The 43,024-nt window shown below is 61.3% G+C and carries 36 protein-coding genes, 1 tRNA gene and 2 pseudogenes; 23 read left to right on the forward strand and 16 right to left on the reverse strand.

The annotated features are described in order from the left end of the window. Nucleotides 1-1,384 (forward strand): annotated as a pseudogene (rpoD, locus tag AC630_RS20500) (RNA polymerase sigma factor RpoD); the annotation flags it as partial. 112 nt (nucleotides 1,385-1,496) lie between these two features. On the opposite strand, the gene AC630_RS20505 reads toward rpoD, so the two are convergent. After that, nucleotides 1,497-1,733, reverse strand: a complete 237-nt coding sequence (locus AC630_RS20505) for a hypothetical protein (RefSeq protein ID WP_074120314.1) — start codon at nucleotides 1,731-1,733, stop codon at nucleotides 1,497-1,499. 552 nt (nucleotides 1,734-2,285) lie between these two features. Next, a complete protein-coding gene (locus AC630_RS20510; RefSeq protein WP_074120286.1) occupies nucleotides 2,286-2,630 on the reverse strand; it encodes a hypothetical protein in 345 nt (114 codons plus the stop codon). Between the two features lie 368 nt (nucleotides 2,631-2,998). On the opposite strand from AC630_RS20510, the gene AC630_RS20515 reads away from it, so the two are divergent. Next, the gene (locus AC630_RS20515; RefSeq protein ID WP_074120287.1) at nucleotides 2,999-3,805 is read left to right on the forward strand and encodes a lytic murein transglycosylase; all 807 of its coding nucleotides are present in this window, start codon (nucleotides 2,999-3,001) and stop codon (nucleotides 3,803-3,805) included. Nucleotides 3,806-4,019: 214 nt separating this feature from the next. On the opposite strand, the gene AC630_RS20520 is transcribed toward AC630_RS20515, so the two are convergent. Further along, complete coding sequence (locus tag AC630_RS20520) at nucleotides 4,020-4,868, reverse strand: SDR family NAD(P)-dependent oxidoreductase (RefSeq protein WP_074120288.1); 849 nt, start codon at nucleotides 4,866-4,868, stop codon at nucleotides 4,020-4,022. 128 nt (nucleotides 4,869-4,996) lie between these two features. Here AC630_RS20520 and AC630_RS20525 point away from each other — a divergent pair, with 128 nt between their 5' ends. The 4 genes from AC630_RS20525 to AC630_RS20540 all read left to right on the forward strand — a co-directional run bounded on the left by AC630_RS20525 (nucleotide 4,997) and on the right by AC630_RS20540 (nucleotide 8,510). After that, entirely contained in the window at nucleotides 4,997-5,371 is a 375-nt protein-coding gene (locus AC630_RS20525) for a response regulator (protein WP_074120289.1), read from the forward strand. Nucleotides 5,372-5,426: 55 nt separating this feature from the next. Further along, complete coding sequence (locus AC630_RS20530) at nucleotides 5,427-6,038, forward strand: LysE family translocator (RefSeq protein ID WP_074120290.1); 612 nt, start codon at nucleotides 5,427-5,429, stop codon at nucleotides 6,036-6,038. 599 nt (nucleotides 6,039-6,637) lie between these two features. Continuing rightward, nucleotides 6,638-7,849, forward strand: a complete 1,212-nt coding sequence (locus AC630_RS20535; RefSeq protein WP_074120291.1) for a GGDEF domain-containing protein — start codon at nucleotides 6,638-6,640, stop codon at nucleotides 7,847-7,849. A 34-nt stretch (nucleotides 7,850-7,883) separates the two neighbouring features. After that, the gene (locus AC630_RS20540) at nucleotides 7,884-8,510 is read left to right on the forward strand and encodes a peptidoglycan recognition protein family protein (RefSeq protein ID WP_074120292.1); all 627 of its coding nucleotides are present in this window, start codon (nucleotides 7,884-7,886) and stop codon (nucleotides 8,508-8,510) included. Between the two features lie 116 nt (nucleotides 8,511-8,626). Here AC630_RS20540 and AC630_RS20545 read toward each other — a convergent pair whose 3' ends face one another. The 3 genes from AC630_RS20545 to AC630_RS20555 all read right to left on the reverse strand — a co-directional run bounded on the left by AC630_RS20545 (nucleotide 8,627) and on the right by AC630_RS20555 (nucleotide 11,490). After that, on the reverse strand, nucleotides 8,627-8,968 hold the full coding sequence (locus tag AC630_RS20545; protein ID WP_074120293.1) for a hypothetical protein: 342 nt from the start codon (nucleotides 8,966-8,968) through the stop codon (nucleotides 8,627-8,629). Nucleotides 8,969-9,364: 396 nt separating this feature from the next. Then, complete coding sequence (rpoH, locus tag AC630_RS20550; protein ID WP_074120294.1) at nucleotides 9,365-10,264, reverse strand: RNA polymerase sigma factor RpoH; 900 nt, start codon at nucleotides 10,262-10,264, stop codon at nucleotides 9,365-9,367. Between the two features lie 218 nt (nucleotides 10,265-10,482). Beyond that, complete coding sequence (locus AC630_RS20555; protein WP_074120295.1) at nucleotides 10,483-11,490, reverse strand: RluA family pseudouridine synthase; 1,008 nt, start codon at nucleotides 11,488-11,490, stop codon at nucleotides 10,483-10,485. Between AC630_RS20555 and AC630_RS20560 the strand changes: the two genes are divergently transcribed. The 3 genes from AC630_RS20560 (at nucleotide 11,489) to AC630_RS20570 (ending at nucleotide 12,559) form a co-directional block, all read left to right on the forward strand. Next, the gene (locus AC630_RS20560) at nucleotides 11,489-11,833 is read left to right on the forward strand and encodes a hypothetical protein (RefSeq protein WP_074120296.1); all 345 of its coding nucleotides are present in this window, start codon (nucleotides 11,489-11,491) and stop codon (nucleotides 11,831-11,833) included. The two genes, AC630_RS20555 and AC630_RS20560, sit on opposite strands and share 2 nt — an antisense overlap. Nucleotides 11,834-11,889: 56 nt before the next feature. Beyond that, nucleotides 11,890-11,964: transfer RNA gene (locus tag AC630_RS20565), tRNA-Glu, on the forward strand. A 61-nt stretch (nucleotides 11,965-12,025) separates the two neighbouring features. Beyond that, nucleotides 12,026-12,559 carry a 2'-5' RNA ligase family protein gene (locus tag AC630_RS20570; protein ID WP_074120297.1) on the forward strand — a complete coding sequence of 178 codons (534 nt, stop codon included), beginning with the start codon at nucleotides 12,026-12,028 and terminating at the stop codon, nucleotides 12,557-12,559. Nucleotides 12,560-12,674: 115 nt separating this feature from the next. On the opposite strand, the gene AC630_RS20575 is transcribed toward AC630_RS20570, so the two are convergent. The 3 genes from AC630_RS20575 to AC630_RS20585 form a co-directional block, all read right to left on the reverse strand. Further along, the gene (locus AC630_RS20575) at nucleotides 12,675-13,280 is read right to left on the reverse strand and encodes a flavin reductase family protein (protein WP_074120298.1); all 606 of its coding nucleotides are present in this window, start codon (nucleotides 13,278-13,280) and stop codon (nucleotides 12,675-12,677) included. A 5-nt stretch (nucleotides 13,281-13,285) separates the two neighbouring features. After that, the gene (locus AC630_RS20580; RefSeq protein WP_074120299.1) at nucleotides 13,286-14,248 is read right to left on the reverse strand and encodes a carbon-nitrogen hydrolase family protein; all 963 of its coding nucleotides are present in this window, start codon (nucleotides 14,246-14,248) and stop codon (nucleotides 13,286-13,288) included. Between the two features lie 77 nt (nucleotides 14,249-14,325). After that, a complete protein-coding gene (locus AC630_RS20585) occupies nucleotides 14,326-15,960 on the reverse strand; it encodes an MFS transporter (protein ID WP_083636328.1) in 1,635 nt (544 codons plus the stop codon). Between the two features lie 178 nt (nucleotides 15,961-16,138). On the opposite strand from AC630_RS20585, the gene AC630_RS20590 reads away from it, so the two are divergent. Next, nucleotides 16,139-17,014, forward strand: a complete 876-nt coding sequence (locus AC630_RS20590; protein ID WP_074120300.1) for an IclR family transcriptional regulator — start codon at nucleotides 16,139-16,141, stop codon at nucleotides 17,012-17,014. 70 nt (nucleotides 17,015-17,084) lie between these two features. On the opposite strand, the gene AC630_RS20595 is transcribed toward AC630_RS20590, so the two are convergent. After that, a complete protein-coding gene (locus AC630_RS20595) occupies nucleotides 17,085-17,363 on the reverse strand; it encodes a hypothetical protein (RefSeq protein ID WP_074120301.1) in 279 nt (92 codons plus the stop codon). A gap of 428 nt (nucleotides 17,364-17,791) precedes the next feature. On the opposite strand from AC630_RS20595, the gene AC630_RS20600 reads away from it, so the two are divergent. Together AC630_RS20600 and AC630_RS20605 are read left to right on the forward strand one after the other, a co-directional pair. After that, nucleotides 17,792-18,820: a SphA family protein gene (locus tag AC630_RS20600; protein WP_245330466.1), complete on the forward strand. Its 1,029-nt coding sequence runs from the start codon at nucleotides 17,792-17,794 to the stop codon at nucleotides 18,818-18,820. A gap of 353 nt (nucleotides 18,821-19,173) precedes the next feature. Then, nucleotides 19,174-19,977, forward strand: coding sequence for an LssY C-terminal domain-containing protein (locus tag AC630_RS20605; protein WP_074120302.1), 804 nt, complete (start codon nucleotides 19,174-19,176; stop codon nucleotides 19,975-19,977). 76 nt (nucleotides 19,978-20,053) lie between these two features. Here the strand turns inward: AC630_RS20605 and AC630_RS20610 are convergent, their stop codons facing one another. The 4 genes and pseudogenes from AC630_RS20610 to AC630_RS20625 all read right to left on the reverse strand — a co-directional run bounded on the left by AC630_RS20610 (nucleotide 20,054) and on the right by AC630_RS20625 (nucleotide 26,841). Continuing rightward, nucleotides 20,054-22,189 carry a tetratricopeptide repeat protein gene (locus AC630_RS20610; RefSeq protein WP_349538963.1) on the reverse strand — a complete coding sequence of 712 codons (2,136 nt, stop codon included), beginning with the start codon at nucleotides 22,187-22,189 and terminating at the stop codon, nucleotides 20,054-20,056. A 599-nt stretch (nucleotides 22,190-22,788) separates the two neighbouring features. Beyond that, a pseudogene (locus AC630_RS20615) lies at nucleotides 22,789-24,448 on the reverse strand (arylsulfatase). A 209-nt stretch (nucleotides 24,449-24,657) separates the two neighbouring features. Continuing rightward, the gene (locus AC630_RS42925) at nucleotides 24,658-25,629 is read right to left on the reverse strand and encodes an AraC family transcriptional regulator (protein WP_083636330.1); all 972 of its coding nucleotides are present in this window, start codon (nucleotides 25,627-25,629) and stop codon (nucleotides 24,658-24,660) included. A 198-nt stretch (nucleotides 25,630-25,827) separates the two neighbouring features. Next, entirely contained in the window at nucleotides 25,828-26,841 is a 1,014-nt protein-coding gene (locus AC630_RS20625; RefSeq protein ID WP_074120304.1) for a helix-turn-helix domain-containing protein, read from the reverse strand. Between the two features lie 450 nt (nucleotides 26,842-27,291). On the opposite strand from AC630_RS20625, the gene AC630_RS20630 reads away from it, so the two are divergent. The 3 genes from AC630_RS20630 to AC630_RS20640 all read left to right on the forward strand — a co-directional run bounded on the left by AC630_RS20630 (nucleotide 27,292) and on the right by AC630_RS20640 (nucleotide 31,847). After that, nucleotides 27,292-27,747: a hypothetical protein gene (locus AC630_RS20630; RefSeq protein ID WP_245330467.1), complete on the forward strand. Its 456-nt coding sequence runs from the start codon at nucleotides 27,292-27,294 to the stop codon at nucleotides 27,745-27,747. Between the two features lie 111 nt (nucleotides 27,748-27,858). Beyond that, nucleotides 27,859-31,104 carry an ABC transporter substrate-binding protein gene (locus AC630_RS20635; RefSeq protein ID WP_083636332.1) on the forward strand — a complete coding sequence of 1,082 codons (3,246 nt, stop codon included), beginning with the start codon at nucleotides 27,859-27,861 and terminating at the stop codon, nucleotides 31,102-31,104. A 263-nt stretch (nucleotides 31,105-31,367) separates the two neighbouring features. Further along, nucleotides 31,368-31,847, forward strand: coding sequence for a hypothetical protein (locus AC630_RS20640; RefSeq protein WP_074120306.1), 480 nt, complete (start codon nucleotides 31,368-31,370; stop codon nucleotides 31,845-31,847). 122 nt (nucleotides 31,848-31,969) lie between these two features. Here AC630_RS20640 and AC630_RS20645 read toward each other — a convergent pair whose 3' ends face one another. After that, nucleotides 31,970-32,440 (reverse strand): Lrp/AsnC family transcriptional regulator, encoded by a 471-nt coding sequence (locus AC630_RS20645; RefSeq protein WP_074120307.1) that lies wholly within the window; start codon nucleotides 32,438-32,440, stop codon nucleotides 31,970-31,972. Beyond that, a complete protein-coding gene (locus tag AC630_RS20650; RefSeq protein ID WP_074120308.1) occupies nucleotides 32,437-33,303 on the reverse strand; it encodes a VOC family protein in 867 nt (288 codons plus the stop codon). Before AC630_RS20650 ends, AC630_RS20645 begins: the two co-directional genes overlap by 4 nt. Before the next feature lie 236 nt (nucleotides 33,304-33,539). Between AC630_RS20650 and AC630_RS20655 the strand changes: the two genes are divergently transcribed. From AC630_RS20655 to AC630_RS20690, 8 genes are read left to right on the forward strand one after another with little or no spacing between them, the layout of a single operon-like run. Beyond that, complete coding sequence (locus AC630_RS20655; protein WP_074120309.1) at nucleotides 33,540-35,126, forward strand: ABC transporter substrate-binding protein; 1,587 nt, start codon at nucleotides 33,540-33,542, stop codon at nucleotides 35,124-35,126. Between the two features lie 54 nt (nucleotides 35,127-35,180). Beyond that, nucleotides 35,181-36,170, forward strand: coding sequence for an ABC transporter permease (locus AC630_RS20660; protein ID WP_074120310.1), 990 nt, complete (start codon nucleotides 35,181-35,183; stop codon nucleotides 36,168-36,170). After that, nucleotides 36,167-37,093 carry an ABC transporter permease gene (locus tag AC630_RS20665; protein ID WP_083636333.1) on the forward strand — a complete coding sequence of 309 codons (927 nt, stop codon included), beginning with the start codon at nucleotides 36,167-36,169 and terminating at the stop codon, nucleotides 37,091-37,093. Before AC630_RS20660 ends, AC630_RS20665 begins: the two co-directional genes overlap by 4 nt. Before the next feature lie 24 nt (nucleotides 37,094-37,117). Then, nucleotides 37,118-38,731: an ABC transporter ATP-binding protein gene (locus AC630_RS20670; RefSeq protein WP_074120311.1), complete on the forward strand. Its 1,614-nt coding sequence runs from the start codon at nucleotides 37,118-37,120 to the stop codon at nucleotides 38,729-38,731. A gap of 32 nt (nucleotides 38,732-38,763) precedes the next feature. Further along, nucleotides 38,764-40,077: an NAD(P)/FAD-dependent oxidoreductase gene (locus tag AC630_RS20675; protein ID WP_074120312.1), complete on the forward strand. Its 1,314-nt coding sequence runs from the start codon at nucleotides 38,764-38,766 to the stop codon at nucleotides 40,075-40,077. A 16-nt stretch (nucleotides 40,078-40,093) separates the two neighbouring features. After that, nucleotides 40,094-40,585: an L-2-amino-thiazoline-4-carboxylic acid hydrolase gene (locus AC630_RS20680; protein ID WP_074120320.1), complete on the forward strand. Its 492-nt coding sequence runs from the start codon at nucleotides 40,094-40,096 to the stop codon at nucleotides 40,583-40,585. Nucleotides 40,586-40,601: 16 nt separating this feature from the next. Further along, nucleotides 40,602-41,768, forward strand: coding sequence for a M20 aminoacylase family protein (locus AC630_RS20685; protein WP_074120313.1), 1,167 nt, complete (start codon nucleotides 40,602-40,604; stop codon nucleotides 41,766-41,768). 57 nt (nucleotides 41,769-41,825) lie between these two features. Next, the gene (locus AC630_RS20690; protein ID WP_083636336.1) at nucleotides 41,826-42,959 is read left to right on the forward strand and encodes a PLP-dependent cysteine synthase family protein; all 1,134 of its coding nucleotides are present in this window, start codon (nucleotides 41,826-41,828) and stop codon (nucleotides 42,957-42,959) included. The last annotated feature ends 65 nt before the right edge of the window (nucleotides 42,960-43,024 follow it).

The raw sequence follows: 43,024 nt of genomic DNA on the forward strand, positions 1-43,024 counted from the left end.
TTCCGCGCCGCGCCCGCCGCCGGCAATACCGGCGAAGGCGAGAAGGATCCGGGCGAGGCCGCCGCCGAAGCCGACATGGACGAGGACGATGAGTTCGAGAACCAGATGTCGCTCGCGGCGATCGAGGCCGAGCTCAAGCCCAAGGTCGTCGAGATCTTCGACAAGATCGCCGAGAGCTACAAGAAGCTGCGCAAGCTTCAGGAGCAGGACATCCAGAACCAGCTCGAGAGCACCTCGCATGGGCCGTCGCTCTCGCCGCACCAGGAGCGCAAGTATCGCAAGCTCAAGGACGAGATCATCGTCGAGGTGAAGTCGCTGCGCCTCAACCAGGCGCGTATCGACTCGCTGGTCGAGCAGCTCTACGACATCAACAAGCGCCTCGTCTCGCATGAGGGCCGCCTGATGCGCCTCGCCGACAGCCATGGCGTCGCGCGCGAGGACTTCCTGCGCAATTACACCGGCTCGGAGCTCGATCCGCGCTGGCTCAACCGTGTCTCGAAGCTTTCGGCCAAGGGCTGGAAGAACTTCGTCCATCACGAGAAGGACCGCATCAAGGACCTCCGCCACGAGGTGCATCAGCTCGCGGCCCTGACCGGCCTTGAGATCGTCGAGTTCCGCAAGATCGTGCACTCCGTGCAGAAGGGCGAGCGCGAAGCCCGTCAGGCCAAGAAGGAGATGGTGGAAGCCAACCTCCGTCTCGTGATCTCGATCGCCAAGAAGTACACCAACCGCGGCCTGCAGTTCCTCGACCTGATCCAGGAAGGCAACATCGGCCTGATGAAGGCCGTTGATAAGTTCGAGTATCGCCGCGGTTACAAGTTCTCGACCTACGCCACGTGGTGGATCCGGCAGGCGATCACCCGCTCGATCGCCGACCAGGCGCGCACCATCCGCATCCCCCGTGCACATGATCGAGACGATCAACAAGATCGTGCGCACCTCGCGCCAGATGCTCAACGAGATCGGCCGCGAGCCGACCCCGGAGGAACTCGCCGAGAAGCTCGGCATGCCGCTGGAAAAGGTACGCAAGGTCCTCAAGATCGCCAAGGAGCCGTTGTCGCTCGAGACGCCGGTCGGTGATGAAGAAGATTCACACCTCGGCGATTTCATCGAGGACAAGAACGCGATCCTGCCGATCGACGCCGCGATCCAGTCGAACCTGCGCGAGACCACGACGCGCGTGCTCGCCTCGCTCACCCCGCGCGAAGAGCGCGTGCTGCGCATGCGCTTCGGCATCGGCATGAACACCGACCACACGCTGGAAGAAGTCGGCCAGCAGTTCTCGGTCACCCGCGAACGCATCCGTCAGATCGAAGCGAAGGCGCTGCGCAAGCTGAAGCATCCGTCGCGGAGCCGGAAGCTGCGGAGCTTTTTGGATAATTGATTTAGGCATCGTGCCCGGACTTGATCCGGACCACCCATCCAGACGAGAACGGCGGGCCGAAAGCCCGCCGTTCTTGTTTGCGTCGCTTCGCAGCCGATGCCCGAAGCGGAGTCTATTTCTTCTTCGCGCCGACCCGCTCGATCAGCTTGATCTCAAGCGCTGGCCGGCCGGACTTTTCGGCGATCTCGCGGTCCTGCTCCATGATGAAGCTGCGCGCGGGTTCGTCGCCGTCGAGCCCGCCAAGGAGTTCGGCAGGCACACGCCGGTTGGAGCGTTGGGAGCCGTCTTCATAGACGACATTGAAGAAGGCGAATTCGCCCTTGGGATTGGTTCCGGGTTTTTTGGCCATGGCCGGCTTGTCGTCGATACCAGTGCCATAGTCAAATGGCTTTCCGCGCTGCCGGCGGCTGGCGCGGAGCCTGCGGCCGCGGAACTGGCTGCGCAATCGATCGAGGAAGGCTGCAAGGCGGAAGCGTCAATCGCTTCGTAAGGTCCGATGCGCCGCTTCGATTGCGACCCTTGGATCCGACCTTTGAATCCGACCCTTGCTTCAATAAACGGCGGGCCGCAAAGCCCGCCGCTTATTTTTGGTTTTCAGCGTCGCCCGGGGCTGGCGGGGCAACAACCTAAAATAGAACGGTATAACTTGCGCGATGCCATGGCAAGATGAATCGTTGCGGGGCGATGTCGCAGCGAGCGCGCCAGATATGCGTTGATCAGGAGACCTGGTTTTAGCGCGTTGCCGAAGCAGATGTTTTGATCATCGAAGCACTTTGTTCCTCGCTCTCGCAATGCAGCGAGAGTTTGCGCGCTGCGCGCTGAAGTGCGCAGACCTGCATCAGGAGGCGCGGGGAATTTCATTCAGTGCAAGGGGACGCGCTCGATCTTCGTGACGCACACATCAATTCGGTCGCGTGCGCCGCGCCGGTTCCTGCGCAACGAGCTGCGATTCGTGTCTGCCTCCGCGCCCGCCATCATCCTCCTTGCGTCCCTGCGCCATGATTGCGCTGCCCATCGCAGCGGAACCGAAGGTGATGAGGAAGGAGCCGAGCAGCACGAGAAGCGCGATGCCGGGCGAGCGGTCGGCGAAGATCAGCTCGCGCAGATGCCCGGGGTTGAGCCAGAGCAGCCCGCCGACGAGCAGCGCAGCGGCGCAGGCGCCGATCGCGAGGTTGATGGCAAGCAGGCGGAAGAGGGGGAGGCGCAGGAGGGAGGGACGCTTTGATGTGCGGTTGTCGTGGGACATTGTTGGTTGCCTCATGCTGGCTCAACGCATCGACTGAGAGCGCGGCGCAAGCGTCGAGATCATAGCGGCGACTCTCTCATCCGTCATTCCGGGGCGCGACGTAGTCGCGAGGTATGATGCGCAATTGCGCATCATAGTTCGCGCTTCGCGCGCCCCGGAATGACGAGAAGGCGGGGTGCGCGATAGTTCATCTCATGTCGCATGCATGACGATGTTGATGCGCATCAAACTCTCGCCATCGCGCCCATGGCGCCGCCAACTCCGGAGCGATCGGGCCTAACGAGAGTTGGCCGGCTTTGACGCGAATCCTGTTCCCGGGCATGATCGTACGTTGCTTCACGCGCAGATGGATAAGAGGAATTTTCGATATGCTGAGACACGCCCTGGCCACCGCCTTCATCGTCTGTCTGGCCGGCGGCTCGGCGCAAGCCGCGCGCTGCGGCGGCGACTTCAACAGCTTCGTCGCCGGCATGGCCTCGGAGGCGCAGGCGGCCGGCGTCTCGGCGAGCGTGACCAGCGCGGCCTTCGGCGGCCTGACCCAGGACGGTGCCGTGCTCGCCTTCGACCGGCGGCAGCGCTACACCTTCAACAAGAGCTTTGAGCAGTACGTGTCGACCCGCGTCGGTCCGGGCCGCATCAATGGCGGGCGGGCGCTGTTGCAACGTCATGCGGCGCTGCTGTCGCGCATCGAGCAGCAGTTCGGCGTGCCGCGGCAGATCCTGGTTGCGATCTGGGGCCTGGAGAGCGATTTCGGCAAGGGCGACATCGGCAAGCTGCCGGTGATCCGCACGCTTGCCACGCTCGCGCATGACTGCCGCCGCACCGAGCTCTTCCAGGGCGAGCTGCTCGCCGCGCTCAAGATCGTGCAGCGCGGCGACCTGCCGCTACGCGACCTCATCGGCGCCTATGCCGGCGAGATCGGCCAGACCCAGTTCCTGCCGTCGTCCTACATCAAATACGGTGTCGATTTTGACGGCGACGGCCATGTCGACCTCCGCCACAGCGTCCCTGACGTGCTTGCCTCGACCGCAAACCTGCTCCACAGCAACGGCTTCAAGATGGGCCAGCCCTATGGCGAAGGCTCCGCCAATTTCGAGGCCATGCGCGAATGGAACAGGGCGGTAGTCTACCGCAAGACGATCGGATATTTTGCGGATCGGCTGATAGGGCAGTGAGGGGCACTGCTGAAAGATTGAGCGCTCGCGCCTCATACTCGCTGTCATCGCCCGACTTGATCGGGCGATCCAGTATTCCAGAGACGGCAGTGATTGAACCGAGAAGCCGCGGCGTACTGGATGCCCCGGTCCAGCCGGGGCATGACGGCGGAAGGTGAGGCGACGGCGGAGTGCACAGCGGAGACGCCGTGTCACTTACTCACTCCCTCGTCACCTACTTCGCCGTCCCCTTCGCCATCTTCTCCAGCTTCCGCTGCAATGGCGCCCAATACGTCCCCGGGCGAAAGCGCTGCAAAATATCCATGAAGCGGGCGTCGTTGCCGATCAGGATGCGGGGCTCGTTTCGCTCGATGCCCTTGATGATGCGCAGCGCCGCGTCCTTCGGCGTGGTCTTCGCCGCATCCTCGAACCGCTCGATCATTTGCGAGCGCCGCGCGTTGTCGGTGACGCCGGCGCCGGTGCGCGAACTGCGCGCGATGCTGGTGGCGACGCCGCCGGGATGGACGACCGACAGCCGCACCGGGCTTCCCGCCATCGCGAGCTCGTGCCGCACGCTCTCGGAAAAGCCGCGCACCGCGAACTTGGCTGCCGCATAGGCCGACTGTCCCGTCGGCGCGATGATGCCGAAGATCGAGGAGAGGTTGACGATATGCGCCTCTGGCCTCGTCTTCAGATGCGGCAGGAAGGCGCGCGTGCCGTGCACCACGCCCCAGAAATTGATGTCGAACAGCCACTCCATCTGCGCCTGGTCGATCTCCTCGAATTGCCCAAGCAGCGCCACACCGGCATTGTTGATGACGATGCCGAGCGCCGGATGCGCAATGGTCGCCTCGTTCGCGAATTGCGCGATGTCGCCGGGTTTGCTGACGTCGACGCGATGCGCGCTGACCTTGCGCCCATTGTCGATCCCTTTGCCGATTTCGGCGGCGAGCGCTTTCAGCCCGGCTTCGTCGCGATCGGCGAGCGCGAGATCGCAGCCGCGCCGGGCGAGCTCGATCGCGAGCGCACGGCCGATGCCGCTCGCCGCTCCCGTGATGGCGGCGGCGCCTCGAATTGCCGTCATGATGCCTCCCGTCAAGTCCCGGAAAGGGAACAAGGATTTAGATTTTTTCAGAATGGAACTGAACCGTATCCGAGTTAGGTCTTTAACGTAAGATAGTTGGGCAGAGGCGGCAGCATTGGGAGCCACCGATGGGACAATCAAAACCATTCACGGCGACGGCACTGATCGTTGAAGACGACGCCATGCAGCGGGAGATGCTCAGCATTCTCCTCGAGGAAAGCGGCTATCAGGTCATCCAATGTGAAAGCGCCGAGGCCGCCGAACGCGTCCTCGACAAGGAGGCCGGTGCGCTCTGCTTGATGCTGACCGACGTCCAGCTTGCCGGGCGCATGAACGGGGTCGAGCTCGCGCACGTCGCCAAGGATCGCAATCCCAGGCTCGACGTCGTCGTCACCTCCGGCCGTCCCTTGAAGCAGCCCCTGCCGGACGGCGCAAAATTCTGGGCCAAGCCCTGGGCGCCCCTCGACGTGCTGCGTGAGGCCGAGCTCGCGCAATTGTCCTGACGGCGATCCGGGAAGCTCGCTTTCTTGCCGTGAGAGGCGATGATAAGGTCCACGCATGACCTTGTCCTTCCTGCTTACCTCGCTCATTGTCGTCGCCTCGCCCGGCACCGGCGTGCTCTACACGCTGGCCGCCGCGCTCACACGCGGCTCGCGCGCCAGCATCGCAGCGGCCTTCGGCTGCACGCTCGGCATCGTGCCGCACATGACGGCGGCGATGCTGGGGCTCGCGGCCGTGCTCCACACCAGCGCGTTCGCCTTCGCCGCGCTGAAATGGTGCGGCGTTATCTATCTGCTCTACATGTCCTGGCAGGCGCTGCGTGAGACCGGAGCGCTGGCGGTCGAGGGCAAGATCAGGGAGCGATCGAGCAGCCGTGTCATCGCGACTGGCTTCTTGATCAATATCCTCAATCCGAAACTTTCGATCTTCTTCCTCGCCTTCCTGCCGCAGTTCATCGCGGTGGACGAGGCGCATGTGCTGGCGCGGATGCTGGAGTTGAGCGGCGCCTTCATGGCGATGACCTTCGCGGTGTTCGTCGTCTACGGCCTCTGCGCCGCATCCGTGCGCGATCGCGTCATCTCCCGTCCCGGCGTCATGGCCTGGCTGCGCCGCAGCTTCGCCGCCGGCTTTGCGCTGCTCGGTGCCAGGCTGGCGTTCGCGGAGCGGTAGGCTCGTCAGCCAATAAAAAGGCGGGCTTCGTGCCCGCCATCTTCAATCTCTCTCAACCTTACCCGACGCCCGGGCGGAGCGAGGCCCCACCCGGGCAAAGAACACGCTGCGCTACTTCTTCTTCGCAGCCTTCTTGGCCTTCTTCGCCTTCTTCTTCGCCGCCTTCTTCGCTTTCTTAGCCATAGTATCCTCTCAAGGGTTAATGGTGGAACGCGACACGAGGGATGCTCGGCGGAGGGCCAGCCTCGCAACATCCTCGACGACAAACTCAGCAGATTCGCGGGCAACTGCCCCGCGCTGTCATATCCGTGTCATTGCGTTATCCACAGCTCAGATGCATTTTCGGGTGATTTTTGCCCGCGAATCCGCATCGCGCGCCGCTGCGGCGGGGGCGCGGTCCCTCGCATCAAGCCTCGCTTAACGATACGAGGTCCGTCCGCCTGATTCATCAATCCAAAACCAAAGACCGCGTTTGCGGGATCACGGTGAGACTCCATTAAGCGCGCCGCGCGCATCGTTCTCCGCAAGAACACGGGGATGGCTATGGACGGACGGTTGCCAAACGAAGGGGGCGGGATGGTGCATCTCCCGCGGTCGCCATGCTGAGCGTGCCGACACTCTGGACGGTGATCGTCATCAACTTCCTGGCGCTGGGCCTGATCTGGGCCTATGTGACGCGCTCCTATCCGAAATTCGAGGCGGCGCGATACTGGACGGCGGCCGCGGTGCTGGCGGCGACCGGGTCCGGCATCTCCATGCTGCGCGACGTCATGGATATGCGCTTTCCGTTGATTGCCGGCGGCGGGTTGATGATCTTCTCGTCGTGCCTGACCTGCATGGGTGTCACGCGCTTCTACCACAAGCCGGTTTCCTGGCTCACGGCGATTGCGATTTCGCTGCTGAGCAGTGCCGGCCTCACCTTATTCCTGGCTGTGGTCGACGACATGCCGGCGCGTGTGCTGATCTATTCGATCGGCCAGTCGACCCCGATCCTGATGGTGTTGCCGCTTCTCCTCGGCAGGCAGGACGGACGCGAGAATCCCGGCGCCCGTCTTGCCGCCATCGTTGCCTTTCTGGTCCTGGGCGTTCACGTGGTTCGCTCCGGCTCGGCGATGGTCGGGCTCGGTGGCGGCATCACTGCGATCAACTTCAACGGATTGCAGGCCGCTCTGATCCTCGCCCTGGTCTTCCTGGCGATGGCCTGGAATTTCGGCTGCCTGCTGATGGCGATCGAGCGGCTGCGCAACGAGGTCGCCGACCTCGCGCTGCTCGACGATCTCACCGGCGTCGCCAACCGGCGGCATCTGTTGCAGCGTCTCACCGAGGAATGCGCCCGTTCGGAGCGCAGCGGGGAGCCGTTCTCGCTTCTGGTGATCGATCTCGACGGCTTCAAGATCATCAACGACACCCATGGACATGCCGCGGGCGACGCTTGCCTCCAGCATTTCACGCTGATGGCGCAGACGCGGCTGCGGCCGGGCGACCTGCTCGCCCGCACCGGCGGCGACGAGTTCTGCATCGTGTTGCCGGCCTCCTCCTTGCGCGAGGGGGCATCGATCGCCCGCCGCGTGATCGAGGTGTGTCGCCAGGATGCCGCCGCCTGCACCGGTAACGACATCCCGATCGCGATCTCGATCGGCGTTGCGGAGTGGGACCGCAGCATCGGCCAATTCCCGGACCGCCTGATCGCCCATGCCGACCACGCGCTCTATGCTGCCAAGAAGAACGGCAAGAACGACTTTGCGGTCTACGATCCGGCCCCGCCGCTTTCGCCCGAACCGCCTGTCGAGGCCGCGCGCAAATTCGCGTAAGGCTGTGCTAGCTTCGAGTCCGTATTGGACCGGCATGATGATATCTCGCCTTTTCGCGGCCATTCTCGCCGCTGCTGCCTTGATCGCCCCAGCCGCCGCAACGGACGCCGAGCTTGCCAGGATCGCGCGCGCCTCCGGCACGCCCGACATTCCCGGTCTGAAGATCGTCTGGCTGGCGCCGTGGGGCGACGTCCAGAGCGCTCATTCCTGGCGCAACATCATCGTGCACCAGACCGAGGGACCGGCCGGCTCGGCGCGCGGCGGCGCGCAGCAGCAGTCGAAGAACCCGACGCGGCGCGGCGTCACGGTCTGGGTCGAGACCGACGGCACGGTCTACTGGGCGGTTGCGGAGAATTTGGTGCCGATCCATGGCGATGGCGCCAATCGCAACGACAACAAGTACATCGACAACAGATCGACCTATCGCCAGGTCGTGCGCGACAATTCGATCGGCGTCGAGTTCGCCGGCAACTATCCCGATGTCACGGCAGGTCCGACCGCGGCGCAGGTTGCGGCATGGAAAATCCTCGTTCAGGTGCTGCGCGCGCGCTACGACATCCCGCTCGACCACGTCTATGCGCACAACTGGATCGACTACAAGGACGCGCGCTACTGCGAAGGCTGCTGGCTCGCGACGCTGGCGAGGACGTGGGGGGAGTGAAGTCGTCATTCCGGGGCGCGCGTAGCGCGAACCCGGAATCCATTCATCCACCAACGCTGCCGCCTGATGGATTCCGGGCTCGCGCCAAGGGGCGCGCCCCGGAATGACGAGAGGCGTCACACCGGCTGCGACATCCACCCGAAAAGCCGCTGCATCAATCCCGATCGCCGCGGCAATTCCGGCGGCTCGTCTGCCGCGAGCACGCGTTTGAAGAAGTAATCCAGGAATACCATGTCGTTCGGCTCGGTGACGGTGAACTGATCGTCGCCGAAGAACACGCTGTAGTCATAGAAGAACGGCCCGACGAACGGCACCGTCGCGGTCGAGGCGTTGTCCTTGGAGATCACGAATTGCGATGGCTCGAGCCCGTGGTCGCGCATCGCCTGCTCGACCAGCGGCAGCTTGCGCATGAACTGGGCGGAGAAGCCTCCGACGGTGGATTGCAGGATGATCGACACGGCGCCCGTCCATCCGCTTGATGCTGTCGCTCGGTATTTTTGGGTCGGTAGACCGGCCACCGCGGTTCAAGGCTGGCTCGGTTCTACCCTAGGCAAGGGGAGGGGGGTGATCGCCGTCTCACTCGGCTGTACGCGCGGCCCGCACGCGATCTGCGCTTCTCCCTCGCCCCGCTTGCGGGGAGAGGGTTGGGGTGAGGGGGAGTCTCCGCGAGGGCGGTGACAGAGAGACTCGTGGAGACTCCCCCCTCACCCGGATCGCATCTTGCGATGCGATCCGACCTCTCCCCGCAAGCGGGGCGAGGTGAAGACCCTCACCACAAAACAAAAAAAGCCGGCGTTGCCGCCGGCTTTCCGTCTCTTTCGATCCGCCAATCTCTTAACCGCTAGAAGCCGCGCTTAGTGCGCGGCTTCCAGCGCGGCCTGTTCCTGCCTTGCGATCGTGCCCTTGACCGCGGACTGCACCTTCTCGAAGGCGCGGACCTCGATCTGGCGGACGCGCTCGCGCGACACACCGAACTCGGCGGCAAGGTCTTCCAGCGTCATCGGCTCATCGGCGAGGCGACGGGCCTCGAAGATGCGGCGTTCGCGCGGGTTGAGCACGCTCATGGCGCCGGTGAGGGCGTCACGGCGGTGATCATACTCCTCGTGCTCCGCCAGCATGGCTTCCTGGTTGGGCGTATTGTCGACCAACCAGTCCTGCCATTCGCCGGCTTCGCCGTCGTCGCGGATCGGTGCGTTCAGCGACGCGTCGCCACCGAGGCGGCGGTTCATGTCGATGACGTCCTGATCGGTGACGCCGAGGCGCTTGGCAATGATCTTCACCTGGTCGGGGCGGAGATCGCCCTCGTCCAGCGCGTTGATCTTGCTCTTCGCCTTGCGCAGGTTGAAGAACAGCTTCTTCTGGTTCGCGGTGGTGCCCATCTTCACGAGCGACCAGGAACGCAGGATGTACTCTTGAATCGACGCCTTGATCCACCACATCGCGTAGGTGGCGAGACGGAAGCCCTTTTCAGGCTCGAAGCGCTTCACCGCCTGCATCAGGCCGACATTGCCTTCCGAGACGACCTCGGAGATCGGCAAGCCGTAGCCGCGATAGCCCATGGCGATCTTGGCCACGAGCCGGAGATGGCTGGTGACGAGCTGGTGCGCGGCGTCGCGATCATCATGCTCGCGCCAACGCTTGGCGAGCATGTATTCCTGCTGGGGTTCCAGCATCGGGAACTTGCGGATTTCGCCGAGGTAACGGGAAAGGCCGGATTCTCCATTGAGGACCGGCAAAGCAGCCGTACGGGCCATAGTGCGCCCTCCAAAAGGTTCAGGCCCCCGATAGCGGCGGGCCAGGCAGACGACCACTTTGTTAAAGCCAGTCGTAGCTGCGATGTTCCGCGTTGGTTATTTCAACGCAGCCGCAATATACCCCATGGGGAGGCAAAAAGGGAAGGATTGCTGACGTCACGTCCCCGTGTGGCAGCCATAACTTTTTGTAAGGTAAGGATTTTTTGAAGCGGCCTGCGTCATAGCGCCGCTTTCAGGGCGCCTTCCAGGAGAAGCAAATCCTCCGGCAAAGGCGCTTCCCAGTGAAGAAGTTCTCCGGTCCTCGGGTGCTCCAATACCAGCAAATAGGCATGCAAGGCCTGCCGTCCGAGAGCCGTTAAAGCTCCCTGCGATTCAGGGCCCAGCTGGTTCGCCTTGGTCTTGAAATGCGGGCCATAGACCGCATCGCCCATCAGGGGATGGCCGATATGGGCGAGGTGGACGCGGATCTGGTGCGTGCGCCCGGTTTCGAGCTCGCAGGCCAGCAATGCGGCGACCGGCTTGCCGTCGCGCCCGGCAAAACTCTCCAGAATTTCCCAATGCGTCACCGCCTCGCGGCCGCTCTGGCGCACCGCCATCTTCTCGCGCGCATACGGGTGGCGGTCGATCGGCGCATCGACCGTGCCGCGATGGCGGCCCGGCAGGCCCCAGGCGAATGCCATATAGCCGCGACGCATCGCACCCGTCCGGCCGTGGTCGGCGAATTGCGCGGTGAGCGAGGCATGCGCGAGGTCGTTCTTGGCGACCACCATCAGGCCCGTCGTGTCCTTGTCGAGCCGGTGCACGATGCCGGGCCGGCGCACCCCGCCGATGCCGGACAGCGAGGTGCCGCAATGGGCGATCAGCGCATTCACCAGCGTGCCGGTCTCGTGGCCGGCCGCGGGGTGCACCACCAACCCCCTCGGCTTGTTGAGGACGACGATGTCGTCGTCCTCGAACACGATATCGAGGGCGATATCCTCCCCCTTGGGCTCGGCGGGCGCCGCCTCCGGCACGTCGATTATGATCGTATCGCCGGATGCGACGTGATAAGCGGGGTCGCGGACGGCGGCGCCCTTGAGGCTCACCGCGCCCGCCAGGATCAGGGCTTTCAGCCTCGATCGCGACAGCTCGGTGAGGCGCGCCGCCAGCACGCGGTCGAGCCGAGCCGAGCCCTCGTCGCCGGCGACGACAACCTCCAACCTTTGCGCAGAGCCTGAGCTTTCCATGACGACGTCTGATACCGCTGTTCCCGAACCGAGCCCCGAGCAGGCCGCGCTGTTCGCGCGGGTGCGGCGGATGATGCTGATCGCGGGGTTGACCACGGCGCTTGCGATCTGCGCCGTGCTGATCGCGGTGGGCTACCGCCTTTTCAAGTCGGAGGGAAGGGCGCCCGAGCCGGTGGGCGACGTCACCGCCACCCTGCCGAAGGGCGCCAGAATCGTCTCGACCGGGGTCGCCGGCGACCGCCTCGTGGTCACGCTCGACATCGGCGGGGTCACCGAGATCCGCACCTTCGATGCCCACACGCTCAAACCGGCCGGAAAGCTGAAATTTGCCAATGAGCCGTAAAACCTCCGTTCGGTCCTTGCGGCGAACAAATTTCGAGGCTATTGGCTAGCCCTCACGCTCCCTTCGTCTAGCGGTTAGGACGCGGCCCTCTCAAGGCTGAAACAGGGGTTCGATTCCCCTAGGGAGCGCCATTGTCTTGAAGCCAGCCTTCCCCTGATCTCGATTTGATTGTTCCACCTGCCGGGTGAGCCTGTGGCATTGGCGATCAACATCCGGGCCGACAACAGTTCAGCAGGCGAGATCGAACAGCTGTGGGAACAGGTCGGCGTTTTCGAAGTCGAACCGTCAATGCGAGCGCTCGGCTACCGGCCGCATTTTACATTTGCGATCTACGATTCGCCCGCGATTGACGAGAAGACCGCGTGGGACGCGATGCTGGCGGCCGTCAGCGGCGAGGCGCAACTGCGTATCGAATTCCGGCGCATTCGCTGGTTCGAAGGTTCTCCTCTTGTCCTCTGGGCAGAGCCGGCGATCACCAAGTCTCTAACCCGCATCCACGGCGCCATCAGCGCCGCAATCGATCCGGCGCATTGTCGCGCTCATTACCGGCCCGGCGCGTGGACGCCGCATTGCACGCTCGGCTCCCGGATCGCTGACGAACGGCGCGATGATGCCATTGCCTTTGCAGGGGCGTTCGACCGCAAGATTGAAGTCTTGTTCGACGTGGTGGATTGCGTCGCTTTTCCGCCCGTGCGGATCATCACCGAGCAGAAATTGCCGCTGTAGTCGGTCGTCCATTCGAGGTCGATGGGTTTCGCGAGACCTCAACCCAACTTACCGGTACCGCTTCTGAGAACCGCTTCTCTGCGCACATTCGTGCCCGAACGGCTCAGACAATTGGCTAAGGTCGCACCAGTTGGAAGAGGCCACCGGGGCGAGAATACCATCCAGAGCCATGCATGCGGGCGATGAGGTCAAGACCGAGTGTATCGATGTAGCCCTTGTCGGCATCGATGACGAATGCGTCGTCCACGTGTCCGCACAGTACTTCCCCGATGACGGCGAATTGCCGCGGACCGGTCTCCTGGTTCAAAATCGAACGACATTCAAAGGCTACCGGACACCCGACTATTCGTGGGGGCGCGACGTTGCGCGAGGGGAGCGTTTTCAGCCCTGCGAGGACGAGTTCATCGACACCTCGCGGGGCATCCACGCAAGTCTCGTTCATCGATGCCGCCATCTCGTGCGGTACCAGATGGATGACAAATTCTCCGGTCTCAAGAATGTTCTGTGCCGTATCTTTCGACCCCTTTCCTGGATGACGTAGTAGTCCGAGGGCGACTGTTGGCGGCTCATGCCCCAAGACATTGAAGAAGCTGAATGGTGCCGCATTTGCGATTCCATCAGACGAGCACGTCGTCACCCATGCGATGGGGCGCGGGGTGACCGTCGCTGTGAGTACCTTGTAGCGGATGTCCGCCGCGAGCTGCTGCATATCGAAGAACATGCGAACTAAGCCTCAGCGGGAAGAGCACGGACGGTAGACACTGCAATCTTCGGTCGGTCGTCAACCGTGAGTTGGAACACGTCCGGCCGTGCGTAATGACCTGTCGCGTCGAAGTCGTACTTTGCACGGGCTACATCGCCGAGAGCGATGTCGGCGTACAGAATGTCCTCTCCTTCAAAATGCGGACCTGCCAGCACTTTGCCGAGCGGATCGACGATGAGGCTGCCCCCGCGCATGATGACGGTCTCGGGATCATCACCAAGGGAGCACTCGTAGTCCGGTGGGAAGGCACCCCGCTTGAGGTGCTGACAGGCCGACAGGACAAAGCAGCGCCCTTCCAGCGCAATATGTTGCATGGTCGGAAGCCACGTATCGCGATCGTCCGCGGTCGGAGCGCAATAGATGTTGATGCCTTGGCTGTACATATGCATGCGCAACATCGGCATATAGTTTTCCCAGCAGATCACCGCGCCGATGGTGCCCAGCGAGGTTTTGAATACGGGCAATGTAGAGCCGTCGCCAAAGCCCCAGATCAACCGTTCGCCTGCAGTCGGCATCAGCTTGCGATGCTTTCCCACCAGGCCGTTTGCTCCATCGAAGAATAGAACCGTACAGTAGAGCGTTCCCCCGTCTCTCTCGATGCAGCCGATAACCGTGAAGACTGCAGTGGATGCTGCCGCTGAAGCAATCAGCTCGACTTCCGGCCCGCCGAGGTCGATTGCCTGCTCCCAATAGTGGCGAAAGGCATCGCGCCCTTCAGGCTTGCGCACGCCGACCGGGGCGCCAAATGAATTGCCCTTGGGATAGCCACCGAGGAACGCTTCGGGGAAGACGACGAGTCGGGCACCTGCATTTGCCGCTTGCTCGATCAAGCCAGCGGCCTTTTTTGCCGATGCCAGCGAATCGTTTGGATTTGAACCCGCTTGAATCACTGCAGCCTTGTACGTGCCGGAACTCTGGGAGGTCATGGCGCAACTCTCGTTCTGAAATGGGACGAGCGGGCCGCCGTAACGGCGGCCCGCGGGAGATCGGGGGATAGGCAGGCCTAGCGGTCGGTCTCGAGCTTCGGCTTGTTTGGCAGCGCGATGGATCCGATCACCGCGACGACACCGCAGATGACGACCGGGTACCAAAGTCCGGCGAATACGTCGCCGACTGCAAGCGATAGGTAGGTGGCGAAGAAGGGTAGAAAGCCACCAAAAATGCCTGCACCGATGTGGTACGGAAACGACAGCGCCGTGTAACGAATGTTCGCCGGGAAGACTTCCACGAGGAACGATGCAACGGGGCCGTATATCATCGCGACGATGATCGTCATCACGATCAGCAGGAAGATGATGAATCCAGATGACACTTTCGCCGGGTCCGCCTTGGACGGGTAGCCAGCCTCAGACAGGGCCTTGCGGTAGGCCGCAGGATCGAAGCCCGGGATCGTTGCACCCTTCACCGTCATTGCAACAGCCTGGCCATCCATCGGAGCGGCGTAGGTGAAGTTGATGCCGCTTCCGATCAGCAGCTTCTTGGCCTGGACGCACGGTTTGCTGTGATCGCCATGGGTGCTGAGTAGAGCGGCGGCGAGGCCGAACTTGCACGCATCGCTATTGGCGTCCGCATGTACGGTAACCGGAGCGCTTCGGGTTGCCGCTACGAGCTGTGGATTTCCAGCTTCCAGGAGTAACGCGAACATCGGTCGATAGCACAGGGCCGACAGCGCAAGACCAGCCATCATCAGCCATTTACGGCCGATCCGATCTGATAGCCAGCCGAAGAAGATGAAGGATGGAGCGCCGATCACGAGACCGACAGCCATGAGAATATAGGAGGTTTGCAGGTCGATCTTTGCCACCTGCTGCATGAAGACCATTACGTAGAACTGGCCGGTGAAGTAGGTCGACCCCATGCCGGCCGTCGCGCCGAAGAGTGCGATCAGCACGAGACGTAGGCTCGACCAGCGACCGAAGGTGTCTTTGATCGGGCTCTTGGACAGGCGCCGCTCGGCTTTAAGACGGGCGAAGACCGGCGACTCGTGCAGCTTGGCCCGGACATAGATCGAGAACGCCAGCATGACGATCGAGATGATGAACGGGACACGCCATCCCCAGGCCTTGAAGTCAGCGTCGCTCATCAGGCTCTGCGTGCCGATGATGACTGCAATCGAGAGCGCCAAGCCAACCGATGAAGTGATTTGGATCCAACCGGTCAGCAAGCCCCGCCGATCGGGTCGCGAATGTTCCGCGACGTAGACGACGGCACCACCATATTCTCCGCCGACTGCAAGCCCCTGAATCAAACGCAGTACGACCAGGGAAATCCATGCCGCGTTGCCTACGCTCGCATATGTCGGCAGGAAGCCAATCAACGCGGTGCTGCTTCCCATCATCACGATGGTGATGAGAAATGTATATTTCCGGCCGACCAGGTCGCCGATACGACCAAAGACCACTGCACCGATCGGGCGGATCACGAAGCCGGCGGCAAGAGCGCCGAGCGAGGCGAGTACGGCTGCGGTCGGGTTATCCGGCGGAAACAGCACCGAACTCATGAAGACGGCCAGCGAGCCATAGATAAAGAAGTCGTACCATTCGAACACGGTGCCCAGGGTCGAGGCGAGAACGACCTGTCGCTCCTCGCCGCGTGTGAGCCTTTGGCCGGCGGCGGAGGCCGTCGCTAATGCATCCATAATTATTCCCCTCTCTTGCGCCCGCGTTCCAAAGAAGCCCGGCAACGGATCGATGATTTTATTTAGTCAGATACATATGATGTGGTCAAATAAGGCAAGCTTGAATATCTGGCGCGACGCGCCCAATAATGCGCCAAGCCGGAAAATCGCCTAACATCGTGATTCAAAAGGACTTTCAGTGAAGAAATCGCGCGGAACCCACCCGCCCGATCCATCGAGTGCTGCGGCGCGAGGATCGAAACCCAAGGCTGTAAGGGCCGAGCGCACAGGACGGCGCGGCATCCAGTCGATCGAGATCGGCTTCAAGATCCTTGATTATCTGAGGACCGAGCCACGACCGGTCCCGCTCAAGATGATCGCCGCCAGCACGGGGATGTCGGCTGCGAACGTTCACTACTACCTGGTGAGTTTTCAGGCCGTCGGTATCGTTCGACAGGAGACAGATACCGGGTGCTACGCTCTCGGTCCCTACGCGCTAAAGCTCGGCATGGCCGCTATCGAGCAGTTCGATGTCTTCACCGCAGCTCGCCCTGCAATGACCGACCTTGCCACGACGATTGGCCACACGGTGTTTCTAGGTGTTTGGGGCAACCGCGGACCGACAATCATCTATCGTGTTGAAGGTGGCGCAAGCCGACCCATTATTGAACTGCGTGTCGGCAGCGTGTTGAGCCTGTTGCGATCGGCCCTCGGACGAAACTTTCTCGCGCACCTGCCGCGATCAATTACTGAACAGATGCTTGACCAGGAGCTCAAGGAGGAGCTCTCGCGTCACGTAAGGGTCGACGACGCGCCAACGACCAAGTCCGAGGTCGAGGAAATGGTGGAGACAATACGCCGGGACGGCATCAGCCGCTGTCGCGACGCCCTTCTGCCCAACTTCACGTCCTTATCGGCGCCAATTTTCGATCAGGCTGGCTTCATGATCGCCGCCATCACGATGATGGGGCCCATCGGCATACTCCACGACGATCTAAAGGGCCCTACCGCGACGTCACTTATCGCGCACGCCCGCGCTCTCTCCGCCACCGCAGGTTGGCAACCCAGGGACTGATTGACATTCGACGAGGCGTCGCATGTCGTCCGTTTCGACGCCCATACCGACTACGCGCCGCCGAACGCGGCTATGGGAGCCGCTCGACCTTCGCCGCCATGTCGGGATAGCGGCTGACCCGGTAGGTCGCATTAGTGCACGTCAGAACCCAGACATCGTGATCCGGCTTGGACAGCTTCGCGTCACGTACAGCTCGCTGTGCCTTGTCGCACGCAAACCCTTGTGTACGGATTTGGGCTGCGATCGTGTCTTTGGGAGTCTGGCCGGCAACGTTTGCGACAAACCCCAAAGGTCCGCCTGCCAACAGCAAAACCGTGAAAAGTGGAATGGTGAGCCGAAGCGACGTCATCTAACACTCCGCTAAGACGAATATCACACTCGTTGGGCAACAGCTGGATGTCGAAATCCTCGCCGCGCGCGTGGCTCGGATTGGATGCAAAGCCGTCTGCTGCCAATCCCTCTCATTTTGTCCTGAGGCGGACTCTCAGGACATTTTCCCGCCGCGGCTATGCAGATTCGGCAGGCGGCTTGGTCGGTTGCAGGGTGTGGCATTTGAGAGACAACTCGCCGATCAATTGCTTGGCGGCTCGCGATTTTGCCGATTTCGCATAGACGAACGATGGCGGTGCCAGCTTAGGTAGAACACAGCTGATTGAAGGTCTGCGCATGCCAGATCGTCGGGCAATCGCAGAGGACCTTGGGTGCGTCAGGGGACGGCAAATGCGATACGCGAGGTCAGGGTCGAGGCCAGGTTGTTCGCGGCAGCTCTGTGTTGGAGTGATTGCCGGCCTGCTCCTGCTCCCAGCTGAAATTGCGCGCGCCGATGAAAGCGGCGTCAGCTTTTGGATACCCGGATTCTTTGGCAGCCTCGCCGCTGTGCCCGCGCAGGCCCCGGGATGGTCCATGACTTCGATGTATTATCATGACCAGGTCTCCGCCGGCGCTGATGTGGCGCGCGCGAGAGAATTCCAGATTAGGAACATTCCGGCGAATCTCACAGCCACCGTGAACGCGAACGTCAAAGCAACCGTGGATCTTGGATTGCTGGCCGGTACCTACACCTTCGAAACGCCGGTTTTGGGCGGTCAGGCCTCAGCCAGTCTGATGGGAGTCTACGGCTCCAACTCCACGTCGCTCGCGGGGTCGCTCACTGGAACATTGGCGACACCGGGCGGTGCGATACCCTTCTCGCGCGTCGACACCATCGATAGCTCGCTCATGGCATTCGGTGATTTGCTGCCAATGTTCCAGATGAAATGGAACGCCGGCGTTAACAACTACATGACCTACGTCACCGGGGACATTCCTGTCGGGGCCTATCAGTCGAACCGTCTTGCAAATCTAGGGCTCGGGCACTGGGCGATCGATGCCGGCGGCGGCTACACCTATTTCGACCCAAAGACCGGGCATGAAGCCTCGGCGGTGCTCGGATTCACCTACAACTTCATCAATCCTGCCACCCAAGTTCAGAGCGGCGTCGACATGCACCTGGACTGGGGCGCGTCGCAATTTCTGACCAAGCAGATTCAGGTCGGCCTCGTGGGTTACGTCTATCAGCAATTGGGCTGCGACAGCGGCTCCGGCGATCGCGTCGGCTGCTTCCGGTCGCGGGTGGTCGGCGTCGGCCCGCAGTTCGGCTACATTGTCCCGCTCGGAGACAAGCTGCAGGGCTATTTCAATGTGAAAGCTTACGGCGAATTCGCCAACGAAAATCGGCCGGCAGGCTGGAACCTCTGGCTGACGTTCAATCTTTCGCCTGCGGCAGCAACACCGCCCACGTCGTCAAGGCCGATGTTCACGAAATAGAAGGCGGCAAAGCACAACCACGTCAGCGCTCTTAAGATCAAAAGACGACGCTTTGCTCGGAGGGAGGGGGCTGTTCTGGGAGTATCTGCCTGCCGCCACTAGGCGCGACTGAGTTGACAGGCGCCAAAATCGTGGAGCCGGAGCGGCCTGATCGTCTTCATTCTGCCCTTGGTCGTATCAATCTCGTTTTTTCTCATCGCGGATCTCGATAGTCCTCGCGGGGGGTGCTATCCGCGTGCATCCGCAGAATCTGCTGGCCGCGTCGCAATCCATGAAGGCGCCGTAGCTCGCACGCACGCTGGCCCCGGATTCAAGCTCCGAGTGAAGCGAGGTGAACCAGACAGGATACAGCGATGAAGCAGATTGCCGGTAAGCGACGATGGGGAATTGTTCTCGTGGGAGTGGCGATCGCCTATCTCTTGCTTGCCTATGTGATACTGCCGGCCTTGTGGAGCCATCACGAACGCGAGCCGGGTCTGGCTTCCTTGCCGATGGTGACACGGACGGCGAGCGGCATTCCCGGCGATGCGCTGAATGTCGGACTGGTCGGCAGCAGGGAAGATGTGCTTCGCGCCATGCATGCAGCAGGCTGGTTTCCAGCCGATCCGATTACATTGCGATCGAGTATCGAGATCGTTGGCAGCGTGGTGCTCGACCGGCCATACCGCGATGCACCCGTGAGTCCGCTCTACTTCGAGGGAAAGAAGGAAGAGCTCGCCTTCGAGAAGCCCGACGGCAGAAGTGCGGACCGGCGCCACCACGTCCGATTCTGGCAAGTCCTGAACAAGGGGACGGATGGCCGTCCGGTCTGGCTTGGATCGGTAACGTTCGACCGTGGGGTCGGTCTGAGCCACGACACCGGGCAGGTCACTCATCATATTGCACCCAATATCGATGCCGAGCGCGACCTCCTGATGCAGGATTTGCGCGAAGCCGGCATGGTTCAGAACTTCTTCCAGGTTTCGGGAACGGGGCCCACGCTATTGGGTCGAAATGGGGAGGGTGATCCGTACTACACGGACGGAGAGATCGACGTTGCCACGCTGGTGGTCGATGGCGAGAGGCGAACGCAGCCGCCGCTGATCGTGCCTCCACCGCCGGTCATCGCGATCAAGGACGAAATCTGGCACGGCGTCAGCAACGCAATCGGTCAGTAGCCGCTGCTGCGGACGCCATCCAGATTCACGAGCTGTGGTCATAGCCGTCGAGATGGCGAGTTCGCCTGTTCGGGAACTATCGCTTCGATCGCGCACGAAGATCGCCAGTGAGGCGCGTTATCTCCCGGTCGTTCGGCGCAATACGGGAGAGCTGCTCGGCATATTCGAGGGCGGTTCCGATATCTCCGGCGTCGCGGCTGTATGCCACGAGGGCAAGCAGGGTTTCGCGATCGCCAGGATGACGAGACAAGTTCTCCTTTAGGGCTGTCATCGACTCGTCCATGCGACCCGAGGAATGCAACGCCACACCGTAGACATAGGCATAGTGCGACCGGCCAGGTTCGAGCTCGGTTGCCGTGCGAAATTCCGCGAGCGCATCATCCGGCCGTTTCTCGCGGATCAGGGTGAGTCCGAGCGCGTGGTGTAGCCCGGCGTCGGGACGCGAGATTTGGATCGTGGTTCTTAGAACGCGTTCTCCATCTTCGTTCCTGCCAAGTTGGCGGTACAAGTCAGAAAGATTGATCGCCCCCGGCGCATATTGCGAGCTGAGCCGCAACGCCGCCTTGTATTCCTCCTCGGCAGCGCTTGTGAGGCCGCGGCGGACGTAAAAAGTGCCAAGCGATGTCCGGGCTTCGGGTCGATCCGAATTGAATTTCTGTGCAGCGACGAACTCGGCCGCTGCCCGATCGAAAGCGGTGCGGTCGGACGAAGGTTGGTTAGCGGTCGGGACGGCGGCCAGGACGGACACTGCTCGGATACGAACACCTCGGCTCGAATCGGAAAGAAGGGGCGAGACCAGCGACCAGTTTCTGTTACCTGGGAGGCCGTCGATCATGTCGAGAGCTCCAATCCGCACGAGCGGATCTGGATCGATCAACCCTTTGCGGGCGAGTTCGATATTGCCCGGCGAAACGCGTGATTGCATTTCGCTGAGAGCGCTCGCTCGTGCGATCGCCGGCGCGGTTGGGCTGGCCGCGACCAATTCCAGCAGCGCCGCTGCGTCAGGGCGGTTGGTCCAGGACGCCTGGAATGCCTCGGCGTAATCCTGAAACCCCTTGCGGGCCGGGCCATGCCAGTGCGCGACAGCGTCGGCCGCCCATTGTGCCGATTTGTCGGTGTGACAATCGTTGCAGGCGTTCGGCGTGCCCAGCTTGACTGACAGATCCGGTCTCGGGATACGAAGGCTGTGATCGTGCCGCTTGTCGATGATCATGTAGGTGCTTACCGGCATGTGACATGCTGCGCAGGTGACTTTGGGCGTGGCGCCGTCGTGATGCGTGTGTGAAGCAACGTCATATTTTTCGGAGGCGTGACATTGCAGGCATACGCCGCCGCCTGGCGCTCGTAGCTTGGCAGTGTGTGGCTCGTGACAGTCGCTGCAGGTAACGCCGGCCGCGAACATCCTGCTTTGCTTGAACGAGCCGTAATTATAAACCTCGTCGCGCATTTGCCCGTCGGCGTGGTAGAGCCCGCGAGCGAGGAGGGAGACGGTGTGAGTGTCCGACAAGGGCTCTCCCGGCACCCATTCCTCGGAAAACTGGCCGCGCCGCGCATGGCAGAGACCGCAAGTCTCGACTTCTCTTCGCGTCGTTGCTGGAGTGATGCTGCGTTGCGGATTGCCGGTCTTGGGATCGTGCTGCCAGGTGACACCGTCCCGTTCGTTCAAAAGTACCGCGAGGCCCTTGCGTGGGTCCTTGTCTCTTGCGAACCAGCTCTCCTGACTGCGTGCCCAGTCGACGTGTTGGGATCCCCTGCCATGACACGCCTCGCAGCCGACACTGATTTCGGTCCATGTGGTGCGGAATCGATCGTTGGCCGCGTCATAGTTCTTTTGCACGCCGGTCGAATGGCACTCGGCGCACATGAAATTCCAATTCTGGTTGAGCTTGGTCCAATGCAGCACATCATCGTGCTTGATCTGCTCGTCGGGATAAAGATGAAACCATCTCTGCCCGCCCTGATCCTTCGGCCGGCTGTCCCAGGCGATTGAAAGCGCCTGGATACGACCATCGGGGAATTCGATCAGATATTGCTGGAGGGGGTCGATGCCAAACGTATACTTCACCTCGAAGATCGCAAGCCTGCCGTCGGGGCCGTCGGTTTCGACGAAGAACTTGCCGTCCCTCGTGAAAAATCTCGAGCGGACGTCGTGGTAGTCAAAGCTGGCATTCTCGAAATCACCGAGTACGTACGCCGTACTGGCATGCTGCATCGCATGCTTGTGCTGAGATGTCTGCCACCCTGCCGCTTGGGCGTGATGGCAGCCGGCGCAGACCTCGCTGCCGACGTAGTTCGGCGAAGCCGTCGCAGTTTGCGCACGCAGCGCTCTCGACACGCCTGACTCGTCTCTCACAACAAACAAGGAGCCTAAACCACCCAAAGCGACAACCACGATTGCCGCAAGTACTGCAATGCGCCGCGACGATTTTCGAAGCCGGGCAGGTACGATGCTCGGCGCGTCGGCTCGCGCGTTCGCGATGCTTCCGGTGGGTACCGGTTTGGCAGGCCGCCTCTTGTCGGATCGCCCTTTGTTTCGCGACACTAGCTACGCCCGCTGGACCTCTCGATTCCAGAGGTTAAGGATGACCGCTGCGACCAGCGCCGACTATGCAAGTTCGGCAAGCTGCGTCCGTGAAGGCTCTTAAATATCTACTACATCCCGGCCTTGCAGGTTAGCGCCGCGCGTATGTGATCGTCATGAGCCACTCCTTGCATTCACCGCCAAGGCAATGTGTCAGGTTCGCGCTCGCCATCGCAGGATGGACGCCCCGTGGGGCGTCCGCCTGATCACATCATGCCCACTTCGCGTGGCTAGTCGCTTGCCTTGCTGGCGTTGGCCTTTTTGACCTCATCGAGCACCCCTGAGAGGTTGTAGCTCTCCGGCGCCTGCAGCGGCGGGAATTTCTCGTACGTCGTCAGGTGCCCCAACCAGAGCTGCTGGCCGATGGGCAACAGGTTCCAGTCATATAGGAAGGCGGTCGTCGGGCCGCCGAGCGCTCCTCCGATGCTGAGTGCCGTCTTCTGGTCGATGCCGACCGCCTGCTCGAACGGATCACGCTTGATGTTCTGGACGAGCGTGAAGTGGAACGGGACGAGCGGCATGATCCAGCCGGCCGGCCCGGGTTGCGACATGGTGTAGTACATCTTCCAGTTCTTGTAGCGGACCGCGGACGGGGTCGCGCCCGAGAAATAGAAGAAGTGGTCGCGCGCCGACTTCTCAGACTTACCTTCGAGGTAGTCGCGCTGGTCGAAGCCATCGAGGGTCGTCTTGACGATGCCGGGATACTGGCCGGCCTCGATCTGCTTCTTCAGCCCGTCGCCCGAGGGCCCGCCGGCGATGTCAACGATGGTAGGCACCCAGTCGAGCGCGGCGAACAGCTGGTTCTTCACCGTGCCCGGCTTGATATGCCCCGGCCACCGGACGACGAGCGGGGCGCGGTAGCCGCCTTCCCACGCCTCGCCTTTCTGGCCCTTGAACGGGGTCACGCCGCCATCCGGGAAGGTGATCGCCTCGGCACCGTTGTCGGTGGTGAACACGACGATGGTATTGTCGGTCTGCCCCATGTCGTCGAGCTTCTTCAGCACGAGACCGATATTGTCGTCGAGCTGCTTCATGCCGGCTTCGTTGATACCCCAATCCTTGCCGCCCTGTTCGCCCATCATAGCCTCGTACTTCGGCGGCAGCACGGTCGTGATGTGCATGCGCGCCGGGTTGTACCAAACGAAGAAGGGCTTGTTGGTCTTCTTCGGATCGTTGCGATCGAGGAAGTCGATCACCTTGGTCGAAATTTCTTCATCGACCGTCTTCGAGCGTTCCAGTGTCAGTGGGCCTTCGTCACTGCACATCTGGTTCTTGCCCGTGCCGTCCGGGGACTTGCACGACAGCATGTTGCGCGGGGGGCGTCAGACAAACTGTGGTCTTGGGATCGACCGCGCCGGGCACTTCCGGTATGCCGGGGATCGGCGTGTTCTTGCAGGGCGGCGCGACGGTCTGCTGCAGTGGCGTCTTGTTGATGTCGGGGAAGCTCACACCTTGCATCGCGTCGAGGTGATAAAGATAGCCCCAATACTCCTGGAAGCCATGCGCCGTTGGCAGCGCCTCGGTGTGATCGCCTAGATGGTTCTTGCCGAACTCGCCCGTGGTGTAGCCGAGATCGAGCAGGAACTGGGCGAGCGCCGGTGTGCCGGGCCGCAGGTAGGACGGGCTGCCAGGCAGTTGCGGCGGGATCATGCCGGTGCGCAGCGGGTACATGCCGGTGAAGAATGCATTGCGGCCGGAGGTGCAGCTCTGCATGGCGACATAGTCCATGAAGATTGCGCCTTCGTTGCCTATGCGATCGATGCTGGGTGTTTCGCCGACCATCAGTCCTCGGTGGTAGATGCTCGGTTGCATCCATCCTATGTCATCGCCCATGATGAAGAGGATGTTGGGTTTCGATCCTTGCTGGGCTGAGGCAGGAAGACTTGCCATTGTCGCTGCGGTACTGAGCACGACAACGGCGCCCCAGAATATTCTGAACATGCGCATGGTTTGCTTTCCTCAGGTGTCGGCTGCTGAGACCCGGGCCGCAGCCTTCGCCCCGATCCACCCATCCAGCCTTGCCGACCCACGCAAATTGCGTTTCGGGCAACCAGCCGGAGGCCTCGCCCTGGCAAATTGGGCGAAGCGCCCTCGATGGGCTATGCACCTTCGGCAGATTTCGCCGACGGCAGCGGCTCGCGTTCCAGTGTGGTGGACGGTGTTTCTCCGAACGTGGTTCGGTAGTTCACCGCAAAGCGGCCAAGCTCCACGAATTGATGTTTCTGGGCTATCTCCGTAACGCTCGTGGTCGAAGCATCAGCGCGTTGCAGCGCAGAGCGAGCCTTGTTCAATCGTTGCAACAAGAGATATCGCGTGGGACTGACGCCGAGGAAATCCGCGCAACACATCCGCAGAGTCCGCTCTGGCACGCCGACTTCTGAACACAATGCGGGCAATCTGACTTTCCGGTCGAGGCATCTTGGGAGCGCTTCTTCGAAGCGGGCCATGATGGCAGCGTGGTTGTGCCTCTTTCTGGAATTGTCATTCGCCCCGTCGGCGTCCAGGAGATGTACGATCGTGTGAAACATTTCCTGTTCCAGCGCTCTTGCCACCTCGGGACGCTCGATCAAGCGTGTTCTGGCATCCGCCATTTGGCGGGCTTGCTTGAAAATACGCTGAAATCTCGTCACCTCTGCACGCGGGAGGCGAAGTATTCTGCTCGCATGCGGCGACGGGATCGGCCATCCGTTCAATGCTTCGCTGCAATCCGTCAGGTGTTGGGGAGATATTGAGATCAAGCCCCATTCGCACTCACGGCCGGATCGCTGATGCATGCTCTTTCCAAGACCGTGCAAGACAATGTCGCGGTTTCCGAGCGGAGATCCGTCAATTATCGGAGACATCCTACCCACCGGAAATGACAGGAATAACCGCTTGAGGGATAACGAAATATGGGCAATGCGCGGGAGGCTTTCGTGACACCAGCGAACCTCCAAATGCTCCAATTTCAGCTGTGTCAGCTTTGCGCTGAAATCACCGGCACCTGTTATCGTGAGCTTGACGCTCGCATCGCGAAATCCGGCTGCGTAGCGGTCGGGATCATTAAAGGTGAATGTACGGCCTTGTGCCATAAGCCTGTCCCGCGAGCCGGCGGACAGCTGGCGGCCGGCTCAGGCTTCCACGTCTCGCCCTGGCACCCAGCATTCAGCAATTGACCGGCCTTGGATATGCGGATTCGGAAGGGCGATGATCAATCGTGATTTCCGGGATTGTGCAAATCCGGCGAAGTCCTTCCGACATCGCGCGCGCCGACAGGATGTTTCGGTGCGCTATTGCAGGCGTGCTGCAGATGCATCGATTGGAAGCGATGAGGGGCGATCGAGATGAATCATCCGGTGTTGCGCTGGCTGACGCAGCGTCTCCGATGGTGATTCTCCGAACAGCGTGCGATAGGCAACCGAAAATCGTCCAAGTTCCCAGAAGCCATGGTCGGTGACGATGCGAGTGACGCTAGTTCGGTTGGCCTCCGCAGCCAGAAGCGCGCTGCGCACGAGATGCAGTCGACGCAAGGTGAGATACCGTATTGGCCCCATACCGAGATGTTCTTCGCATGAAGCACGAAGCGTGCGCTCGGCCACGCCAATGCCCGCACAAATTTCGGTCAGATAAAGCGGCCGATCGGGATGTGCCGCCAGGAATTCCTCGAACCGCATCATGATTGCATCATGGCGGTGGCCGCCCGTCTTGATCGGTCGAGCGGTGCTTTCACTGAGGCAGCGTACCATGATGTGAATGAGTCGCTCTTCCAGCGCTCTTCCTACCTCCGGCAGCTCGAGAATATCCGGCGATTCATGCGCGAGCTGTCCGACTGCGTTGTGAAGCCTCAATAGCCGTGACATCAAAGCAGCATCGGGGCGGACGATACTCCCCAGCTGCGTCTCTGCAAGTTCACCGCCTGTGATGGCTTTAAGAGCGGTATTCCATTCGTTGGTAGGAAGGGACATTGCGCCGTTTCGAACGTCACGACCGAAACGCTTATGGATCACACCTCCACGGCTGACGATCACGTCGCCAGGCAGGACCTCGAGGCCGCAGTACGTCAATGTCGGAGATTGTGGGTCGGTCAGAAAGGAGATTGCCTTGCGGTCCGGCTTGTGCACGACAGTGGCGACCTGTGGCAGAGCCGAGTGAAACCGCTGCATCCAGAGCCGGTCAAAGCGAACTTTGGTAATTTCAGTGTCAAAGCATCCCCTCGCTGTGGGGAATACCTCTACGTCTGCCCCCTGAACGGCCGCGGCGCAGACTTCCGGATCGGTAAACCTCAGAACTGCGCACCACGGCATTTCTGTCTCCCCGGACGGCGGCGCTATTTTAGGTTGATGAAGCTGCGAGGGTCGAGTTGTCCTTGAGGCCAATAGACGTCGCTCGATCCGGACAATTGGATCGATCCGTGAGATCCGTTGCCGGAACTCAAGCAGGTTTTCCCGGGTGGTCTCCGGTACGCCCCTGACCATGCCGGACGGGCTGACGGGCGAGCTGGTCGAGGAAGAAGACGAATACGCTGCTCGATGAACCGCTATGCTGCGATGCACTCATGTGCATGTGCGGCCTGGGCGGCACGGCGGTGCTGGAATGTGCCGATTCCGCATAGACAGAGCCGGCCGGCAGCCTGACAACATGATCTCGTCATATGGTCTTTGCAAAATTCAAGAGGCTGTGGATCAAACGGCGCGAGCGCCACTCCCGCGCGACGGCCGCATGTCGGCATTCGAAAGCAATAGAAGGAGTGTATCATGCTCTTCAAGCTGCTGTCGTTATGCTCCGGTGTTGCTGTTGTTGCGGCCTCTCTGGCGCTGGCATCGGCGCAGCCTGTCGGCTGGCCTAGCCACCATTTTGCACTCTCCGGGGCCCGAGCGACGACCCCGGTTTCCGAGCGGCTACCCAATTTCAACATCGAAGGCTTGTGCAAAGCGACCGCGGCCGATGACGCCGCGATGGGCCTGTCGTTGCCGCAGCCCGTGGAAAACTGCGTGCGCGATGAGACAGCCGCGAAACAACAGCTTGCAGCCATATGGGAACAAAATGCCGGCCCCAAGAGAGACAGCTGCGAAGCGGAAGCAGCGATAGGCATAAGCGATAGTCAAAGCTATGTTGACCTCCTGTCCTGCATGCAAATGGCAGGCATTGCTGGGGCTGGCGCGACAACGACGACCTTGAGAGGCGGTAGCAAGACACGAAACAAAAAGTAGTTGTGGCTGCGCGACGAACCTAGCCGTTGTTGGGCTGGTCGTGGCGTCACATCAAGCAACCGCCCTTGATATTGATGCGACAGCGACGTCGCCGTGAAACTCCGACGAGCCATGCGTGCGGCAACAAGCGGGGGGGCGGCAGTGGTTAATGCAATCGCAAAGTCGAGTGCAGTCGCGCCGGCAGGGTCGTTCACGACGCCGCCTTGGCGCCGCTTGCTCATAACATGCCTTATCGCGTTCCTTGGCCCGTTTATTATTGCGCTTCCGCAGGTGTCTCCGGCACGCGCGCTCGACAAGGTCTCGCTCCAGCTCAAGTGGAAGCATCAGTTCCAATTCGCCGGCTACTATGCCGCCGTCGAGAAAGGGTACTACCGCGAGCAGGGCCTTGAGGTCGAAATTCGCGAAGGCGGTCCGACGATCGATGCCGGCGCCACCGTGGCGGCCGGCGGCGCCGACTTCGGTGTCTGCACGACCGGCGCTCTGCTGGACAGTAACAAGCGGGCCAACGCGGTCGTGCTCGCCGTGATTTTCCAGCATACCGCCGCCATCATCCTCGCGCCCTACCGCGCCGGCATCCGCACAGTCTCCGAATTGAAGGGGCATCGCCTGATGGATCGGCCGGGGAACGACGACCTCGTGGCGATGCTGAAGTACGAGGGGGTCGATTATGCGAGCCTGCCCCGCGTCGATCACGACGGCAATCCGCGCGATCTGCTGAACGGCAATGCGGACGCGATGGTGGCCTACAGCACCAACGAGCCTTATGCGCTCGATAAGCTTGGTACACCCTATCTGGTCTTCTCGCCGCGTGCCTCCGGATTGGACTTCTATGGCGATAACCTCTGCACGTCGAGGCAGCAGGTGGCGGCGCGTCCGGAGCGGGTGCGCGCGTTTCGCGCTGCCAGCCTGAAGGGCTGGCAGTATGCGCTCGCGCACAAGGAGGAGATCGTCGACCTCATCCGGCGGCGCTACGCCGAACAGAAGACTGGCGAGGCCCTGCTGTTCGAGGCCAAGCAGACCGAGCTGTTCGTCGAGCCCAACCTGATTCCGATCGGCAGTCAGAGCACGGAACGCTGGAAGGACATCGCCAACGCCTATGTCAAGCTGGGCATGTTGAGTGAGGCAGAGCTGCCTGCGGGGATGATCTATCTGCCGGACGACGCAGGTTTGCTGAACGGGTTGGCGTTCGCGCCACTGGCGTGGGCCGTGCTGGCGCTCCTTGTCCTGTGTGGACTTGGATGGTTGCTGTACCGTCGGCGCGGGCGCGCGTTAGGCCCGCTGGGGCTGAACACGGTGATGTCGGGCCTCTTCGTTCTGCTCAGCATTCCCGTTTTGGTTTTCATTCTCCTGTATAACTATCACCAGAACGCCGCCGCGATCAGGGCAACCCTGAAGGACGAGGTCTCGAAGACCAAACAGGTCAGCATCGAGGAAGCAGAGAACCTGATAAATCCGGTCGTGTCTACGCTCGCGCAGCTTGCGTCGATCGCTGCCCAAGACCCCGACGCCTTCAAAAGGGAGGAGAGCCGGGACCTGCTCTACCACGCACTCACCTCGGCAAGGCAGATCGACGCGGCGTATGTTAGCTTTGAAGACGGCTTCCATCGCGTCGTGACCCGGATGGATGACGACCGCAGGCGCTCCGATCCCAAGATTCCGTCGTCCGCTAACTGGCATACCAGCTACATCGACAGCTTTGCGGGCAACCTCCGGCGGGTGCGCCATCGCACGTTTTTCGATACCTGGCCGCACGTGGTGGGGAGCTATGACGTCCCGACGGTCGAGGATATCAGGACCCTGCGGGGGTACCAGGCGGCAAAAGTCGCGCGCACCCTCATCATCGAGCAACCGGCGCTCAATCCGGATACCGGATATCCGGTCATTTTCGTTAGATATCCGATTATCAGGAACGGCGCATTCATCGGCTGCGCCTCCGCCAACATCACGCTCGACATCATATCGCGGTTTCTCACCAGCCATCGCGCCAGCCCCCGCAGCACGACACTCATTGCCAATCCGAATAACGGCATGATCATCGCGTTTCCCGATCAGAAGAAGGGGGTCCACATCCTCAATGGTCACCTGGAAATCGCGAAGCTGGATGACATCGCGGACGACAATGTGCGGGAAGCTTATCGGTTGCAGAGCGCGACCAATCGCGACGACTTCTTCTTTCGCTCTCCGCAGAACGGCGAAGAGGTCAGCGCGTCGTTCGCGCGGTTTCCAGGCAGCTTCGGGCAGCCCTGGCAGTTCGTCATCCTGACGCCGACCAGCGACTTTGTCGGCAACCTTGAGCGAACCAACCGACAAATGATTTTTCTGATCGCAGCGCTGACCGGCATCGAGCTCATGCTGATCTATTTCTTTTCGAGGCGGCTCTCGCGTCCAATCGAAGGGATCTCGCGGGGATTGAGGTCGATCGAGGATCTGTCCTTCACACATGCCGTGCCGGCGACGTCGAACATCACGGAGATCAAGGACCTGCAGACCGCGGTCAGGCTGTTCGAGACCTCGCTGCGATCTTTTTCCTCGTTCGTGCCTCTCGATGTGGTCCGGGAGCTGATCAAGACCGGCATTCCGCTGACGCTCGGCGTCGAACAACGCTTCATGACTATATTGTTTGCCGATCTGAAGGACTTCTCCACCCTCGCCGAGCATATGGCGCCCAACGATCTGCTCAGTCAGCTGTCCGTCTATTTCGAAGCGGTGTCGCAGGCAATCGCGGAGGAGCACGGCACCGTCGACAAGTTCATCGGCGACGGGATCATGGCATTCTGGGGTGCGCCCGCTCGCCGGCCAGACCACGCGCTTCGCGCCTGCCGCGGCGCTTTGCGTGCAACACGGCGCATGCGCGAGATCAACGAGGCGTGGAACGCAGCGGGACGACCGCCGCTTACGCTTCGGATCGGCCTGCATTGCGCGGACGTCCTGGTCGGCAACGTGGGTTCGAGTGAGCGACTGAGCTACACGGTAATGGGCGACGGTGTGAACGTCGCAGCCCGCCTTGAGGGCATCAACAAGAATTTCGGCACGACGATCTGCATCAGCGACAGCATATCGGAAGCCGCAGGCGGAGATATCGTGGCCCGACCGATCAAAACGGTGCAGGTCAAAGGTCGCAAGCACGAGTTCATGGTCTATGAACTATTGGGAATCAGGAACACCGACGATCCGCAACTGGCTCCGCCGGACGGCTTCGAAAGACTCTGTGAGATGACGCGAGTGGCATCGAGCTATTTCGAGCAGCGCGACTTCGATGAAGCGGCACGGCGCTACGAGGAAATGTTAATCGCATTTCCCCTGGACCCGCTGGCCAAATCGTTGCTCTCCATGTGCCGCGCGGCGGCGACTGCATAGGATAGGGTGTAGCAAGGGCAGGGATCGGATGTAGGTCCGCTCAGGTCTATTGCGGCGGTGTAGCCAACTGTGGACTAGTGTCAGGTCTACTGCCGGGTGATGCGCAACGGCTTCACTGTAAGCTGCAACCCCGCCGATCAACGCCGCACAAGCGCGTGACCCGCCCAAGAAGTCACCTCGATTTGATGTTTCGCGCGAGCGAAATGCGGGAACCACTGCCAGAGGTGGTAATTAGCCGTCATCTCAAACGCAGGGAGCAAGCCATGACAAACCTAAAGCTTGTTGGTGCAGCCGTAATTGCGGCATCTGCTCTGTCGAGTCCTGCACTGGCGCAGGCGGTCATCTCCAATCCGGCCGCCTGCGAAACCGAGTTCGCCAGTGCCAACTGCGAGAATATCGGAGCCGGGAGTCCCCTCGATCCCCGCGCCACGGGTTCTTATCATCGGCGAACGGCCTATCGCCAGCCGGCCTACGTTGCCGCGGGCGTGACGGGCGCTGCCCTCGGCACAGCCGCGGCCGTTGCGGCCACGCCGTTTAACGTCGCGACCGCGCCCTACCGTGGCTGGCGCAATGCCTACGGCGCGTACGGCATGTACGGCCAACCCGCTATGTACGGCGGCGGCATGTACGGTGAAAACGGCTGGTATGGCGACTGGAACACCTACGCCACACGCAACGGTATCGTCTGCAGGCCCGGCACCTTGGTCAAGCTTGACGACGGCCGCCAGCATCCCTGCCAATAGGTCATCCGCTCTGCCGCTAAACAGTTCGGGCGGCCCCAAGGGCCGCCCGTCTAATGCCGAACTCTGGTTTGGCGTTTTGCGTCGTCGCCCCTTCGATTTGAGCGAGATGACTGTCCGTTGCTTCACAACAGATAGTTCGTTGGCACAGCTGTGGTGAATTTGAGTTCTTCCATAGAAATGGAAGAGTTGATCTGTGAAAATTCCAGCTTCTCGATCATCGCCTTGTAGACCTGATCATAAGCTGCGACGTCTGGGACGAGCACCTTCAGGATGTAGTCGACCGTCCCTGTGAGCCGATAGGCTTCGACGATCTGCGGGATGCTCTCGATCATCTGGCGGAATTTGACGAGCCACGCCATTTCGTGCCGCGGCGCGGTGACCGAGATAAATACCGTCATGGGCACGCCGGCCCTTTTGGGATCGACAAGCGTCACGCGTTTGCGAATGACGCCGGCCTCCTCCATCCGTCGGATGCGGCGCCAGCAAGGCGTTTGCGAAAGTCCAACTTCCTCCGCGATCTCGCCGACCGGACGGTCGCGTTGCTGAAGCAGGTCGAGAATCTTCCGATCGGTCTCATCGAAGCTTGTCGTCATATCTGGATAAACTCCGTCAGAGTGCCGCCGGAATCGGCGGGGGAGACGAAAACGCTTTTCCCGCACTTGCTCTTCACGAAGCCGATCGATTTTGATTGCAGGTGCGCCTGCGTCGCTGCGATGTCAGCAACTGCGATCTGAAGCGCTGCAAAATCTCCGCGAAGGATCTTTTCGGGATCCATTCCGGAGTAGTATTCGGTGATAGCGGCAGGCGTCATGCATATGATCGACGCTGATTTTTCGCCGGTCGTCACCGAGAATCCGTTTTCCACTTCTCGGATATTTCCTGCCGCGTATAGGCGGGCATAGGCACGCGCATTCTCTTCCGGTGACGTAGAGGCAACCACAATGCCGCTCAACGCCAGCGCTCCGTTGGCGTGGGTCATCAGTTCGGGGCGCCAGACCATGTCCCGGGTTTTGTGTTCGCACATGAACATTTCGCCCCTGGGCACTTCACGTTGCTCGAAAGTGGTGACGGAAAATGCAGCGGTGCCCGTGCTTCCGTCGGGCAAGGGCAGCGGGCGCGAGAACTCCATGACGTCGCTGGTGGCGATTCCCAGTTCGGCAAGCGAGGCGCGCGCCTCGTGAGCGTCGCCAATCCGGCAGGCGATCGCCGACATGCCTTCTCCGCGCTCGGCGAGCAGTTTTCGCTTTCCGGCATTGCGCGGAGTTTCCGCGATCACCCCGAGCAGTTCGAAGTAGTCGTCGGAAAAGATGATCGTGTAGTTCGCGCTCCCCATGTGAGGGCTGTGCGTTCCGCGCGGTGACAGCGTGAAGCCGAGAGCGGCAATGCGCTTGGCCGCGGCATCCAGGTCGGAAACCAGAAGGACGATGTGATCGACGCCTTTGACGGGATGGGTCATGCAATGCTTCTCGATGAGTGAATCAGGGATTTGCCTCTATTGTATAGTTTATTTGTCCACGTAATAGGGTAATCGTGAGGTACAATTTCTAGTATATGGGCCATAAGTTGGATCGAAAATACAAAAATATTCTATTTTGTAGTTTTTATTGACATTCCATGACGAGTATTGGAACAGTGCCGCGTTCGCAGCGCGGCAGGTGCAGTTTGCGGAATTTCGAGGCTAGGAGGGACGTTATGCGAGGGACGACGGGGCGGCTTTTGCTGCTCGGAGGTGTGCTGTGCGTCGTTGCAGCAGCGGCGCAAGCCGAAGATGTCAAGCGCGGCGGGACCGCGGTCATTCACATGAATGCAGAGCAGGGTGTGTTGAACCCCGCGCTTCGCGCATCGACCGGCGTCTATCAGATCAGCGGCAAGTTCATGGAGCCGCTGATCGACAAGGCCTATGACGGCTATGTGGGCGTCCTCGCCACCGAGTGGTCATCCTCGGCTGACGGCAAGGCGATCACCTTCAAGCTGCGTGAGGGCGTGAAGTGGCACGATGGCAAGCCGTTCACCTGCGATGACGTTGCCTTCACGGCCATGAACCTGTGGAAGAAGCTGCTGAACTATTCCACGACGCTGCAGGCGAATCTGGAAGCGGTTGATTGTCCGACGCCGCATACGGCGGTCTTCAAGTATTCGAAGCCAATGCCGCTTGAGCTGCTCGTGGCGGCGATGCCGGATCTCGGCCATCCGGTGCCGAAGCATCTCTACGAAGGCACCGACATCCTCAAGAATCCCTATAACCAGAAGCCTGTCGGCACCGGGCCGTTCAAGTTCGTCGAATACAAGCGCGGTGAGTACATCATCGGCGAGCGCAACAAGGATTACTGGCGCGGCAAGGAGTATCCTTACCTCGATCGCGTGATCTGGCGTTTCATCCCGGACAAGGCGGCCGCCGCGGCGGCGCTGGAGGCCGGTGAAATGCATGAGTCCGGCTTCAACGGCATCTCCATGGAAGACATGGTGCGCCTGAGCAAGGATCCGCGCTTCGACGTCGGCCCCAAGGGGTTCGAGAACAACGTCGCTCACTCGACGGTCGAGTTCAATCTTCGTAATCCGATCCTCTCCGATCTTCGCGTCCGTCAGGCGATCTACCACGCGCTCGACGCCGACTTCGCGCTGAAGACGATCATGCGCGGCTACGGCAAGCCCGGACGAGGTCCGATTCCAAGTGCGGCGGGGGCCAACTACACCGATGAGGTGCAGACCTATCCCTATAATGTCGAAAAGGCGAAAGCCCTGCTCGACGAGGCCGGCTACAAGCCGGACGCCAAAGGCATCCGCTTCAAACTCAAGCATCGTCCGGCACCATGGGGTGAGTATACCCAGTTGTGGGGCGAGTATTTCGCTCAGGCCATGAAGCAGGTCGGTATCGCCGTCGAACTCGTCACCAACGACGCGCCGGGCTTCCTCAACGGTGTCTATCGCGATCACGATTTCGACACCGCCAGCGGCTGGCACCAGTTTCGGGCCGACCCAGCCGTCTCCACCACCGTCTGGCTTCGCTCGGGCGCTCCGGTTGGGACCGCGTGGTCCAACCAGTTCGGCTACAAGTCCGATAAAATGGATGACCTGATCGACGCTGCGGCGGTCGAGCTCGATCCTGCCAAGCGCGCGAATCTCTATCATCAGGTTCAGAAGCTCGAGATGACGGATCTGCCGGTCATCTTCGCCATCGAGCATCCGTTCCTTGGCATCACCAACAAGAAGCTCAAGAACCACCACAACACGCCGCGCTGGGACTCTTCCAGCTGGTACGACGTGTGGCTTGATCAATAAGCCGACCGGCCAGGGCGTTCGACGCTCTGGCCGCTCTTAACGGAGCATGGCGACATGAGCCTTCTGGTTCCCCCGCTTCTAACCTACACCGTGCGCCGCATGGTTCAGGCGATTCCGATCATCATTCTGATCATGATCGGCAGTTTTCTCCTGATCAAGCTGGCGCCCGGCGATACCGTTGACGCCCTGGTGGGCGACATGGGTGGTGCGGACCCCGCTTTCGTGGCGAGGCTGCGTGCCGAATACGGTCTCGATCAATCGGTCTTTGTTCAGCTGTGGCGCTACATGCTCAAGCTCGTGCAGCTCGATTTCGGCTGGTCCTACGTCTACGAGCAGCCTGTCATCGAAGTCCTGATGTCTCGCCTCGGCAACACGTTGCTCTTGATGGTCAGTTCGCTGGTCGTGGCGTTCACGTTCGGCGTGGCGCTCGGCGCAATTGCCGCCCGGCGCGCCTATTCATGGACCGACAACATGATTTCGACGCTTGGCCTCGTCTTCTACGCCATGCCGTCGTTTTTCCTCAGCTTGCTGTTAATTCTCATTTTCTCCGTGAAGCTCGGGTGGCTTCCGGTCGGTGGCATTCGCACGATCGGCGCATTCAAGACGGGATGGGCAGACGTCGCCGATGTGGCGCGCCATCTGGTGATGCCGACCGCCGCCCTCTCGTTGATCTATCTCGCTTTCTATATGCGCCTGATGCGCACGAGCGTGCTGGAGGTAATGGACCTTGATTTCGTGCGTACCGCCCGCGCCAAGGGCGCGGGTGGCGCGCGGCTTATGTTTCACCATGTCATGCGCAATGCACTGCTGCCGGTGGTGACGCTGCTCGGCCTGCAATTCTCCACCGTCCTTGGCGGCTCGGTCGTTGTTGAAACGATCTTTTCCCTGCCGGGGATAGGGCAGCTTGCCTACACCTCCGTGGTCAAGCGCGATCTCAACACCCTGATGGGGATCATTGCGCTCAGCTCGATCATCGTCGTGATCGTCAACGTGCTGACCGACCTCATCTATGCCTGGCTCGACCCGCGGATCGAACTGAAATGACCCATCCGGACACCAGTGTTGCGTCACGGCCCCTTCCGCCCGCGAGTCCTGCGCCGATCGCTCTCCCAGACATTGGCCTCGCGCAGACGCGCAGCCTCGTGCTCTGGCGTCGCTTTCGACGGAATCGCGCCGCTCTTCTTGGCCTCATTCTGTTCGTTGCCGTCGTGCTGATGGCTGCTCTCGCCGATGTCGTGACGCCCGGCGATCCGCTTCGCATTGCCGGATCGCCGCTGACGGATCCGCTGACTGTCGCCAGCAATCCCTGGGGCACGGACCAGCTCGGCCGCGACATCATGTCGGGCATCTTCCACGGCGCGCGTATTTCGCTGGCCATCGGCGTCGTTGCCACCGTGATCTCGATCGCTATCGGCGTCGTGATCGGCGCGGTTGCGGGCTATTTCGGCGGGCGGATCGATGGTGCGCTGATGCGCGTCACCGAAGCCTTTCAAACCATACCGAGCTTCGTTCTGCTGCTGACGCTCGTCGCCATTTTTGGCTCGAGCATCGAGATTATCGTGATCGCGATCGGCATCGTGTCCTGGACGGCGCCGGCGCGCATGGTGCGCGCCGAGTTCATGTCGCTGCGCAGACGCGAGTTCGTGGATGCGGCACGTAATCTGGGCGTCAGCGACATGTCGATCATCTTTCGCGAGATTCTGCCGAATGCGCTGCCGCCGGTCGTGGTTTTCGCGTCGGTCGTCATGGCGAACTCGATCCTCATGGAAAGCGCGCTTGCCTTTCTCGGGCTCGGCGATCCGAACTACGCGAGTTGGGGCAACATGATCGGCCAGGGGCGCGCAGTGCTGCGCACGGCCTGGTTTTGCTCGGTCATTCCGGGCATCGCAATTCTTCTCACGGTTCTCTCTTTCAGCCTGATGGGCGAAGGTCTGAACGATGCACTCAATCCGAGGCAGAAAAGATGACCCGCGAGCGTAAGACCATTCTTGATGTTCGCGACCTCCAGATTACGTTGCCGGCGGGGGGGCGACCGTCCCCATGCCCTGTGGGATTTCAACCTGACCGTCGGCGAGGGCGAGATCGTTTGCCTCGTCGGGGAAAGCGGCTCCGGAAAGTCTCTGGCTGCCAATGCGGTGATGCGACTTCTCCCTGAGCCCCATGTTCGTGTCTCGCAGGGAGCAATCAATCTTGACGGGCAGGATCTGCTTTCTTTGTCCGAGACTGAGATGCGCTCTATCCGCGGCGATCGGATGGCGATGATCTTTCAGGAGCCCATGACGGCGCTCAATCCGCAGAAGACGGTGGGCTGGCAGATCGACGAGGTGTTGCGGCTGCACACCAATCTGAACAAGGCTGGACGCAAGGCGCGCGCGCTGGAAATCCTGGGCGATGTGCATATCCCGGCTCCCGCGTCGACCTACAATGCCTACCCGCATCAGATTTCCGGCGGCCAGCGCCAGCGTGTCATGATCGCGATGGCGCTGGTGCTCAAGCCGCGGCTGATTATCGCCGATGAGCCGACAACGGCGCTCGATGTCACCACGCAGAAGCAGATTCTGAAGCTCATCAAGGATCTGCAGCAGGCGCAGGGAACCGGCATTTTGTTCATTACCCACGACTTCGGCGTGGTGGCGGAAATCGCTGACCGCATCGCGGTTCTTCGCCTCGGAGAACTGGTGGAACAAGGGCCGGCCGCGCAGATTCTTCGGAGCCCGCAACATTCGTATACGCGCAAGCTCATCGCCGCGGTGCCGGCGTTGACGCCGCCTCCGGAGAAGCCCGCATCGAGCGAACCGCTGGTTCTCGAAGCGCGCGGCCTGCGCAAGACATTTGCGGCGCGCGGCGGCTTCCTGTCCGGCAAGCGCAATCCGGTGATCGCTGTGAAGGATCTTTCCTTCCAGCTTCGCCGTGGCGAAACGTTGGGTGTCGTCGGCGAAAGCGGCTCCGGTAAGACGACGGTTTCGCGCATCGTCACGCGGCTTCTGGAATCAGACAGCGGCGAAGTCCGCATCGATGGGCGCGATCTTATTTCGGCTTCGAAAACCGAGTTGCGGGCGTTGCGAAAAGACATCCAGATGGTGTTCCAGGACCCGATGGCTTCGCTCAATCCGCGGCGGCGTGTGGTGGAGTTGATCGCGCAGGGGCCCATTGTTCAAGGCGTTGCGAAGGATGTGGCTCACGCGCGGGCGCGCGAACTGCTTTCGTTGGTCGAGCTGCCGCCGGCGGCGGCCGAGCGCTATCCACACGAGTTCTCGGGCGGTCAACGTCAGCGCATCGGCATTGCCCGCGCATTGGCGATGGAGCCGCGCGTAATCGTCGCCGACGAGCCGGTCTCCGCTCTCGATGTGTCGGTGCAGGCGCAGGTTCTGAAGCTTCTCGCCGATCTTCGCGATCGTTTGCACTTGTCGCTTCTTTTCGTCACTCATGACCTGCGGGTCGCCGCCCAGCTCTGCGACAAGGTGATCGTCATGTCGAAGGGCGAGATCGTGGAAGCCGGCCCGACCGCGCGGGTCTTCGCCAATCCGGAGCACCCCTACACCCGCTCGTTGCTCGATTCCATTCCGGGCCGTGACTGGGAACCGCCTGTTTGCAACGTGGCGTGACGGACAGCGCACGCTCAAGGATCTGAACACGGATGACAAAGACAACTTCAACCGCCGTTTTCCCCAAGTCGATCTGGGCCGAGACGGCGCCATCCCGCACGCCGACTCAACCGCTCAAGGGTGCGGTGGACGCCGACACCGTGATCGTGGGCGGCGGGCTCAGCGGCCTGTCTGCGGCCCTTCACCTCGCGCGGCGGGGACAGAAAGTTGTGCTGCTGGAAGCGATGGCGGTGGGCTGGGGTGCCTCCGGGCGTAACAATGGACAGGTCATTCCGACCCTGACCTCCGCCGAGCCGGACGCCATCGTCAAGCGCTATGGCGATGCGGGCGAGCGCTTCGTCCGGCTGATCGGCAATAGCGCGAGCGTGTTGTTCGACCTCGTTCGCGAAGAGGGCATGGCAGCCGAGGCGGAGCAGGCTGGCTGGTTTCAACCGGCGCATTCGCCGGGAAGAGTACGTCTTTCGAGAATGCGCGTTGAAGCGTGGAATCGCTTTGGTTTTCCGGCGCGCCTGCTCGACCGGGATGAATCCCGCGCGCTGCTCGGCTCGGATTTCTGGTATGGCGGAATGTTCAATCCGACCGGTGGTCATGTCAATCCGCTGGCGCTGGCCCGCGGATTTGCAGCGGCTGCGGAAAAGCATGGTGCCATCATCCACGAAGGAAGCCCGGCGACGGGCTGGCAGCGCGGCGCAGCCGGCTGGGTCGTTACGACGGCTGCAGGATCGGTGAAGGCAAAGAACCTTCTGCTCTGCACCAATGCGTACACCGGCGAGATCATTCCGGGTCTCGCCAGCCGTCTGGCTCGTACGATCGTGCCGGTGCTCGCCTGGCAGGTCGCGACTGCGCCGCTCTCGGACAATCTTCGCGGCATGATTCTGCCTGGCAGGCAGGCCGTCTCCGACACGCGCGGCGATCTCAGATTCTTCCGCTACGATGCGCGCAATCGGTTGATCACCGGCGGCAACGTCATCGGGCCGCATGATGTCGGCCGCCGTGTTGCGCAGAAGGCCGCGCAGAGCTTGGCGGATGCCTTCCCGGAGCTTGGGGTGCCTCAGATGACGCACACCTGGAGCGGCTATATCGGAATGACCTGGGATCGCTTCCCGCGCGTTCACAATCTCGGCCCCGATGGCTGGGCATGGATCGGCTGCAATGGCCGCGGCGTTGCGCTTGGTGTCTCGCTTGGCCGGGAAATGGCGCGCGCCGTTTCAGGCGACGCGATCTCGACGCTCGCATTGCCGGTTTCCGAACCGCATCCGCTGCCCTTCCACAGCATTGCCCGGCGTATTGCCCCGACCTATCTGGCCTGGCTGCGCCGCAAAGACAAAATTGAAATGAAAGCCTGAACGGATGGATCAACCGATGAAAGACATGCCTATCCTCGAGCGTCGGCGCATCGAGGCGCAAATCCTCAAGCACGTTCACGAAGTGATCGAGGCGCGATCCGGGACCGAGGAAGCCGATGCCGTGATCGGCACGGCCGTCAGCCGGTCGGCCATCGATCAGGGACGGGAGCTCGCGACTGCCTTGGGACACACGCCCGATCTGCAGGATTTCGCGGATATCATGCCGGCGTGGACGAAAGAGGATGCCCTGCGGGTCGAGATGGTAGAGGCGACCTCAGAGAAACTCGAATTCAACATCGTGCGGTGCCGTTACGCCGAGATGTATCGGGAGATGGGCCTTGGCCGCATCGGTCATCTGCTCTCGTGCAATCGCGATGGTGATTTCTGCATTGGTTACAATCCGAAGATGAAGCTGACGCGCACGCAAACAATCATGAGCGGAGCGAGTCATTGCGACTTCCGCTACCGCCTCGAGCCGGACGCCGACACGACCGGCAATTCGCAGTGAACGGAGACTAAGGAAAATGCCCGTCGACAATTGGGTGTCTGGGTGCCTGGACGAACTGGTTGCCTTTCGTCGCGATCTTCACAGCAATCCGGAGCTTTTGTACGATCTGCCGCGGACGTCGGCGCAGGTTGCGATTGCGTTACGCAACGCCGGCTGCGATGAAGTCGTCGAAGGCATCGGCAGGACCGGCGTCGTCGCCGTCATTCGTGGCAAGAGCAACATTTCGGGTCGGGCAATCGGCCTGCGATCCGACATGGATGCCCTTCCGATTCACGAAACGACCGGAAAACCCTGGGCCTCGCAAACGCCCGGAAAGATGCATGCCTGCGGCCATGACGGCCACACCACCATGTTGCTCGGCGCAGCCATGGGGCTTGCGCAGAACCGCAATTTCGACGGCACGGCCATCCTGATTTTCCAACCTGCCGAGGAAGGCGGCGCCGGTGCGCGCGCCATGATCGAGGACGGCTTGTTCCGTCGCTGGCCGGTCAACGAGGTTTACGGCATGCACAACAAGCCGAACCTGCCGATCGGAGAGTTCACGATCGCTCCGGGGCCTATCATGGGTTCGGTCGATATGATCGAGATCGAAATCGAGGGCGTCGGCGGTCATGCCGCATTGCCTCATCAGACGGTCGATCCTGCTCCGGTGATAGCGGCTGTCATTCAGGCGATCCAGACCATCACCGCGCGTACCATCAACCCCATGGACTCCGCCGTGATTTCGATCACGACGATTCACGGGGGCGACGCATTCAACGTGATCCCACAGACCGTGCGCATGACCGGAACGGTCCGGACGCTCAAGGATTCCGTTCGTGATCATGTCGAAGCGCGCCTCAACCAGGCGATCGCCGGCATTGCCGCGGCCTACGGAGCCAAGGGGAAGCTGGACTATTCACGTCATTATCCGGTGACGGTCAATCACGCGCAGGAAACGGAACTGGCCGCGGTTGCCGCCGAAGCCGTGGCCGGCATCGGACGCGTGAGCCGCGATATGCCGGCTACGCTTGGCGGGGAGGATTTCGCCTTCATGCTCAATGAAGTTCCGGGAGCGATGATCAATATCGGCAACGGACCAAGCGCCGGCCTGCATCATCCATCCTATGACTTCAACGACGAAGCGATTGCCTGGGGTTGTTCCTATTGGTGCGAACTGGTGCGGCAGCGTCTACCGCTCTGAACCGGTCGAAAACGAGTGAGGGGCCGCCGATCGGTTCGGTGGCGGAGACTATTGATGATGCAACAGTCAACTGCGACGATGAAGGCTGGCGTTTGCCCGGCGCCGGCCGCTCTTCCAGATTGTGCTGAGCGGGAATGGACGCGAAACGCCATCGCCCGCCTGAAGGATGATGGCCGTCGTTCGGCTGATACACACCTGCTCAAACCGCTGTTTCCCGGCATGAAGGGAGTTTCGGTCTATCTCAAGGACGAAAGCACCCATCCGACCGGCAGCCTGAAACACCGTTTGGCGCGTTCGCTTTTCCTCTACGGCATTTGCAACGGCAAGATTCGTCAGAACACGACGCTCGTCGAGGCATCCTCGGGATCCACGGCGGTCAGCGAAGCCTATTTCGCGCAGCTTCTTGGTCTGCCCTTTGTTGCGGTCATGCCGCGCTCGACCAGCCGGCAGAAGATCGCGGCAATCCAGAGCTTCGGGGGCCAATGCCATTTTGTCGACCGGGCAAGCGACGTCTACGACGTGGCCATTCGTGCTGCCAACGAGACCGGTGGGTACTACCTCGATCAGTTTACGAATGCCGAGCGGGCGACGGATTGGCGCGGCAACAACAATATCGCGGAGAGCATCTTCCACCAGATGGAAGGAGAGGAGTTTCCCATTCCGGAGTGGTTGGTGATGAGCGCCGGAACGGGCGGCACATCCGCAACGCTGGGACGCTATATTCGCTACAGAAACCTCGAGACACGGCTTTGCGTAGTCGACGTGGAAAACTCCGCGTTTTACGATGCCTGGCGCACGGGCGATCTGCAGGTGACTGCTCCGGGGTCGCGCATTGAGGGAATTGGCCGGCCGCGTGTCGAGCCGTCCTTCGTGCCCGGTGTGATTGACCACATGATCCAGGTGCCGGATGCCGCCTCGATCGCTGCGGCACACGTTCTGTCCGAACGACTATTCCGACAGATCGGCGGTTCGACCGGAACGAACTTCTTCGGCCTCTGCTGGATTGCGGCCAACATGATGCAGGCCGGGCGCCGGGGTTCTGTTGTCACACTCATCTGCGACGGCGGCCATCGCTACTCCGAAACTTTCTACAACCCGGCCTGGCTGCGGGAAAACGGCATCGATATTGATCCTTATCGTCGCATGCTCGACCGTTTCCTTGACCATGGCGAGTTCCTGCCACCAGCTTGATGGCGCAACTGAGCCACTCGGCTCTGTGCCGCCGGCTGATATCGATCTTCAAAAAAAAAAAAGAG

Source organism: Bradyrhizobium sp. AS23.2, from assembly GCF_001908185.1.
Classification (GTDB): domain Bacteria; phylum Pseudomonadota; class Alphaproteobacteria; order Rhizobiales; family Xanthobacteraceae; genus Bradyrhizobium.

Coding starts and splice junctions, on each gene's coding strand:
- AC630_RS20635 (WP_083636332.1), top strand. CDS start 27,859: ATGCGTGCGGCAACAAGCGGGGGGGCGGCAGTGGTTAATGCAATCGCA.
- AC630_RS20680 (WP_074120320.1), top strand. CDS start 40,094: ATGAAAGACATGCCTATCCTCGAGCGTCGGCGCATCGAGGCGCAAATC.
- AC630_RS20540 (WP_074120292.1), top strand. CDS start 7,884: ATGATGATATCTCGCCTTTTCGCGGCCATTCTCGCCGCTGCTGCCTTG.
- rpoH (WP_074120294.1), bottom strand. CDS start 10,264: ATGGCCCGTACGGCTGCTTTGCCGGTCCTCAATGGAGAATCCGGCCTT.
- AC630_RS20575 (WP_074120298.1), bottom strand. CDS start 13,280: ATGTTCTTCGATATGCAGCAGCTCGCGGCGGACATCCGCTACAAGGTA.
- AC630_RS20650 (WP_074120308.1), bottom strand. CDS start 33,303: ATGACCCATCCCGTCAAAGGCGTCGATCACATCGTCCTTCTGGTTTCC.
- AC630_RS42925 (WP_083636330.1), bottom strand. CDS start 25,629: ATGGCACAAGGCCGTACATTCACCTTTAATGATCCCGACCGCTACGCA.
- AC630_RS20630 (WP_245330467.1), top strand. CDS start 27,292: ATGCTCTTCAAGCTGCTGTCGTTATGCTCCGGTGTTGCTGTTGTTGCG.
- AC630_RS20535 (WP_074120291.1), top strand. CDS start 6,638: ATGCTGAGCGTGCCGACACTCTGGACGGTGATCGTCATCAACTTCCTG.
- AC630_RS20625 (WP_074120304.1), bottom strand. CDS start 26,841: ATGCCGTGGTGCGCAGTTCTGAGGTTTACCGATCCGGAAGTCTGCGCC.
- AC630_RS20610 (WP_349538963.1), bottom strand. CDS start 22,189: ATGCAGCATGCCAGTACGGCGTACGTACTCGGTGATTTCGAGAATGCC.
- AC630_RS20510 (WP_074120286.1), bottom strand. CDS start 2,630: ATGTCCCACGACAACCGCACATCAAAGCGTCCCTCCCTCCTGCGCCTC.
- AC630_RS20585 (WP_083636328.1), bottom strand. CDS start 15,960: ATGGATGCATTAGCGACGGCCTCCGCCGCCGGCCAAAGGCTCACACGC.
- AC630_RS20665 (WP_083636333.1), top strand. CDS start 36,167: ATGACCCATCCGGACACCAGTGTTGCGTCACGGCCCCTTCCGCCCGCG.
- AC630_RS20515 (WP_074120287.1), top strand. CDS start 2,999: ATGCTGAGACACGCCCTGGCCACCGCCTTCATCGTCTGTCTGGCCGGC.
- AC630_RS20645 (WP_074120307.1), bottom strand. CDS start 32,440: ATGACGACAAGCTTCGATGAGACCGATCGGAAGATTCTCGACCTGCTT.
- AC630_RS20525 (WP_074120289.1), top strand. CDS start 4,997: ATGGGACAATCAAAACCATTCACGGCGACGGCACTGATCGTTGAAGAC.
- AC630_RS20580 (WP_074120299.1), bottom strand. CDS start 14,248: ATGACCTCCCAGAGTTCCGGCACGTACAAGGCTGCAGTGATTCAAGCG.
- AC630_RS20655 (WP_074120309.1), top strand. CDS start 33,540: ATGCGAGGGACGACGGGGCGGCTTTTGCTGCTCGGAGGTGTGCTGTGC.
- AC630_RS20675 (WP_074120312.1), top strand. CDS start 38,764: ATGACAAAGACAACTTCAACCGCCGTTTTCCCCAAGTCGATCTGGGCC.
- AC630_RS20505 (WP_074120314.1), bottom strand. CDS start 1,733: ATGGCCAAAAAACCCGGAACCAATCCCAAGGGCGAATTCGCCTTCTTC.
- AC630_RS20560 (WP_074120296.1), top strand. CDS start 11,489: ATGACGACGTCTGATACCGCTGTTCCCGAACCGAGCCCCGAGCAGGCC.
- AC630_RS20520 (WP_074120288.1), bottom strand. CDS start 4,868: ATGACGGCAATTCGAGGCGCCGCCGCCATCACGGGAGCGGCGAGCGGC.
- AC630_RS20690 (WP_083636336.1), top strand. CDS start 41,826: ATGCAACAGTCAACTGCGACGATGAAGGCTGGCGTTTGCCCGGCGCCG.
- AC630_RS20605 (WP_074120302.1), top strand. CDS start 19,174: ATGAAGCAGATTGCCGGTAAGCGACGATGGGGAATTGTTCTCGTGGGA.
- AC630_RS20640 (WP_074120306.1), top strand. CDS start 31,368: ATGACAAACCTAAAGCTTGTTGGTGCAGCCGTAATTGCGGCATCTGCT.
- AC630_RS20530 (WP_074120290.1), top strand. CDS start 5,427: ATGACCTTGTCCTTCCTGCTTACCTCGCTCATTGTCGTCGCCTCGCCC.
- AC630_RS20685 (WP_074120313.1), top strand. CDS start 40,602: ATGCCCGTCGACAATTGGGTGTCTGGGTGCCTGGACGAACTGGTTGCC.
- AC630_RS20660 (WP_074120310.1), top strand. CDS start 35,181: ATGAGCCTTCTGGTTCCCCCGCTTCTAACCTACACCGTGCGCCGCATG.
- AC630_RS20670 (WP_074120311.1), top strand. CDS start 37,118: ATGTTCGCGACCTCCAGATTACGTTGCCGGCGGGGGGGCGACCGTCCC.
- AC630_RS20595 (WP_074120301.1), bottom strand. CDS start 17,363: ATGACGTCGCTTCGGCTCACCATTCCACTTTTCACGGTTTTGCTGTTG.
- AC630_RS20555 (WP_074120295.1), bottom strand. CDS start 11,490: ATGGAAAGCTCAGGCTCTGCGCAAAGGTTGGAGGTTGTCGTCGCCGGC.